The organism is Pantoea sp. (assembly GCF_032114055.1).
In the GTDB taxonomy this organism is placed as follows: Bacteria; Pseudomonadota; Gammaproteobacteria; order Enterobacterales; family Enterobacteriaceae; genus Pantoea.
This window is the reverse complement of the sequence record NZ_DAMCTB010000014.1, coordinates 57,672-102,537: the sequence shown is the minus strand read 5'-3', so window position 1 is coordinate 102,537 and position 44,866 is coordinate 57,672. Positions and strand designations below refer to the sequence as shown.

34 protein-coding genes (1 of these 34 running past the window's edge) are annotated in these 44,866 nt (G+C 58.8%); 12 read left to right on the top strand and 22 right to left on the bottom strand.

The genetic code is table 11. From position 1 onward, the window contains the following. The 4 genes from RT657_RS18245 to glyQ form a co-directional block, all read right to left on the bottom strand. Positions 1-8,953, bottom strand: an 8,953-nt coding sequence (locus RT657_RS18245; protein ID WP_313656143.1) for a hemagglutinin repeat-containing protein, incomplete at its 3' end; no start/stop codon positions are given. A gap of 40 nt (positions 8,954-8,993) precedes the next feature. Further along, a complete protein-coding gene (locus RT657_RS18240; RefSeq protein ID WP_409521017.1) occupies positions 8,994-10,724 on the bottom strand; it encodes a ShlB/FhaC/HecB family hemolysin secretion/activation protein in 1,731 nt (576 codons plus the stop codon). 374 nt (positions 10,725-11,098) lie between these two features. Next, the gene (gene glyS / locus RT657_RS18235) at positions 11,099-13,168 is read right to left on the bottom strand and encodes a glycine--tRNA ligase subunit beta (protein ID WP_313656141.1); all 2,070 of its coding nucleotides are present in this window, start codon (positions 13,166-13,168) and stop codon (positions 11,099-11,101) included. A gap of 9 nt (positions 13,169-13,177) precedes the next feature. Further along, positions 13,178-14,089 carry a glycine--tRNA ligase subunit alpha gene (glyQ, locus tag RT657_RS18230; RefSeq protein ID WP_003849680.1) on the bottom strand — a complete coding sequence of 304 codons (912 nt, stop codon included), beginning with the start codon at positions 14,087-14,089 and terminating at the stop codon, positions 13,178-13,180. A 218-nt stretch (positions 14,090-14,307) separates the two neighbouring features. On the opposite strand from glyQ, the gene RT657_RS18225 reads away from it, so the two are divergent. Beyond that, complete coding sequence (locus tag RT657_RS18225; RefSeq protein WP_313656148.1) at positions 14,308-15,303, top strand: acyltransferase; 996 nt, start codon at positions 14,308-14,310, stop codon at positions 15,301-15,303. A 44-nt stretch (positions 15,304-15,347) separates the two neighbouring features. Here RT657_RS18225 and yieH read toward each other — a convergent pair whose 3' ends face one another. Then, positions 15,348-16,007: a 6-phosphogluconate phosphatase gene (yieH, locus tag RT657_RS18220; RefSeq protein ID WP_313656140.1), complete on the bottom strand. Its 660-nt coding sequence runs from the start codon at positions 16,005-16,007 to the stop codon at positions 15,348-15,350. Between the two features lie 152 nt (positions 16,008-16,159). Between yieH and RT657_RS18215 the strand changes: the two genes are divergently transcribed. Then, positions 16,160-17,473 carry an NCS2 family permease gene (locus RT657_RS18215; RefSeq protein WP_313656139.1) on the top strand — a complete coding sequence of 438 codons (1,314 nt, stop codon included), beginning with the start codon at positions 16,160-16,162 and terminating at the stop codon, positions 17,471-17,473. A 37-nt stretch (positions 17,474-17,510) separates the two neighbouring features. Here RT657_RS18215 and RT657_RS18210 read toward each other — a convergent pair whose 3' ends face one another. Beyond that, positions 17,511-18,260, bottom strand: coding sequence for a phosphopantetheinyl transferase (locus RT657_RS18210; protein WP_313656138.1), 750 nt, complete (start codon positions 18,258-18,260; stop codon positions 17,511-17,513). Positions 18,261-18,557: 297 nt separating this feature from the next. Here RT657_RS18210 and RT657_RS18205 point away from each other — a divergent pair, with 297 nt between their 5' ends. Then, complete coding sequence (locus RT657_RS18205; RefSeq protein ID WP_313656137.1) at positions 18,558-19,025, top strand: helix-turn-helix domain-containing protein; 468 nt, start codon at positions 18,558-18,560, stop codon at positions 19,023-19,025. Between the two features lie 60 nt (positions 19,026-19,085). On the opposite strand, the gene RT657_RS18200 is transcribed toward RT657_RS18205, so the two are convergent. The 6 genes from RT657_RS18200 to rpmH form a co-directional block, all read right to left on the bottom strand. Next, positions 19,086-19,676 carry a malonic semialdehyde reductase gene (locus RT657_RS18200; protein ID WP_313656136.1) on the bottom strand — a complete coding sequence of 197 codons (591 nt, stop codon included), beginning with the start codon at positions 19,674-19,676 and terminating at the stop codon, positions 19,086-19,088. A gap of 246 nt (positions 19,677-19,922) precedes the next feature. Next, complete coding sequence (gene mnmE / locus RT657_RS18195) at positions 19,923-21,287, bottom strand: tRNA uridine-5-carboxymethylaminomethyl(34) synthesis GTPase MnmE (RefSeq protein WP_313656135.1); 1,365 nt, start codon at positions 21,285-21,287, stop codon at positions 19,923-19,925. Between the two features lie 88 nt (positions 21,288-21,375). Continuing rightward, positions 21,376-23,022, bottom strand: a complete 1,647-nt coding sequence (yidC, locus tag RT657_RS18190) for a membrane protein insertase YidC (protein WP_313656134.1) — start codon at positions 23,020-23,022, stop codon at positions 21,376-21,378. A gap of 2 nt (positions 23,023-23,024) precedes the next feature. Next, on the bottom strand, positions 23,025-23,282 hold the full coding sequence (gene yidD / locus RT657_RS18185) for a membrane protein insertion efficiency factor YidD (RefSeq protein WP_008926397.1): 258 nt from the start codon (positions 23,280-23,282) through the stop codon (positions 23,025-23,027). After that, positions 23,246-23,605: a ribonuclease P protein component gene (rnpA, locus tag RT657_RS18180; protein ID WP_008926396.1), complete on the bottom strand. Its 360-nt coding sequence runs from the start codon at positions 23,603-23,605 to the stop codon at positions 23,246-23,248. The genes yidD and rnpA overlap by 37 nt, the downstream gene beginning before the upstream one ends. Positions 23,606-23,619: 14 nt before the next feature. After that, entirely contained in the window at positions 23,620-23,760 is a 141-nt protein-coding gene (gene rpmH, locus RT657_RS18175) for a 50S ribosomal protein L34 (RefSeq protein ID WP_003849659.1), read from the bottom strand. Between the two features lie 597 nt (positions 23,761-24,357). Here rpmH and dnaA point away from each other — a divergent pair. From dnaA to RT657_RS18140, 7 genes are all read left to right on the top strand, one after another. Beyond that, positions 24,358-25,773: a chromosomal replication initiator protein DnaA gene (gene dnaA / locus RT657_RS18170; RefSeq protein ID WP_313656133.1), complete on the top strand. Its 1,416-nt coding sequence runs from the start codon at positions 24,358-24,360 to the stop codon at positions 25,771-25,773. Positions 25,774-25,777: 4 nt separating this feature from the next. Beyond that, the gene (gene dnaN, locus RT657_RS18165) at positions 25,778-26,878 is read left to right on the top strand and encodes a DNA polymerase III subunit beta (RefSeq protein WP_313656132.1); all 1,101 of its coding nucleotides are present in this window, start codon (positions 25,778-25,780) and stop codon (positions 26,876-26,878) included. A 232-nt stretch (positions 26,879-27,110) separates the two neighbouring features. Then, a complete protein-coding gene (gene recF / locus RT657_RS18160) occupies positions 27,111-28,196 on the top strand; it encodes a DNA replication/repair protein RecF (protein ID WP_111141692.1) in 1,086 nt (361 codons plus the stop codon). A gap of 18 nt (positions 28,197-28,214) precedes the next feature. Continuing rightward, a complete protein-coding gene (gene gyrB / locus RT657_RS18155; RefSeq protein ID WP_313656131.1) occupies positions 28,215-30,623 on the top strand; it encodes a DNA topoisomerase (ATP-hydrolyzing) subunit B in 2,409 nt (802 codons plus the stop codon). Positions 30,624-30,815: 192 nt separating this feature from the next. Further along, the gene (locus tag RT657_RS18150) at positions 30,816-31,295 is read left to right on the top strand and encodes a YhcH/YjgK/YiaL family protein (protein WP_313656130.1); all 480 of its coding nucleotides are present in this window, start codon (positions 30,816-30,818) and stop codon (positions 31,293-31,295) included. Positions 31,296-31,394: 99 nt separating this feature from the next. Beyond that, positions 31,395-32,204, top strand: a complete 810-nt coding sequence (yidA, locus tag RT657_RS18145) for a sugar-phosphatase (protein ID WP_313656129.1) — start codon at positions 31,395-31,397, stop codon at positions 32,202-32,204. A gap of 116 nt (positions 32,205-32,320) precedes the next feature. Continuing rightward, positions 32,321-33,580: a DUF3748 domain-containing protein gene (locus RT657_RS18140; protein ID WP_313656128.1), complete on the top strand. Its 1,260-nt coding sequence runs from the start codon at positions 32,321-32,323 to the stop codon at positions 33,578-33,580. Here RT657_RS18140 and RT657_RS18135 read toward each other — a convergent pair. Next, positions 33,555-33,923 (bottom strand): YceK/YidQ family lipoprotein, encoded by a 369-nt coding sequence (locus RT657_RS18135; protein ID WP_313656147.1) that lies wholly within the window; start codon positions 33,921-33,923, stop codon positions 33,555-33,557. The two genes, RT657_RS18140 and RT657_RS18135, sit on opposite strands and share 26 nt — an antisense overlap. Positions 33,924-34,213: 290 nt before the next feature. Between RT657_RS18135 and ibpA the strand changes: the two genes are divergently transcribed. Next, complete coding sequence (gene ibpA / locus RT657_RS18130; RefSeq protein WP_313656126.1) at positions 34,214-34,630, top strand: small heat shock chaperone IbpA; 417 nt, start codon at positions 34,214-34,216, stop codon at positions 34,628-34,630. 131 nt (positions 34,631-34,761) lie between these two features. Here the strand turns inward: ibpA and RT657_RS18125 are convergent, their stop codons facing one another. The 6 genes from RT657_RS18125 to RT657_RS18100 are packed head-to-tail and all read right to left on the bottom strand — an operon-like array spanning position 34,762 to position 40,481. Further along, positions 34,762-35,670: an EamA family transporter gene (locus tag RT657_RS18125; RefSeq protein ID WP_313656125.1), complete on the bottom strand. Its 909-nt coding sequence runs from the start codon at positions 35,668-35,670 to the stop codon at positions 34,762-34,764. Between the two features lie 21 nt (positions 35,671-35,691). Beyond that, entirely contained in the window at positions 35,692-36,192 is a 501-nt protein-coding gene (locus RT657_RS18120) for a YbaK/EbsC family protein (protein ID WP_313656123.1), read from the bottom strand. A 29-nt stretch (positions 36,193-36,221) separates the two neighbouring features. Next, the gene (locus RT657_RS18115; RefSeq protein ID WP_313656122.1) at positions 36,222-37,022 is read right to left on the bottom strand and encodes a hypothetical protein; all 801 of its coding nucleotides are present in this window, start codon (positions 37,020-37,022) and stop codon (positions 36,222-36,224) included. Between the two features lie 5 nt (positions 37,023-37,027). Continuing rightward, on the bottom strand, positions 37,028-37,735 hold the full coding sequence (locus tag RT657_RS18110; protein ID WP_313656121.1) for a class II glutamine amidotransferase: 708 nt from the start codon (positions 37,733-37,735) through the stop codon (positions 37,028-37,030). Beyond that, the gene (locus tag RT657_RS18105) at positions 37,723-38,997 is read right to left on the bottom strand and encodes an ATP-grasp domain-containing protein (protein ID WP_313656120.1); all 1,275 of its coding nucleotides are present in this window, start codon (positions 38,995-38,997) and stop codon (positions 37,723-37,725) included. The genes RT657_RS18110 and RT657_RS18105 overlap by 13 nt, the downstream gene beginning before the upstream one ends. A gap of 17 nt (positions 38,998-39,014) precedes the next feature. Continuing rightward, positions 39,015-40,481 (bottom strand): hypothetical protein, encoded by a 1,467-nt coding sequence (locus RT657_RS18100; protein WP_313656119.1) that lies wholly within the window; start codon positions 40,479-40,481, stop codon positions 39,015-39,017. Positions 40,482-40,638: 157 nt separating this feature from the next. Between RT657_RS18100 and RT657_RS18095 the strand changes: the two genes are divergently transcribed. Then, positions 40,639-42,090: a PLP-dependent aminotransferase family protein gene (locus RT657_RS18095; RefSeq protein WP_313656117.1), complete on the top strand. Its 1,452-nt coding sequence runs from the start codon at positions 40,639-40,641 to the stop codon at positions 42,088-42,090. Here RT657_RS18095 and RT657_RS18090 read toward each other — a convergent pair. The 3 genes from RT657_RS18090 to RT657_RS18080 form a co-directional block, all read right to left on the bottom strand. Next, complete coding sequence (locus tag RT657_RS18090; RefSeq protein ID WP_313656115.1) at positions 42,087-43,337, bottom strand: valine--pyruvate transaminase; 1,251 nt, start codon at positions 43,335-43,337, stop codon at positions 42,087-42,089. The two genes, RT657_RS18095 and RT657_RS18090, sit on opposite strands and share 4 nt — an antisense overlap. Before the next feature lie 81 nt (positions 43,338-43,418). Beyond that, positions 43,419-44,393: a glyoxylate/hydroxypyruvate reductase GhrB gene (gene ghrB / locus RT657_RS18085; protein ID WP_313656113.1), complete on the bottom strand. Its 975-nt coding sequence runs from the start codon at positions 44,391-44,393 to the stop codon at positions 43,419-43,421. Between the two features lie 113 nt (positions 44,394-44,506). After that, on the bottom strand, positions 44,507-44,866 hold the 3' portion of the coding sequence (locus RT657_RS18080; protein ID WP_313656112.1) for an MFS transporter. It continues 921 nt past the right edge of the window; only the last 360 of its 1,281 coding nucleotides appear in the window; its start codon lies beyond the right edge, outside the window — the gene reads right to left on this strand; the stop codon is at positions 44,507-44,509.

The following is a 44,866-nucleotide window of genomic DNA, read 5'->3' as shown; positions in this document are numbered from 1 at the left end:
GCGCCGCCTTCAGCCGGCTCTGCTCCTTCTCCTTGTCAAAAATAACGTCCAGCCCCGGGTTCGCGTTTGCCACGTCCCGGCTGAGGTCCGCCACGTCCTGCGTCTGCTTCAGCGGGTCGCGAATTGTTATCGTGCCGTCGCTTACCGCCGACTTCGTGGTGCTGTCCGCGCTGTCCGAGCCGCTCAGCCCCGCAAGCATCCCATTCGCCATGTTCCCGCCGAAGTCTCCCCCGATGCCGCCGCCGGTACTCATGCCTGCGCTCTGATGCTCCACCTCATATTCCGCGTGGTTCTCTATGTCGCCGAAGCCCAGCGTGCCGGTGTCGAGCCGGTTTTTATCGGCGGTGGCAGTGGAACTGATAACCGCGCCGTTAAGCTGCGTGTGCTCGCCCACGGTCACGTCAAAGCCACCCCTGCCCGCAAATATCCCGGTCTGCTCGGCCACGCTCTGCCAGTTGCTGTGCATTTTGTCCCGGCTCACGTTCACGTTCGCCGACCCGGTCATCGAGCCGAACGTGAAGCTGCCGCCCGCACTGGCGCTCTGCTGCTTACTGTCGTAGCGGTCGCTGTCCTGCTCTGAGGTCAGCGTCAGGTTGCGGCCCGCGGCCACCTTCACGCTCTCACCGCTCGCCTGCGCGCCCGTGAGCGTCGTGTCGCGCCCGCTGGTCAGGCTGAGCTGGCTGCCCGCGTCGAGCGTGGTCTCGCTGTGCGTCACTCCGTTGCCTTTTTCACTCCCCTTCGCCGCGTTCACGCTCGCCGACACCGTGATGCCGTAGCCGCCTGACCCGACGCCAATACCGATACCGACGCTGCCGCCCTTACTGCTGTTCTTACTGTCAGTGCTCTGCGTGTTCTGCGCCGACTGCAGCAGGATGTCCCGCGATGCATCCAGGCTCATATCGCCCGCCGCTTTCAGCTGGCTGCCTGTGATGCTGATGTCGCCGCTCTGCGCCGTGCCGTTTTTGTCGGTCGCCGTGACGTTCAGGTTCCGGCCCGCCGTCAGTGTGCTGCCCTGCGACTGACTGCTTTCAGTACGCGTTTCGCTTTTCGACGACTGGCTGCCGTACGAGGCGCTGACGCCGATGGAGTTGGTTCCGCCCTCTCCGCCGTTCTGCAGGCTGTCCTGCTCAGCTGCCTGCGCCGCCTGCACCCCGTTCAGCGCCGCCTGGGTGTTCTGCAGCGCGCTGACCCGCCCGTCACCCGCCTTCCTGGCCTGCTGCGCATTGCTGACCGCCGTGTTGAGTGCGCTGCCCGCCGCACCCGACAGTGCCAGCGTCAGTCCGCTCTGTTTCGACTCTGTCTTCTCGGTGCGGGTCCGCTGGTCAAATCCCGGGTCGATGCTCACGCTGTCGCCCGTCAGGTTCAGATCCTGACCCGCCACCAGATCCGCGCCGCCGACGTGCAGCCGGTTGCCCGCAGTAACATTGACGCTGCCCTGGCTGCTGCCGACGGTGCTGACGCTCTGGCTCTGGGTGGTGCCCTTCTCATCGATTTCATGACGGGTCGACTGTTTGCCGATGGTGAAGCCGATGCCGCCGCTGCCCAGCAGGCCGCTCTTTTTCTTTTCTTCCAGCTGATAGTGGCTGTCGGTCTCGGTGGCTGCGCCAATCTCCACGTCGCGCCCGGCATGCAGATTAACGTCCTGATCGGCGGCCACCGCTGATCCTGTCACCGTCAGATCACGTCCGGCAATGACCGTGACGCTTTCGCCACTCAGCAGGCTGCCATTCTCACGGGTGGTAACGTCCTGCGTTACGCTGTGGCCGCTGCTTTTGTTCAGCAGATTCTTGTTCTCCGAACGTTCTTCGCTGTAGAACGACTCTCGTTCGGTGGCGCTGTTCAGCACCACGTCCTGTTTCGCCTGCACTGCAACAGCACCCTGTCCGCTATGGAGCGTGCTGCCGGTCATCGTGACATCACCTTCCCGCCCGATTACCGTTACGCCCTGCTGCCCACTGAAGGTACTGCCGGTGCTGCTCTCACGTGCGCTTTCCTCTTCACGATGGCTGCGGGTGCCACCTGTTCGCTTATCCTCGCTGTCATGATCGACTACACTGGCGCGTGCATCTTTGATGATAACGTTCTGGCCGCTGACGCCGATGCTGCCCTTAGCACTATCAACCTGCGCGCCTTCGGCCAGCAGGTTGCTGCCTGCGACCAGCGCCACGCCCTGATCGCCCTTCAGTGTGCTGAGCAGCAGACGTTCTTCCTGACGATCGTTGCTGACCGACGAGGTTCGGCTGTTCGCGTTGAGATGAGTGGTATTGGTGGTGGTTTCCGCGCCGATGCGAATGTCGCCGCCAGCCTGTACCCGGGCCGTGCCGGAGGCGCTGGCCTGGCTGCCAGTCAGCGTCAGGTCACGCCCGGCCCGGAGCAGGAGGTTGCCACCAGCGTTAAGCTCACTGCCCTGCGCCTGCTGCCACTCGCCGCTGATCTGCGCCATGCGCTTACCTGCCTCTTCCATGCCGCGGCTGTTGCGGTTACCCATCGCACCGGATATCACGCTCAGGCTGCCGCGGTGGCTGCTTTTCGCGGCACCGATCTCAAGGTTATTGCGGGCACTCAGACTGAGGTTATTGAGGGCGCTCAGCTTCGCACCCTGTAGCCGGATATCGGTGCCGCTGAGGCTGATATCATCCGCGCTCATCGTCGCCTGCCGCAGGGCATTCTGCAGATCGGTACTGATCGTCAGCGTCTCCGCTTTCACATCAATGCTGCCCGCTTTGATATCGCCGCCCTGATGCAGGAACTGACTACTGTCGACTGACAATGCCTTATCCGCAAAGAGATTACCGGCGTTGGTGACGCTGCCCGCTGAGAGCTGCAGATTACCACCGCCAATCAGCGCGCCCGCGCCGGTCAGGCGCAGCGTGGCTGGTGCCAGATAGACTTTTGGCACCCACACCGTCTGCGGACCCTCTGCCGAATCAACGGTTTCGCTGACCAGCCAGACGATATCCTGTTGCAGCGCTGCAATCTGTTGCGGCGTCAGCGCCACGCCCGGCACCAGATGGAAATCCTGTGCCACTTTTGAGCCGTTGTTCATCAGCGCCTGATACTGCGCCATCGCATCCCAGCCGTTAACAGAGGTTCTTCCGGTCAGTTTCAGGACCTGCTCGCGCACCAGCCGCTGCTCATAAAAGCCATCGCCCAGTCGTTTATGCACCTGAGACGGGTCATAGCCCACCCGTTCAAGCAGATAGTCGCTGCTGATAAATTTATTACGGCTGGTAAAGCGCTCGTCAGTGACCACCAGGAATGAGCTGCCCGCCGCGGTATGCTGGCTGAACAGGCCGTTATCGGGAAGGGTTGTGGCAACTTTCTCCAGCTGTTGCAGCGCCGTCAGCGCCAGTTCAGCCGGTAACAGCGGACGACCCGATGGCGATGTGGGGCTGTGTTCACCCGGCGTAAGTTCGGTGTCGCTATCATGGCGGGCAACGCCATCTACGGTAAAAGCCAGCGGGTTACGCTGATACTCAGCACGCTCGGCGTCCACCGCCTTCAGAGCCGCTTCAAGCTGGCTGATCTGCGCCGGATTAACGGTGGTGTTACTGATGCGGGTCCCGCTAATCCTGACGTTGCCGTTGCCGGTGATAATGCCATCAACGGTCGCCAGGGCAGTGGTCTGGTCGGAACTGAAGGTCGGATACCAGTGATGGGTATTCTGGTCATAATGGTCGACAATCATTTCCTGGCGGCGCTCATTGACCGAGTAGCCCCGGTTATCCACACTGCCACTGCCATCCACGGTCAGATTGCCATTGGCCGTGATCACGCTGGCGTCATTGAGTAACGCGCCGGTGATGCGCAGGAGCATATTGCCGCCCGCCAGAATGCGCGCGCCGATACCTTCGCTGACCAGCCGATCACGCGTCACCGTGCCGGTTACGCTACGCTCACGGAAGTTGTTGTAATCCGTAACGGATGCCGCATTGTCGATGTCGATATGCTTTTCAGGATCCCACTGCTCAAGACGTCCACTGTTTGCTTCGCGCCATACCGTGTTCTGGTAAGGGGTTGGGACGTTCTTTTGCCGCAACCCGCGAGTTTCATAGAACGTCATGGCATAGGTGCCGTCGCTATTGGGGTTGAGCGCCAGATAGTTAACCCACAAATCGGTCAACACGCCCCGATTGTTCATGACACGGACCTGGGCGCGTTTGCCTGCGGCGTCAATCGCCAGCAGTGTGCCGTAAGGATTACTCTGTGCCGCTGCCTCATTCTGAAAGGTCAGCTGCTGAGTCGTTGACGCCATGGTGCTGAGATCCGTATTGGTCTCTCCGCCGTAAGACCGCCAGTAGTAGTTATATCGATGCCACTTGTAGTTGCTGGTTTCCGCCTCACGCTCGATCACCAGTCCTTCGCGCAGGTTATCCAGCCGCCCCGCCTCCAGCGTCATATCACCATCGGCTTCAATAAAACTCGCCCGGTTCTCTATCAGGTCCTCGCTGTGCAGCGACAGGCGATCAGCGCTGTAGAGCAGCGCACCCTCTTTGTTGCTCAACCGCTCGCGGGCCTGCAGCGTCAGACGCTGAACGGCTGCAATGACTGCAGGCTGTCCATGGTTGTCGATCACCCGGCCACGCACGGTGATTTCATCTCCCATCAATGTGGCACTGTTATCCAGTGAGTCGACATTCAGCGTCAGGGCGTCGGCTTCAAGCCGCCCGCTGTTCAGCAGCGCGTCGGTAGTAAGCTGAACGGTTTTGCCCACCAGCAGCGCGGGGTTGGTGATAGCCGTGGCATTCAGCATCAGATTGCCCGGCAGCAGCCAGTCCACCAGGTTAGTAAACGCCCCGCCGAGAGAGAGCGTCACCGTGCCGTTACTGCTGACCGTTTCGCCCGCCTGACGGGTATAGTCCTGTTGCGCGGTCAGCGTCAGAGCCTGCAAGCCCAGCAGCGTGCCACCCTGATTATCGAAAGAGCGGGCATGGATGTTTAATGCACCCGCACTCTCCAGCCGTCCACCCTGATTCAGCAGGGCAAGCGGGGAATCGGTGGCCGGGAGATCGGCGTTAAGGGTGAGATCGTCATTCGCCAGCATCCGCCCCTGCCGGTTATCCAGCCGCGCTACACCCCGCAGCAGGAGTGTTCCGGCGCTCTGCAGTCGTCCGCTGCGGTTATCAATGTCGCGGGCAGTAATGTCGGTATAGGTAGTGCCGAGTAACAGGCCGCCATCGCGGTTACTCAGACGGTCGGCATGCAGTGAGAGCCCCGCCTGGCTGCTCATCACCCCCTGCGCGCTGTTATCGATCGCCGTCGCGTTCAGTACTAAATCCTGGGTGGCGACCAGCTGCCCGCCCTGATTACTCAGCTGTGCGGCATCAAGGGTCAGCGCCGCGCCGCTATGGACTTTGCCCTGCGGGTTGTTAAGCACATTGAGGTGATAATGCCCTGCGCCCTGGCTGATCAGCGTACCGCTGGCGTTTTCCAGTTGCCCGGTAGTCAGATTAATCGCCTCACGACTGCTGAAGACACCCTGACGGTTATCAATCGTCGCGGCACTGATCTGCTGTTCACCGTTGCTGCGCACCGCGCCGCTGCTGTTATTAATCTCTCCTGACAGCTGGAGTGAAAGCTGTTGCTGGCTATCGATATTGCCGCCTGCGTTGTTCAGCGTCTGCGCATCCAGCTGGAACGCCTCGCCGCTCTGCACTTTACCGGCCCGGTTATCCAGATCTACGGCCAGGTTCAGCCGTAACAGCCGCTGACTGTAGAGCAGCCCGCCCTGGGTGTTATCGAGACGCGTAGCCGCGATGGTCAGCGCCTCACCCGCCAGCCACTGGCCACCCGCATTGTTGATGTTGCCGGTGCGGCTGCCGCTGGTTTGCCCCTGGACCGTCAGCTGCTGCTGAGCAGAGACTTTACCGGCCAGGTTGTTGATATCCTGCGCAACGCGTAACACCAGCCCGGCTGCCGACTGCAATACGCCGCTGGCGTTACTGAGCCAGTTTGCCGAGAGTTCTGCCTGCTGCTGACTCTGCACGCTGCCGCCAGTGTTATCGAAACCGGCACTCGCGGCACTCCAGCTCCCCTGGCTGCCCATCCATCCCTGGGTGTTGCCAATCTCCTGTGCCTTAAGGGTCTGGCTTAACCGGCTGAAGATATGGCCACTGCTGTTATCCAGACGACCAGTAATCTGCATAGCCAGTGTGTCCAGCCCGTTTATCGTGCCCTGGCTGTTAAACAGGCTTGCGGCGCTGGCTTGCGTGCGGCCGTTGCCCGTCAGGCTGCCGCCCTGATTATTCCAGTCGCCCGAGAGGTTCAGCGTCAGCGCCTGCTGGCTGAAAATCTTCCCTGACTGGCGATTGGTCAGCGCTCCGCCCTGCAGAAGCAGATCGCCACCGCTTTGCAGTGACCCGCCATCGTTAGCAAGTAACGTCGATTCCGTACCGTGGATCGTCAGAGCGTTCTGCGCCGTGAGTTTGCCGCCCTGATTAAGGATATCGCCGCGGCTGGTCAGAGAGAGATCACCACCGGACTGTAACCGTCCGCTGGCATTATTGAGCCGATCTGTCGTTGCCGTGACCCGCTCACCGCCCTGCGCCGTCCCGTTGAGGTTCTGCCAGAACCCGCCGCTGTTGAGCGAGAGAAAATGACGGGCTTCTATCCAGCCGCCGCAGTTGTTCAGGCCCTCTGAGGTGGTCAGGCTCAGATCGTGCAGGGCCATCAGTTTGCCCTGTATATTGTCGAAGGCGCTGCTGTTTATCCTCAGTGCGGTGCCGCTGATTTCACCTGCGCGGTTGCTGCTATGGCCACTGATATCGAGGTTTAACAGCTGGCCGGATAGCAGTTTGCCGTCGTCGTTATTAAGGCTGCTGGCTTGCGCGGTGAACCGCGTTTCACCCTGAGCTGTGCCGCTATGGTTATTCCATTTGCCGGTGTGAATCGTCAGTGCGCCGACTGCGCCGATAAGACCCTGCTGATTATCCAGTTCGCCTGCTGTCAGGCCGAGATCGCGCTGGCTGATGATCTCGCCCTGCGCATTATTCAGATGCTGTGCGTTCAGTGATAGCTGGCTGCCGTTCAGGGTGCCAGTGTGATTATCCAGAGCGCCGCCTGCGCTGAGCGTCAGCGCCTCACCGGCCAGCAGATTGCCCTGACGGTTATTAACCGCATCGCGGGCGTAGATAGCCAGCGATGCCTGGGTTTTGACGCTGCCGCCCTGGTTATTCAGGCTGCCTGTCTCAAGCGTCAGATCGCTGTGACTGCCCAGTTCACCCGAGGTGTTGTCGAGCAGTCCATCAATCCGCCAGTGCTGCGCCGCGTTATCCAGCGCAACCAGGCGGCCACGCTGGTTGTTCAGTGAGGCGGCCCGGAAACTGAGCTGCTGGCTCTCAATCGAGCCGTCGCTGTTGTCCAGCCCGCCACTCAGCGTAAAGTGGCTTTCGCCACGTCCGGTCTGCGACCATCCCGCCTGCTGGCTGAACAGGCTGTGTCCATCGATCTGCCAGCGTCCGGCGCTGATCTGCGCATGCTGCGCCTCAATATCACCTGACGTGTTTATCACCAGTTCATCGCTGTTAATGACGGCCTGACGCACAGCCACCCCGTCCTTCTGAGCCGTCAGGCGGGCGCGGCTGGCGGCGACCTGCGCGCCACTGAGATCGACCCGACGTCCGCGCGCGCTGACCTCTTTTTTACTCAACAGGCTGCCGCTGGCACGAATGGCATCCTGACTCTCCAGTTGCAGACTGGCTTCCTGCACAATCTGGCTGCTGACGTCGCTGCCTGCCAGCAGATGTCCACTGCTCTGAATAGAGTGGGCCGCCGTGAGTCGCACCTCACCCGCCGCCGCTAAGGTGCCGGACTGGGTAATTCCGCCCTGGCGACTCTGAACCCTCAGCTGACCGCCACTGTGGAGTTTGCCCTGATAATCAATATCGTCTCTGGCCGCCAGACTGATGTCGCCTCCGGCCTGGGTGACGCCATCCCGTGCCGCCGAGTGCCAGACGAGTTTACCTTCGCTGCTTACCACCAGCGTTTTGCCCGCCTGAACCTGGGCGTTCTGATTCCGCACGCCGACGCCTGCTTCGGTGCCAATCATACGGATCTGGCCGCTGTACATGCCGCCCATCTGGCCCATGTCGATCGCCAGTTCAGGTCTGGCGAGGCCATCGTCAGCCAGCGGTGTGACCGCCTGCGCATCTGCGCTTACGCGATTGCGACCAGCCACCACCGCCAGCGCATTTCTGGCCCAGACGCCCGCATTGATCTCCACCGCGCGGGCCAGTACGTCAACATACTCCGTATCATGGCGGGGATCGCCGTTGAGTCCGCCACCTTCAATGCGCACCACGCCGCGTTCAACCTGATAGCCCGCCAGGCTGCCGTCGGCGTTGAGCTGCGGTTTACCCGTGGTCAGCGTCATCCGCCCGGCATTGATGGTGCCGCAGCCGTTGCAGACGATTCCCGCCGGGTTGGCGACAATCACCTGTGCCCGTCCGCCCGCCACTTCCATATAACCGCGCAGCTGGCTGGGAGTGTTACTGTTTACTTCGTTGAGGATCACCCGCGCCGGTGCAGCATCAGGTCTGAGATTTGGGTTGCCCTGAATCATGCCGGCCAGTTGCGTGGAGGTCATCACTGCGGCGTTATTCAGGATGGCCCCCTGCTGTGCGACGTCGAACTGCTGATACTGGTTATGCGAGATACCCGCCTGATTGGGCGCGGTGATATTGACCTGTGGTAGGCCGTTTTGGGTGGCGATGACTTCCGGCCGCTGATCTGGCCTCGCACTGTTGTCCGCCACAATGCCGTTCGCGACTGCTGGCCCGGCAAACAGCGCCAGCCCCAGCAGCCACGCCGTGCGGCGTAAAATGACCCAGAGACGCGGCGTGCCGATACCCTGGCGCTGGCCGGGTTCTGTGCTGCAACTGCGGGCAAGTTCCGACACCACCCGAAGCTCCCCGTGGGTGCGGCTGAAGATAATGCGATAGCAATGTTTATTCATGAGTCACATCCGTGTGAAAGTCAGGGGTTCAGTGCAGTGGTCAGATTTCCAGGTTAATGCTGAAACCAGCTGTCGCCCCCGAGGTATGAAAATCTGCAGGTTTACAGAACGGCACGCCCGCAAACAGGTCGTAGCTGAAGCGGCTCCAGAGCGCGCCGCGTACGCCGATGGCACCGCCAGCCAGCTGATGACCGACCAGGTTACGTGTCGAGGGTCCGTTCACCCGACCATAATCAGCCGCCAGATAGAGCTCATGCCCGCGAGAGAAAAGATCCCAGCCGATTTCGTTACGCCACAGCAGACCTTTTTCGCCTGACAGCATCTGTTCTCCGTCGAAGCCCCGAACCGTATAACGTCCGGCAATCGCCATACGCGCCTGCGGCGTCAGGGCATTCGGGCTCCATTGTCCCCGCACGCTGCTGTAGATCCGCCAGGGCTGTGCGCCGATGGCGAAAGGGTGGTTGAGGCTAAGGTCGCCAAGGAGTATGCCGGTACGCGCACTGCCCTGATGACGTGCTTCTTCCGGCGCAGGAAGCGCATTAAACGCCCCGGTGCTGCGCCGCCAGGCGATATTCGCGTCCAGCGTGCGGCTTCCCAGATAGGTGTGCTGATTCAGGCCCAGTTCCCAGCCCGCGGTGCGCCGCTTTTGCTGCTCTATGTCGATATCGTTGACGGCATTAGTGGCGTGTTTGCGATAACCACGCAGATTCAGCGTGGTTTTATTCCGCTGATCCCGGTAGAGCAACCGGGAGACCGTGAACTGGACATTATCGCTCTTGCCGCTATAGCGCAGCACCTCACTGGCATTCGGGATGTTCTGGTGATAGGTGTAGTCGTTGTAGTTAGCCGAGACGGCCCAGTACCCAATTGGGAAAAAGTAATTAAGGGTATGTGAGTGGTTGCCGAACGGGCCATGCTCAAACAGATTTTTGCCGAGGTTGGCGTAAAACAGATCGTTCTGCGCAAAGGGCGCATCCACGGCCAGTGTGGCGGAACCGAGGTATCGTCCGGTGCTTCGGGATCCGCTGTCATCCAGCCCCAGACTGAGTCGCACCGGTCTCCCTTCCTGCCAGTTGACCAGCAGATCACTGGTGGCTTCCTGCTTACCCGGCACGATTTTAATGTCGGCATTAGCACTCGGCATACGCTTCAGGTTCTCCAGACCCTGTTCGATATCCCGCAGATTCAGGATATCGCCTGATGCTGCCGGAACAGCATTCCAGAGCCGCCCGCGCCAGGAAACAGACTCATCAAAGCGAATCTGACCGATACGGCCAGGCTGCAGCGTCAGCGTTAACGTCCCTTTGGTCAGATCCTGCTCCTGCGCCATCACACGGGTCGTGACATAGCCTTTAGCAAGAATCGCATTCTGCACTTTGTTGATGACCAGCATGATGCCCTGTCCGCCCAGGCAGCGGCCTTTAGCGTCGGCAGCAGCATCAGGCGCCCACTGAAAACGGCTGGCGGCTTCGCCCGTCAGGGCGATCTGATTAATGGTAAAGCAGGGATGTTCACTGGCCGGATAACCCGGCAGAGGACGATCCGGACGCGAAAGATGTTCATCCACCTGCGGCGCATTCTGCTGTTGCAGTACGCGTTCGCGCATCTGCTGACGCAGTTGCTCGCGGCTATCAATCGTCTGGCCTTCTTCATGGGGGAGGTCAACGGATGGCGCGGCCATCAGCGGCAATACAGCGCAGGATATCGCACCTGCTATTATGCCGGGCAGACGTTGTGACGACTGTCTGCGCCGTAAAAAAGTCCTTTTCATGAAAATTCCATTTCACTGAATGTAACCGGGTGTAACTTTTGGCGAATTATCGCTCTGGCGGGAGGAAAAACAAGGGGGACAACTATTTTTCAGGCGGTTTCTTAAGCTGCGGATGGCGGGAAGAAAACATCATGAAAACGGGCAAAAAAGATGAAGCAGCAAACTGAATGTCTGGGCTGAACCTGCCGCCACGAGTCGATTAATTTATTGATTAATAGTTGTTTTACAGGGAATAAAATCGCTGAGTCGCTTTTGTATGCCCTGAAAGCCTGAAAACGCTGGCCGTGATAGTTATCGCTGCGCTCAGAGCATAAGATTGAACACCCATAAAAAAAGGGACGATTTCTCGTCCCTTTTTCACATAGCTAATCACATTACTGCAGCAGCGAGATATCCGCGACCTGCAGGAACAGTTCACGCAGTTTAGAGAGCAGCGTCAGGCGATTGACCCGCACCGCCTGATCGTCGGCGTTGACCATCACTTTATCGAAGAAGTTGTCTACCGCCGTCCGCAGCTGGGCCAGTTCGACCAGCGCATCCTGGTAGCGGCCTTCTGCAAAGTAAGGCTGCAGCTTGCTGCTCAGCGCGGTCACAAAGGTCGCCAGCTGGATCTCTTCGTTCTCTTTCAGCAGCGACGCCTGCACGCTGTCGTTCAGCGTTTCGGTCGATTTCGCCAGAATGTTAGAGACGCGCTTGTTCGCGGCCGCCAGTGTGGCCGCAGCCTCCAGGGTACGGAAGTGTGACACCGCTTTCATGCGGGCATCAAAGTCTGCCGGACGGGTCGGACGACGCGCCAGCACGGCCTGCAGCGTATCGATGCTGTGACCCTCTTCCTGATACCAGGCGCGGAAGCGGCCCAGCATAAAGTCGATGACATCATCGACCACGCGGGCGTTGCTCAGCTTGCTGCCATACAGACGCACCGCTTCTTCGGTGAGCGTCTGCAGGTCGAGCGGCAGGTTCTTCTCAACGATGATGCGCAGAACGCCCAGCGCCGCGCGACGCAGTGCAAACGGATCTTTGTCGCCTTTGGGATGCTGGCCGATGCCGAAAATACCGGCGAGCGTATCCATTTTATCGGCAATCGCCAGCGCGCAGGCGACCGGGCTGGAGGGCAGATCGTCACCCGCAAAGCGCGGCTGATACTGCTCGTTCAGCGCCACCGCCACATCTTCGGCTTCGCCGTCGTGACGCGCGTAGTGCATGCCCATTACACCCTGGGTGTCGGTGAACTCGAAGACCATGTTGGTCATCAGATCACACTTCGACAGCAGGCCGGCGCGGGTCGCGTGATTCACATCGGCGCCGATCTCACCGGCAATCCAGCCCGCCAGCGCCTGAATGCGATCGGTTTTGTCGCGCAGCGTGCCCAGATCTTTCTGGAACAGCACCGTCTCCAGACGTGGCAGGTGATCTTCCAGACGCTTTTTGCGGTCGGTATTAAAGAAGAACTCTGCATCGGCCAGGCGGGGACGCACGACTTTTTCGTTGCCGGAAATAATCTGGCGCGGGTCGCTGGACTCAATGTTGGTAACGAAAATGAAGTTCGGCAGCAGGTTGCCGTCATTGTCATAGACCGGGAAATATTTCTGGTCACCTTTCATGGTGTAGACCAGCGCTTCCGCAGGCACCTTGAGGAATTTCTCTTCAAAGGTCGCAGTCAGGACGACCGGCCACTCCACCAGCGACGTCACCTCTTCCAGCAGGCTGTCGCTGATGTCGGCGTTGCCACCCAGACGACGCGCCGCCGCTTCCGCATCGGCTTTGATCATCGCCTTGCGGGTCTGATAATCGGCGATCACCTTACCGCGTTTTTCCAGTACGTCAGGATAGTGGTCGGCGCTTTCGAGGATGATGTCGTTTTCGCCCATAAAGCGGTGACCGCGAATGTGACGGCCAGACTCAATGCCCAGAATGGTGCCCGGGATCAGCTCATCACCCAGCAGCATCACAACGGTATGCACCGGACGGACAAACTGCACATCGCTGTCGCCCCAGCGCATCAGTTTTGGCACCGGCAGCTTGCTGAGTGCAGTGGCGATCATGGCAGGCAGCAGTGCCTGGGCTGCTTCGCCTTTGACCTGGGCACGATAAACCAGCCACTCACCTTTATCGGTGGCGAGGCGTTCGGCCTGATCAACAGTGATGCCGTTTCCGCGCGCCCAGCCTTCAGCCGCTTTGGTGGCGTTGCCGTCGGCGTCAAAGGCAGCCGCGACGGCCGGGCCGCGCTTCTCCACTTCCCGATCGGGTTGTGCGGCGCTCAGGTTTGCGACTTTCAGCGCCAGACGACGCGGCGCAGCAAACCAGCTGACCTCGCCGTGGCTCAGGTTGGCTGCATCCAGTTCAGCGGTCACCTGTGCGGCAAAGGCTTCTGCCAGGCTGCGCAGGGCTTTTGGTGGCAGCTCTTCGGTGCCGATCTCCACCAGGAAAGTTTGTTCAGTCATGGCTGCCTCTTACTTTTTGTTATTGCACATCGGGAAGCCCATCGCCTCGCGAGAGGCGTAGTAAGCTTCAGCCACGGCTTTAGTCAGGGTACGAATGCGCAGGATGTAACGCTGACGCTCCGTTACCGAGATCGCTTTACGGGCATCCAGCAGGTTAAAGCTGTGCGCCGCTTTCAGAATGCGTTCATAGGCAGGCAGTGGCAGCGGTTTTTCCAGCGCCAGCAGATGCTGCGCCTCTTTTTCGTACTGCTCGAAGCAGGTAAAGAGGAAATCGACGTCGGCATATTCGAAGTTGTAGGTGGACTGCTCCACTTCGTTCTGATGGAACACGTCGCCGTAGGTGGTTTTACCCAGCGGGCCGTCGCTCCAGACCAGATCGTAAACGCTGTCGACGCCCTGGATGTACATCGCCAGGCGCTCCAGACCGTAGGTGATCTCGCCAGTTACCGGCTTACACTCCAGACCACCCACCTGCTGGAAGTAGGTGAACTGCGTCACTTCCATGCCGTTGAGCCAGACTTCCCAGCCGAGTCCCCAGGCACCCAGCGTCGGGTTTTCCCAGTTATCTTCCACGAAACGGATGTCATGCACCGTCGGATCCATACCCAGCTCTTTCAGCGAGCCCAGGTAGAGCTCCTGAATGTTGTCCGGTGAGGGTTTGATAATCACCTGGAACTGGTAATAGTGCTGCAGACGGTTCGGGTTTTCACCGTAGCGGCCATCGGTCGGACGGCGCGATGGCTGCACGTAAGCGGCGGCAATCGGCTCCGGGCCGAGTGCGCGCAGGCAGGTCATAGGATGTGAAGTGCCAGCGCCCACTTCCATATCCAGCGGTTGGACAATGGTGCAGCCCTGACGCGCCCAGTAATCCTGCAAGGTCAGGATCAGCCCCTGAAAGGTTTTGGTATCAAACTTTTGCATGTTGAGTGTGCACGCGCTTCGGTTAGATTAAAAAAAGAGGCCGACAGTATACCCTTTGACCGCGCGATGTGCAGCCGTAAATCCCAGCCGCTGCCGGGTCGTTCAGGCAGGGTTGTGTGCAGGCATACAGAGGGCTCCGAATCATGCTGACAGCAGTTGTTGGCCGGGTCGCATTTGACTACCCTTTTCCGCACGGACGCTATGCGCAAGAGGATGCCATGCCGCAGAAGATATACTGGATCGACAATTTACGCGCGGTCGCCTGCCTGATGGTGATCGTGATTCACACCACCACCTGGTATATCACCGGGCCGATGGCGGTGACCGGCACAACCTGGGATGTGGCGAATCTGCTCAATTCCGCCTCACGCGTCTGTGTGCCGCTGTTCTTTATGATATCCGGCTACCTGTTCTTCGGCGAACGCAGCGCCCAGCCGCGTCATCTGCTGCGGCTGGTGCTCTGCCTGCTCTTCTACAGTGCGGTCTCCCTGGCCTATATCACCTGGCTGACACCCATCAGCGAGGGGCGATCAATCCTGAAGATGCTGCAAAAGCCGGTTTTTTATCATCTGTGGTTTTTCTTTGCGCTGATCGGCATCTATCTGCTGTCGCCGCTGATTCAGGTCAAGAACGTGCAGGCGCGTTATGTGGCCCTGCTGGTGCTGGTGCTGGCAGTGCTCGCCAACCCCAATACGGTCAGCCAGTCGCTGGGGCCATTCCATTTTCTGCCGGTAAACCTCTATGTCAGCGGTGATACGATTTACTACCTGCTCTATGCGCTGCTGGGACGGGCTATCGGCAGCATGGAAACCCAGCGGCGCGGCCTGACGCCACTGGCGGCCGGGCTGTTTATCGCCTGTGTAATGGGCATTACGCTGGGCACGAAAAAGGCGCTGATCGTGAACGGCGCCTTTAACGATACCTGGTATCTCTACTGCGGCCCGCTGGTGTTTATCGCCGCCCTCAGCCTGTTAATCGTGTTTAAAAACAGCCTGAACCAGCGTACGCTGCCCGGATTTACCGTGATTGCGCGCTATTCACTGCCGATCTACGGCTTTCATGCACTGTTCATTCACTATCTGCGCACGAATCATTACGATGATATGTCGCGGCCATGGCTTGACCTGCCGTGGGTGTTCGGGCTGACGCTGGGCGGCAGCCTGCTGCTGGGTATGGCGTTGAAACGTCTCGATACCCGCCACCTGGTCAGCTGACCGCGCCGTGTTAACCGCCGCGGCTGTCGGCCGGCAGTGCCGCGTTACACCAGATCCCAGCCGCGGGCCCGCCACAGCGCAGGCAGCTGCGCCATGTCGTCGAAGCGCGTGACCAGTGGGTGGTCCAGATCAGGGTTGTGCGGATCGGCACAGTAGTAGTAGACCGGGATCCCGGCGGCGATACCGGCGCGGGCCCCCGCTTCAGAGTCATCCACCAGGATACAGCGCTCAACCGGCACCTGCATCTGCTCTGCGGCGTGGTACATCAGTTCCGGATCGGGTTTCCAGTGCAGAATGTCATAGCCGCTGTAAAGGCGATTCTCAAACAGCGACAGCATCCCGGTTAAGCCCAGCGAGTGCTGCATCTTTTTAACGGTTCCATTTGAGACTACGCACATCGGTACCTTAATTTGCTCAACCAGCGCTTTCGCGCCCGCGATCGGTTGCAGATGCTGATCAAAAAGTCGCGCCACTTCCGCCCGATAGGCGGTTTCCACCTCCTCCATTGGCAGCGTGACCTGATGCGCGTCGCCCACGTCACGAATGATGTCGTAGAGTTTGACACCTTTATACTTTTCAAACATCTGCTGCAGCGACAGCGTCAGGCCGTAACGGGCAAAGGTGTTAACGTAGGCCTGGGTGCAGAGCAATTCACTGTCCACCAGTGTGCCATCGCAATCGAAAAAGACGCATTCTACTGTCATCAGATTCTGTCCTTTGATTCAGGGGTGTGCTCCACACTCTACCGTACTCAGCGCAGATTACGAGACTGGCAACCGGTTGCGAAAAATCATTGTATTGCCCTGGTAAAATCGCCAGGATACGCGCCGATGATTTTTTCTTCTGGATGGACGGCATGAGCAAGCAAGGCGTTTTGCAGCGCATTTTCAGGCTGCAGGAACATGGCACCACGGTGCGTACCGAAGTGATTGCGGGTATCACCACCTTTCTGACGATGGTCTATATCGTCTTTGTCAATCCGCAGATCCTGGGCGTTGCCGGCATGGATACGCAGGCGGTGTTTGTAACCACCTGTCTGATTGCCGCCTTCGGCAGCATTCTGATGGGACTGTTTGCCAATCTGCCCGTGGCACTCGCCCCCGCAATGGGGCTGAATGCCTTTTTTGCTTTTGTCGTGGTCGGGGCGATGGGTTATTCGTGGCAGGTCGGCATGGGCGCGATCTTCTGGGGTGCAGTCGGCCTGCTGATCCTGACGCTGCTGCGCGTCCGCTACTGGATGATAGCCAACATCCCGCTGAGCCTGCGCGTCGGCATCACTGCCGGTATTGGCCTGTTTATCGCCATGATGGGACTGAAGAATGCCGGTATTATTGTGCCGAACCCCGATACCCTGGTGGCAGTAGGAAATCTGACCTCACACAGCGTGCTGCTGGGTGCGCTGGGCTTCTTTATTATCGCCATTCTGGCATCACGCAATATTCACGCGGCGGTGCTGATCTCAATGGTGATCACCACTGCGATTGGCTGGATGCTGGGCGACGTTAAGTTCGTCGGCCTCTTCTCCGCGCCGCCCTCTGTCTCCTCGGTTGTCGGGCAGGTGGATATTAAAGGCGCGTTTAACATCGGCATGGCGGGCGTCATCTTCTCCTTTATGCTGGTTAACCTGTTCGACTCCTCCGGCACGCTGATTGGCGTAACCGACAAAGCAGGCCTGACCAACGAAAGCGGCACCTTTCCCCGGATGCAGCAGGCGCTTTATGTCGACAGCATCAGCTCGGTGAGTGGCGCGCTGGCAGGCACCTCCTCCGTGACCGCCTATATTGAGAGCTCTTCGGGTGTGGCGATTGGAGGACGCACTGGCCTGATGGCGGTCGTGACCGGTCTGCTGTTTTTACTGGTGACCTTTCTGTCGCCGCTGGCCGCGATGGTGCCTGGCTACGCCGCAGCGGGCGCGCTGATTTATGTTGGGGTATTGATGACAGCCAGCCTGTCGCGCGTGCGCTGGGATGACTTAACGGAAGCCGTTCCGGCCTTTGTCACCGCCGCCATGATGCCGTTCAGTTTTTCGATAACCGAAGGCATCGCGCTGGGGTTCATCGCGTACTGTGTCATGAAGACCGGCACCGGGCGCTGGCGTGAGATCAGCCCCTGTGTGATGATCGTCGCCCTGCTGTTTGTGCTGAAGATTGTCTTTATCGACGCGCACTGAGTCTGTCTGTTGCCGCAACCTGCAGGTTGCGGCCTGTTCACGTTTCAGGATGCAGCCTGCGTTCGCCAGGCAGGCTGGTCAGCCGCAGGGCATGCGGTCCGATATCAGGTTTCCCCATCTCAATTTCGCGTAGTGCGCGCCACTGAAAGTCACTGTCCATCTCCCACAGATGCAGACGCTGAGTCGCCGATGACAGGGCACAGGACCAGACCAGCATCGGCTCCGCATCACACACGACCTGAATATCGGGATAGAGCGACGATCGCAGCCGCCCCGCCCCCGGCAACAGGCGCAGCGAATCGAGTCCCCGCGCGACCTCACCCGTCAGCTTGAGAATGCTCTGGCGCAATGTCCAGATCTGCGTCACCGCTTCCATGACATCCTGCTGGGCATTGATCCAGGCAAGCTCGCCAGAGGTTAATGCCTGAATCAGCTGCGCCTGCGCCTGCCGGCTGCGTGCATGCACAATCTCCATATCCAGACCGGCTCGTCCTCCCTCTTCTGCCAGCAACACGCCCACCGTATTGCCGGTATAGGCAATGCTGAAATCAGGCAGATCGCTGTCGGCAAACACCGGCCGTCCGTTGCTCCGGATGACCAGGGGCGGCAGCTCCTGAATGCCATATATTCTCTGCATCAGCTGTGCCAGCAGAATACGTGCGGCAAGAAACCGCCCACGCCGCCGGTCAGCAAACTGCTGAGCCGTGTCCGTAATCACCTGGGGAATGCGTAAATCATGAGCCGGAAAGCCAGGGTCGCCCGTCCAGCGTACAAAATGACCAGCCATCTGTCGCTCCGTGAAAATGGTCAGATAATCATCAGGCGCATTGTAAGAATTTTCTTAACTTAATGCATCCGGCAACACAAAGAAGAGGACAGATTCGGAATAGGATGAGTGGGACAGAAAGGGGATAAGGGGCGTACATTTATTCATGCATGCCGCAGAATCGGGGTTGTTGTCTCTCCCGACTGCCAGCGGGCCCTGCTGTCATGCGGTTGTCGGGTCGCTGTCGGGTGCGGATCGTGTTGTTGCCAGACGTTATGCCGCACACTTTCCACCTGTCTGTTATTACGGAGAACGCGCATGAGCAACATTAACAGATTTAAAGCATATCGTCTGGCCCGGGCATGGTCACAGGAACAGCTGGCAGAAATGGCGGGGCTGAGCACCCGCACCGTCCAGCGAATAGAGAATGGCGAAAAGCCAGGTCTGGAAACCCTGAGTGCGCTGGCTGCCGTCTTTGAAGTGAGCGTAGGGGATCTGACCGGGCCGCAGAACGGCGAGGATCAGGCGCTGGATCAGCGGATTCATGAAGCACGTAGCAGGATAGCCGGTGAAGCACGTTTTTACCGTTCGCTGATCGCGGCGGTGGTGGTGTGCGGGCTGCTGTTCGTGCTTAACCGCATGACGGCACCGGCAACGCACTGGTCACTCTGGGTGGCGGCGATCTGGGGCGCGCTGCTGGTCGTCCGGGCGATGCGGATCTTTGTTTTTCATGGCGCAATGCAGCGCTGGCAGCAAAAACGCCTGCAGAAGATGCTGCGCCGCTAAGCAGAATGATCGGTTAAGGCGAACCCTGCGCGTCGCGACTGAATCGCGACGCGGGCGGCATCAGGCGAAACGGCTTGCCTGCTCAAAGCTCAGGCGCGGCAGGCGCGGATGCAGTTTTGACGCCTCACCGTAGCCGAGGTTGATCAGCAGGTTAACCTGATACTGGCCGTCCGGAAAAAAGGCCTCGTTAACTTTTTCCGGGTTAAAACCGGACATCGGACCGGCATCCAGCCCCAGCGAACGGGCCGCGAGGATCAGGTAACCCGCCTGCAGGCTGCTGTTACGGAAAGCCGTCTCTTTTGCCGCTTCCGGGCTGCCGGTAAACCAGCTGCGCGCATCCGCATGCGGGAACAGGGCGGGCAGCTGCTCATAGAACTCGCGATCCCAGGCCACAATCACCGTCACGGGTGCGCTCAGGGTTTTGTCCAGATTGCCAGACGACAGGGCCGGTTTCAGCTTCTCTTTCCCCTCCGCCGAGGTGACGAAAACAAAACGCGCGGGCAGGCAGTTTGCCGAGGTCGGACCCAGCACCGTCAGATTGTAGAGCTGTTCCAGCAGGGCGCGATCAACCGGCTTATCCTGCCAGTAACTGTGGGTACGGGCGTCGTTGAACAGGGTATCCAGTGCGGCATTGTCGAGCGGTGTACTCATGTAACTCTCCTTTCCTCTGGCAAACGGTTCGGCCAGCAATGTTCACGTAGTGGGTCTGCTTCCGGCCGGATACGGGGAGGCGGAGGTGACGCGCGGCGCACTCTGGCCGCCCCGCTGATCGGCGCATTCACCGTTATACGACAACGCGGTGCCGCCGCAAAATAACATATCAGCAAGAATCGGGGCAGAAGCGGGAATAACAGGGAAAGTAAAAGGCCTGACGGCGGGCACCGTCAGGCCAGGGGATTATTTACCGATACAGAAACTGGAAAAGATGCGGCCCAGCAGATCGTCGGAGGTGAACTCGCCGGTGATCTCGCTCAGCGCCTGCTGCGCCACGCGCAGCTCCTCCGCCAGCAGTTCACCGGCCCGGGCACCGAGCAGCTGCGCCCGGCCCTGATCCAGATGCGTCGCCGCCAGCTCCAGCGCCTGCAGATGACGACGGCGCGCCAGGAAGCCCCCTTCCATGTTGCCGGCGAAGCCCATGCTCGCTTTGAGGTGATCGCGCAGCGCCTCGACGCCCTCGCTGGTGCGCGCCGAGAGGCGAATCAGCGTGTGGCCGTTGATCTCGGTCAGGCCCAGAGGCTCACCAGTGACATCCGCCTTGTTGCGCACCACGGTCACCGGCAGTGCCGGCGGCAGACGGGAGATGAAATCGGGCCAGATAGCCGCCGCTTCGGTGGCGTCAGTCGTCGTGCCGTCCACCATGAACAGCACGCGGTCCGCCTGTTCGATCTCCTGCCAGGCGCGCTCAATTCCGATGCGCTCCACTTCGTCGCTGGCCTCGCGCAGCCCGGCGGTATCGATGATATGCAGCGGCATGCCGTCGATATGAATATGCTCACGCAGGACGTCACGGGTGGTGCCCGCAATGTCTGTGACAATCGCGGCATCACGGCCTGCCAGCGCGTTCAGCAGACTCGATTTGCCCGCGTTAGGCCGACCCGCTATTACCACCTTCATCCCTTCACGCAGCAGGCTGCCCTGACGCGCCTCGGCACGGACTGCGTCCAGGTCGCCAATCACGCTGTTCAGCTGCGCTTCGATTTTTCCGTCAGAGAGGAAGTCGATCTCCTCATCCGGGAAGTCGATCGCGGCTTCAACATAGATCCGCAGGTGAGTCAGCGCCTCCACAAGGGCGTTAACCCGCGTGGAGAAAACGCCCTGAAGCGAGTTCACCGCCGAACGGGCTGCCTGCTCAGAACTGGCATCGATCAGGTCGGCAATCGCTTCGGCCTGCGCAAGGTCGAGCTTGTCATTCAGAAACGCCCGCTCTGAAAACTCACCTGGCTGGGCGATACGCACGCCCGGCAGCGCCACGATACGCTTCAGCAGCAGATCGAGGATCACCGGGCCGCCGTGGCCCTGCAGCTCCAGCACATCTTCGCCGGTAAAGGAGTTCGGACCCGGGAACCACAGCGCGATGCCCTGATCCAGCACGCTGCCGTCGCTGTCAGTGAAGGGCAGATAGTCGGCATACCGCGGCTTCGGCAGCTTGCCCAGCAGCTGACGGGCGACCTCTGCCGCCTGCGCGCCGGAGATACGCAGAATGCCGACGCCGCCACGGCCGGGCGGCGTTGCCTGGGCAACAATAGTATCGCTGTGGCTCATAAATATTCTCTCGCTACAAAAAACACAGGCGGTCGCTTTGACCGCCTGAGATTAGACTTTTCCCGCGCGGGACAGTGCCCGCGAGGGCTTACGCTTTCTTCTTGTCGCGGCTATGCAGACCACGTTTTTCCAGGCCGCGATAGATCAGCTGCTGCTGGAGAATGGTGACCAGGTTGCTGACGATGTAGTACAGCACCAGACCTGACGGGAACCACAGGAAGAAGACGGTGAAGATCACGGGCATATAGGTCATGATCTTCTGCTGCATCGGATCGGTCACGGTGGTCGGTGACATCTTCTGAATGAAGAACATGGTGATGCCCATCAGAATCGGCAGGATATAGTACGGGTCCTGCGCTGACAGGTCATGGATCCAGAGTACAAATGGCGCATGACGCAGCTCAACCGAGCCTGACAGCATATAGTAGAGTGCCAGGAAGATTGGCATCTGAATCACCAGTGGCAGACAGCCACCCAGCGGATTCACTTTCTCTGCTTTATACAGGGCCATCATTTCCTGGCTCTGCTTCTGCTTGTCGTCACCCAGACGCTCACGCATCGCCTGAATTTTTGGCTGCAGCATGCGCATCTTGGCCATCGAGGTGTACTGCGCTTTGGTCAGCGGGTACATGATGCCACGCACGATGAAGGTGATGACGATAATGGAGAAGCCCCAGTTACCGATGAAGCTGTGGATGAATTTCAGCAGCTTGAACAGCGGCTGAGAGATAAACCACAACCAGCCATAATCGACGGTCAGATCAAGGTGTGGCGCAATCGCGGCCATCTTGTCCTGAATTTCCGGACCGACCCACAGCGTGGCTCCCAGATTCTGCTGTGCGCCTGCGGCAATGGTGACCGGTGCAGATTTGTAGCCAATGGCCGCAACACCATTACCCAGATTGCTGGTGTAAAGGGTGTTGGTGCCGTTGGTGCGCGGAACCCAGGCTGTGGCAAAGTACTGCTGCAGCATGGCTACCCAGCCGTTGCTGGTCGTCGTGCTCAGGTTCTCATTATCCGCGATGGTGTCGAATTTATACTTCTCATATTTCGAATCGCTGGTGGAGTAAGCCGCGCCACGGAAGGTGTGCAGAGCAAAGTTGTTGCTGCCGGTATCGCGATGCTTAGGCAGATCAATGGTCTGCTTCAGCTGGCCAAACAGGGACACTTCCAGCGGCTGCTGGGTGGTGTTGTTGACATGATAATCGACATTAACGGCATATTCGCCACGCTTGAAGATGAAGGTCTTGGTGTAAACCACGCCATTTTCAGCAGTAAAGGTCATCGGCACGCGCAGTTCGGACTGGCCATCGGCCATCTCGAAGTGATCCTGCGCGGCAGTGAACAGCGGACGCGCGCCGTTGTTCGGGTTATCCGGGCCGTTACGACCGGTTAATCCGCTCTGTGCCTGATAAACAAACGCTGGCGTCGTTTCAAGCAGCTGGAACGGCTGATCAGAACCCAGTTTGTCCGGGAAAGTCAGCAGTTGAGCCTGCTCAACATCACCGCCACGGGTGTTGATATTCAATGACAGGACATCAGTCTTAACGGTGATCGTCTGGCCCTGACCGCTGGCCGGTACACCCTGACTGGCGGTATCACCCGCTACGCTGTTAGTGCCTTGTGTGGTCTGCGTCTGCTGTGGCTGCGGAGCGTGGTCCGTCTGCCAGGCTTGCCAGATCATAAAGGACACGAACAGAAAAGCGATGAGAAAGAGATTGCGTTGCGAATCCATCGTTAATGTTCTCTGGTATCAAAGGTTTTTGGCGGCACAGGATCGTCACCACCCGGGTTTAAGGGGTGGCATTTTAATACGCGTTTTAATGTCAACCAACTGCCTTTTATCAGGCCAAACCTGCGTAACGCCTCAATTCCATAATGAGAGCAGGTAGGATGAAACCGACAGTGTGGTCCCAGTAATGGACTGATACCGCGTTGATAGACGCGTATCAGGACGATCAGGAGCCGCGCGCCAGGCGACAGTGACGACGCCATAATTTCTCCAACGCTTCCGCCAGCATACGGTTGTCCAGGTCGGCAACCCCCTTCTTCGCGACAACCACGAAGTCCATCGACGGCAGTTCATGCTGACGCAGGCGAAAGCTTTCGCGGGTCAATCGCTTGATCCGGTTGCGTTCATGCGCACGTTTCACATGTTTTTTAGCGACGGTGAGACCGATACGGGGATGCCCCAGCGCGTTAAGGCGGCCGAGAATAGTGATTTGCGGCGTGCCAGCCCGTTGTGGCTGCTGGAAGACGAAAGTGAAATGAGTGGGAGTTAACAAACGTAACTCCCTGGGAAATGCGAGCTTACCCATCAGGGCTTGCTTTATTACTTAGAAACGGTCAGACGAGAGCGGCCTTTAGCACGACGACGTGCCAGAACCTGACGACCATTTTTTGTTGCCATACGAGCACGGAAACCGTGTGAACGGTTGCGCTTCAGTACGGACGGTTGAAAAGTGCGTTTCATGGCGGTTTCTACCTAAACTTGAAAATTTTCACTGGGTGACGCGTTTCGGGCCAGTAAATCGACCGACGCCTCAATGTGTCTTTAATAAAGAGGCGGGATTGTAATAATTGTACAGTCCCGAGTCAATTTACTTCGCGTGCAACGGTACCTGAAAACCCGCTTACAGCCCGCTGAGTTCCGACATTTTACCGCAGGGCACAATGTCGGGTGGAGAATTATACGGGCTCCGCACTAAAGCGCAAGGATCGCCCGGGATCTTATTGCGATCGTCGGCGGGGATCTTGGGGATAAAATGAGACACCGCCCGAATTTTTCACGGATTGCGTCAGATCCCTGGGGGTTTTTCCCGCAACTGGCGTAAACTTTCCTGCGTGCTTCCGGCCTGTGGATAAAAACGATCAAAACTGTGTAGAAAGGGAAGATCTCTGTCTCGCTTTGCGCTATGATCCGCCCTTCCGCTGACGATCCTCCCGAGATTGCAGGATGGAAAACCGCTGATAGCGGTCGCAGGCGCTTTCTTAGTGTCTGTGTCAAAAATGAACGTTTCTTAGAGTAACGCCTACTATTCTTTTCGAATTTGTACGAGTGGAGTCCGCCGTGTCACTTACGCTTTGGCAACAGTGTCTTGCCCGTTTGCAGGATGAGCTTCCTGCCACCGAATTCAGCATGTGGATCCGTCCACTGCAGGCTGAGTTAAACGACAATACGCTTGCCTTGTATGCTCCAAATCGCTTCGTACTCGACTGGGTTCGGGACAAATACCTTAATAGCATTAATGCACTGCTGAACGAATTCTGCGGGCCGAATGTGCCGGCGCTGCGTTTTGAAGTCGGCACGCGTCCGGTTCAGCAGCCTGCGGCCGCAGTGAGCCAGCCGGTCATGGCGAGCGTCAGCGCGCCCGTGATGCCGGTGCAAAGCCACGTGAGTCCGGCGCCGGCGCAGATCGTACGTCCCAGCTGGGATAACGTTCCGGCGCCAGCCGACGTCACGTATCGCTCGAATGTGAATAACCGTCATAATTTCGATAACTTTGTCGAGGGTAAATCCAACCAGCTGGCGCGCGCGGCGGCACGCCAGGTAGCGGATAATCCCGGCGGTGCTTACAACCCGCTGTTTCTCTATGGCGGCACCGGTCTCGGCAAAACGCACCTGTTGCACGCGGTAGGCAACGGCATTATTGCCCGTAAACCCAACGCCAAAGTGGTGTATATGCACTCCGAGCGTTTTGTGCAGGATATGGTCAAAGCCCTGCAGAACAATGCGATCGAAGAGTTTAAACGCTACTACCGCTCTGTGGATGCGCTGCTGATCGATGACATCCAGTTCTTTGCGAATAAAGAGCGTTCACAGGAAGAGTTCTTCCACACCTTTAATGCCTTGTTAGAGGGTAACCAGCAGATCATCCTGACGTCAGATCGCTACCCTAAAGAGATTAACGGCGTCGAAGATCGCCTTAAATCGCGTTTCGGCTGGGGATTAACAGTGGCAATTGAGCCTCCTGAGCTGGAAACCCGTGTTGCGATCCTGATGAAAAAAGCGGACGAAAATGATATCCGTCTGCCAGGTGAAGTCGCCTTCTTTATTGCCAAGCGTCTGCGCTCTAACGTGCGTGAGCTGGAAGGGGCGCTGAATCGCGTGATTGCCAATGCCAACTTCACCGGCCGGGCGATCACCATCGACTTCGTGCGTGAGGCACTGCGCGATCTGCTGGCGCTGCAGGAAAAGCTGGTCACCATTGATAATATTCAGAAGACCGTCGCGGAGTACTACAAAATCAAGGTTGCGGATCTGCTCTCCAAGCGCCGTTCGCGCTCGGTAGCGCGTCCGCGCCAGATGGCGATGGCGATGGCGAAAGAGTTGACGAACCACAGCCTGCCAGAAATTGGTGATGCTTTTGGGGGTCGCGACCATACCACGGTGCTTCATGCCTGCCGCAAGATTGAGCAGCTGCGTGAAGAGAGCCACGATATCAAAGAAGATTTCTCTAATCTCATCAGAACATTATCTTCCTGACGCTATGAAATTTATTGTTGAACGTGAGCAGCTGCTGAAGCCGCTGCAACAAGTAAGTGGCCCACTGGGTGGTCGTCCGACGCTGCCAATCCTCGGCAACCTGCTGCTGCAGGTGACGGAAGGTTCGCTGTTGCTGACCGGTACCGATCTGGAAATGGAGATGGTCGCGCGCGTGGCGCTGACGCAGGCGCACGAACCTGGCGCCACCACCGTTCCGGCCCGGAAATTTCTCGATATCTGTCGCGGATTGCCGGAAGGTGCCGAAATTACGCTGTCGCTGGAAGGCGATCGTATGCTGGTGCGCTCTGGCCGCAGCCGCTTTTCACTGTCGACGCTGCCCGCCAGCGACTTCCCGAATCTGGATGACTGGCAGAGCGAAGTCGAATTTACCCTGCCTCAGGCGACGCTGAAACGGCTGATCGAAGCGACTCAGTTCTCGATGGCGCATCAGGATGTGCGTTACTACCTCAACGGCATGATGTTTGAAACCGAAGGGGAAGAGCTGCGCACCGTCGCGACTGATGGCCACCGTCTGGCTGTCTGCTCAATGCCGATCGGTCAGGCGCTGCCGAGCCACTCCGTGATTGTGCCGCGCAAAGGGGTAATTGAGCTGCTGCGACTGCTGGATGGCGGTGAGACACCGCTGCAGGTGCAGATTGGTGGCAGCAATATCCGGGCACACGTGGGCGACTATATCTTTACTTCCAAGCTGGTGGATGGCCGTTTCCCCGATTATCGCCGCGTATTGCCAAAAAATCCGGACAAGGCACTGGAAGCGGGCTGCGATCTGCTTAAGCAGGCTTTTGCCCGTGCTGCGATCCTCTCGAATGAGAAGTTCCGTGGTGTTCGTCTCTATATCACCGAAAATCAGCTGAAGATCACCGCGAATAACCCTGAACAGGAAGAAGCGGAAGAGATGCTGGATGTCAGCTACAACGGCACCGAACTGGAAATCGGCTTTAACGTCAGTTACGTGCTGGATGTGCTGAACGCACTGAAGTGTGAAAACGTCCGTCTGCTGCTGACCGACTCCGTGTCGAGCGTGCAGATTGAGGATGTGGCGAGTCCTGCCGCGGCCTATGTCGTGATGCCCATGCGCCTGTAGAATATATCGGCCTGGCTTACTTGCCAGTCTGATTCCGGGCAGTGCTCGTCCCTGGTCACATACTTCAGTATGCTCCCAGGGCCTGTGCGCTGGCCGTCATCAGACTGACGCCGACGCCGACGGCCTGGTGACGCAGATACCGGGCAAACCCTGTCCCGGCATTAACGTCCAGGATCGCTAAAAGGCAAAACCCATTTCATCCCGATCACTGCCCTTCACGCTGGATTGATTCATGGCTTTAACCCGCCTTCTTATCAAAGATTTTCGTAATATTGAGCAGGCTGACCTGCAGCTGGCGCCGGGCTTTAACTTTCTGGTTGGGGTCAACGGCAGCGGCAAAACCAGTGTGCTAGAGGCCATTCATACGCTGGGGCATGGCCGGTCGTTTCGCAGCCTGCAGGCGGGGCGCGTCATACGTCATGACGAGGCAGCCTTCGTGTTGCACGGACGGCTGGAAAGCAAAGAGCGGGAGATTTCAGTCGGGCTGACCAAAAACCGTGCCGGTGACAGCAAGGTTCGCATTGACGGCAGCGATGGTCACAAAGTCGCGGAGCTGGCGCAGCTGCTGCCGATGCAGCTTATTACGCCGGAAGGCTTTAGTCTGCTCAATGGCGGCCCCAAATACCGCAGAGCCTATGTCGACTGGGGCTGTTTTCACAATACGCCCGGTTTTTTTAACGCCTGGAACAATCTGCGTCGCCTGCTTAAGCAGCGAAACGCTGCGCTGCGCCAGGTTTCACGTTACAGTCAGATCCGTCCCTGGGATCAGGAGCTGGTTCCGCTGGCGGAACAGATCAGCCAGTGGCGCGCGGAATACAGCGCGGCGATTTCTGCGGAGATCACCGCCACCTGCAGCCAGTTCCTGCCGGAATTTGAACTGCGCTTCTCTTTCCAGCGCGGCTGGGATAAGGAGAGCGACTATGGCGAACTGCTGGAGCGTAACTTCGAACGCGATCGCGCGCTGACCTATACCGCCAGCGGCCCGCATAAAGCCGATTTCCGGATCCGGGCCGAAGGAACGCCGGTAGAAGATTTACTCTCACGCGGGCAGTTAAAACTGCTGATGTGTGCATTGCGTCTGGCACAGGGCGAGTTCCTGACAAGCCAGAGCGGACGCCGCTGTATTTACCTCATTGATGACTTTGCTTCTGAGTTGGATGAAAGCCGCCGTCGCCTGCTGGCGGAGCGGTTAAAAGCCACCCGGGCTCAGGTGTTTGTCAGCGCCATTTCGGCCGGACATGTAATCGACATGAGCGACGAAAAGGGCAAGATGTTCCGCGTGGAACAGGGTAAAATAGCGGTTCAACCTGAAGATTAAAATGAGCGAGAAACGTTGATGTCGAATTCTTATGACTCCTCAAGTATTAAAGTCCTGAAAGGACTTGATGCGGTACGCAAACGCCCGGGCATGTATATCGGCGATACCGATGACGGTACCGGTCTGCATCACATGGTATTCGAGGTCGTGGATAACGCAATCGACGAAGCGCTCGCTGGTCACTGTAGTGACATTGTGGTCACCATCCATGCGGATAACTCCGTTTCGGTGCAGGATGATGGACGCGGCATTCCTACCGGCATTCACGAAGAAGAGGGCGTTTCCGCCGCTGAAGTGATTATGACCGTGCTGCATGCGGGCGGTAAATTCGATGATAACTCCTATAAAGTTTCCGGCGGCCTGCACGGCGTAGGTGTCTCTGTCGTTAACGCCCTGTCGCAGAAGCTGGAGCTGACTATCCGTCGCGAAGGCAAAGTGCACCAGCAGATCTACGTCCACGGCGTCCCTGAGGCCCCCCTGACGATCACCGGTGATACCGATTTAACCGGCACCCGCGTGCGTTTCTGGCCAAGCTACGAAACCTTTACCAACGTCCGCGACTTCGAGTATGACATTCTGGCGAAACGCCTGCGTGAACTCTCGTTCCTGAACTCGGGCGTGTCGATCCGTCTGGAAGACAAGCGTGATGGCAAAAGCGATCATTTCCATTACGAAGGCGGCATCAAGGCGTTTGTTGAGTATCTCAACAAGAACAAAACCCCCATCCACCCGACCGTGTTCTATTTCTCTAACGAGAAAGATGGCATTGGCGTGGAAGTGGCGCTGCAGTGGAACGATGGGTTCCAGGAAAATATCTACTGCTTCACTAACAATATTCCGCAGCGCGACGGCGGCACACACCTGGCCGGTTTCCGTGCGGCGATGACCCGTACCCTGAACGCCTACATGGATAAAGAAGGGTACAGCAAAAAAGCCAAAGTCAGCGCCACCGGCGATGACGCCCGTGAGGGTCTGATCGCCGTGGTGTCGGTGAAAGTGCCGGACCCGAAATTCTCCTCACAGACCAAAGATAAGCTGGTCTCTTCCGAGGTGAAATCGGCCGTTGAACAGCAGATGAATGAACTGCTGGCCGAATACCTGCTGGAAAACCCGGCAGATGCCAAAATCGTAGTCGGCAAAATCATCGACGCCGCCCGTGCCCGTGAAGCGGCGCGTCGCGCCCGTGAAATGACCCGCCGTAAAGGCGCGCTGGATCTGGCCGGTCTGCCGGGCAAACTGGCGGATTGCCAGGAGCGCGACCCGGCGCTCTCTGAAATCTACCTGGTGGAGGGTGACTCCGCAGGCGGCTCGGCCAAACAGGGCCGTAACCGTAAGAACCAGGCGATTCTGCCGCTGAAAGGTAAGATCCTGAACGTCGAGAAAGCGCGTTTCGACAAGATGCTCGCGTCGCAGGAAGTCGCGACGCTGATTACCGCTCTGGGTTGCGGCATTGGTCGCGATGAGTACAACCCGGACAAGCTGCGCTATCACAGCATCATCATCATGACCGATGCCGACGTTGATGGTTCGCACATCCGTACCCTGCTGCTGACCTTCTTCTATCGTCAGATGCCGGAGATCATTGAGCGTGGCCACGTCTATATCGCTCAGCCGCCGCTCTACAAAGTGAAGAAAGGCAAGCAGGAGCAGTACATCAAAGATGACGAGGCGATGGATCAGTATCAGATCGCTATCGCGCTGGATGGGGCGACGCTGCATACCAATGCCAGCGCGCCAGCCCTGGCCGGTGAGCCACTTGAGTCGCTGGTGTCTGAGTTCAACAGCACTCAGAAGATGATCAAGCGGATGGAACGCCGTTATCCGGTCGCCATGCTGCGTGCGCTGATTTATCACGACACGCTGAGCGATCTGAACAATGAAGCGAACGTCACTGCCTGGCTGAACGGTCTGGTGAGCTATCTGACCGAGCGCGAAGCCCACGGCAGCACCTGGCTGGCTCAGGTGCGTGAAAACCGCGAACAGAACCTGTTCGAGCCGGTACTGCGCGTGCGGACGCACGGTGTGGATACTGACTATCCGCTGGACGCCGAGTTCATCCAGGGCCCGGAATACCGCAAAATCTGCGCACTGGGCAGCAAACTGCGCGGTCTGCTGGAAGAAGATGCGTACATCGAGCGTGGCGAACGTCGTCAGCCGGTGGCGAGCTTCGAACAGGCGATCGAGTGGCTGGTTAAAGAGTCGCGTCGCGGCCTCTCCGTCCAGCGCTATAAAGGTCTGGGCGAGATGAACCCGGATCAGCTGTGGGAAACCACCATGGATCCTGACAGCCGTCGCATGCTGCGCGTCACCATTAAAGATGCAATTGGTGCCGACCAGCTGTTCACGACGCTGATGGGTGACGCGGTCGAACCGCGCCGCGCCTTTATCGAAGAGAATGCGCTGAAAGCGGCTAACATCGATATTTAACCGCCAGCTTCTGTTGCAGAGGCCATCACCCCGGTGATGGCCTTTTTTTATGCCATAGGGGCGGAAAACCGAACGCGCCCGCCCTGCCGACTGTGCGCTGCGATCCCGATCACGTTTTAACCAGGCCCGCTCCCTTACTCTTGCCTCTCTTTGCGCTATTCCGGCGCACATTTCCTGACAGGGAGTTACACCATGATTGTTTGCGATCGTCACGACTGGGACAGAGAACGTCACGCCTTTCATCCGATCGTTGATCAGGCGATAAGCTGGATTGCTAGCACGGATTTCAGTCAGCTGGAGACCGGGAAATATGCGATCCTGCCCGACGACAGGATGTTCTGTCTGGTGCAGGAGATGATGACTGAACCGGCCAGCGCACGCCGTGCGGAGTCGCACGTTAACTACATCGATATTCAGTATCTGCTGGCAGGCATCGAGAACATCGGTGTAGCCCGCGCCCACCCCGATCAGCGGATCACCGAAGATTTTGCTCAGCAGCGCGACGTGGTGTTTTACCAGAAGACGCTGAACGAGTCGGTGATTACGCTGATGCCTGGCATGTTTGCCCTTTTCTTCCCGCACGACATTCACCGCCCCTGCTGCGCGCCTGGCGAACCGGCAACTATCCGAAAAGCGGTGATTAAAATTCATCGCGATTGCTTTACTGCCTGACCCTGGCGATCAGGGTGTCGTTCACGCCCGCCATGAAACTGGTCAATGTGCGCTGAATCGCGCTAGCATTGAGTAAAACCCAAGCGCAACGAGGACTCTATGGCTATTAAATTGATCGCTATCGATATGGATGGCACCCTGCTCAATCCGCAACATGAGATCACGCCAGGGGTGAAATCTGCCCTGGATCGTGCACGCGAAAAAGGGGTAGCGATTGTGCTGACCACGGGCCGGCCGTTTGTCGGAATCCAGCGCTATCTGATGGAGCTGGATATGCAGGTGCCCGGCCAGTACGCGATCAGCAACAACGGTGCGCTGGTTCATCAGGCCGAAAATGGCGACTGCGTGGCAGAGGTGACGCTGACCTTTGATGACTACCTCTACGTGGAGAAGCTGGCGCGTGAGCTTGGCGTCCATTTTCAGGCGTTCGATAAATCCCATCTCTACACCCCTAACAAAGACATCAGTGAATTCACCATCCACGAGGCGAGCCTGACCGGTATTCCGGTGCGCTACCGCGCTGTGGAGGAGATGGATCGGGCCATGCGCTTCCCGAAACTGATGATGATTGATCGACCTGCCCTGCTTGATGCGGCGATTGCCCGCCTGCCTGATCAGGCTAAGCAGACCTACACCATTCTGAAGAGCGCCCCCTATTACCTCGAAATTCTCGACCGTCGGGTGAACAAGGGCCAGGGCGTCAGAATGCTGGCAGAAAAACTCGGCCTGAAGCAGGAAGAGGTGATGGCGATTGGCGACCAGGAGAATGACCTGGCGATGATCGAGTACGCCGGCACGGGCGTTGCGATGGGCAATGCTATCGATTCAGTCAAACAGATCGCCCAGTTTATTACCCGAACCAATATGGAAGATGGCGTGGCCCATGCCATTGAAGAGCTGGTGCTGTAACCCGCCTGCGCTCTGCCGGGCGGCATGGGCCCGGCTTTCTGAACCCGGCAAAAAAGCTGCAGCGCGCAACAGAATCGCGTAATTTGTCCGGCAACGCTCTCTCCGCAGGTTTCATCATGTCAGAAAAACAGATCACCTTTGCTGCCCGTCAGCATCAGCTCACCAATATCAATGTCTGGACCGCCGACAGCCAGTGGCTGGCCTTTGACGTGCGTCCCTCCGGCGCGTCATTTACCAGCCAGACCATCGAGCGCGTCAATGTGATAACCGGTGAGGTGGAGGTGCTCTACCGGGCGCAGCACGGGGCCCACGTCGGGGTGGTCACCGTCAGCCCGGATCTGCCGCCGCGCTACGCCTGTATTCATGGTCCCGAACATCCTGATGCTGACTGGCAGTATGACTTCCACCACCGGCGCGGCGTCATCGTGCAGGACGGCGTGGCGGTCAACCTGGATGCCTGCGATATCACCCCGCCCTTTACGCCTGGCGCCTTGCGCGGCGGCTCGCATGTGCACGTCTTCAGCCCGGACGGTTCGCGCCTGAGCTTTACCTACAATGACCATGTGATGCATGAGCGGGACAGCCGTCTCGATCTGCGTAACGTTGGCATTGCCGTGCCGCTGCGCGCGGTGAAGCCGGAAAAGCAGCATCCGCGCGAATATGACGGCAGCTATTTCTGCCTGCTGGTAAGCCAGACGCAGGCGGACCCGGCGCCCGGCAGCGATCAGATAAACCGGGCCTATGAGGAGTGCTGGGTCGGTGAGCGGGGCTATCAGAAAGCGGATGGCAGCTGGCAGCGCTGGGCCATCGCCTTTATTGGTGACACGCTGACGGCGCAGGGCGAGAAGCGCCCTGAACTCTTTATTGTTGACCTGCCCGAGGCGCTGGAGGATTACGCCCGTCCCGGAGAGCGTCCGCTGGAGGGCAGCAGCCAGCAGCTACCTGCGCCACCGGCCGGTGTGCAGCAGCGCCGCCTGACGCACAGCAGAGGCGTCGCGTTGCAGCCCCGCCACTGGCTGCGCACGACGCCCGATGGTCGCCAGATTGCGTTTCTGATGGCCGATACCGCACAGGTCGTTCAGCTCTGGACGGTGTCTCCGCAGGGCGGCGAACCGCGACAGATCACCCGGCTCAGCCACAGCATCCAGTCCGCTTTCAGCTGGCATCCGGACGGACAGGCAGTCGCCTTTATCTGTGATAACAGTGTGATGCGATGTGACGTGGAGAGCGGTGCCTGTCAGCGGCTGACGCCCCGCACAGACGAGGCGCCGTCAGGCGACGCGGTAGTCTGGTCACCCGACGGCAGGCAGATTGCCTTTATGCGTGAGGTTGCGGGCTGGCGGCAACTCTTTACGGTTGCGGCTGAGACGCCATAGCGGGCATCGGCTGCGCCTGCGCCAGGCTTTCCTGCGTATGCGCCAGTTTTTCGCTCTGCAGGATGCGCTCCCGCGGTGAGTCGAGCGATTTATCTTTGTCGCTGCGATAGTAGTCCCACGGCAGCAGCAGCGTATCCAGCACGGCAGAGAAAGGAAGATCAATGAGCGCCAGCGGCTTCAGCGCCCAGCTGGTCTGATTGTCGGTCAGCATATCGGCGCTGGCGCGGGTACCCGGATAGTAGCCCTGACTGGCACCCGTGTGAGACATCATGCTGGAGCAGCCGGTTGTCGCCATTGTGCAGCAAATCATTCCAGCCAGAGGTAAGAGCTTCACAAATTTCATAATCATCATCCCTTCAGCCATGGCAGACGCCTGGCTGAGTTGGCCTGCCAGACAACGTCAACACTCTGGGGCGAAGTCCGTTCGGGTCTGGCAAAAGTAATCCTGAGTGTATGTCATTTCCTCAGATTGGCGAAAAAAATTGCGTTTTGTCCTCTTGAAAATTCGCTTCTGACACCCATTTTTAGTGTACGGACGCACTCATCGTTGCCGTAAGGGAGGATGAGGTGCCGTAACCAGCCTGTCCAATCGTGGAAGGTTGCCAAAACTTGCTGAATTTCAGGAGTCTTAATATGCGTAATTTTGATCTCACCCCACTTTATCGCTCTGCCATCGGTTTTGACCGCCTGTTTAACCTGCTCGAATCAAACCAGAATCAGAGCAACGGCGGCTATCCTCCCTACAACGTAGAACTGGTCGATGAAAATCACTATCGCATCACAATTGCGGTGGCCGGTTTCTCTCAGAGTGAACTGGAGATCACGGCGCACGATAACGTGCTGACTGTGCGGGGGGCGCATCCGGAAGAGCAGGCCGAGCGTAAATACCTGTATCAGGGCATTGCCGAGCGCAATTTCGAGCGCAAATTCCAGCTCGCCGATCACATCGTGGTACGCGACGCCCGTCTCGAAAATGGTCTGCTGAGCATCGACCTTGAACGTCTGGTGCCGGAAGAGGCGAAACCACGCCGTATTGAGATTCTGAAGTAATAGACGGAATCAGACGTCACCCTGACAAACGCCGCGTTAGCGGCGTTTTTTATGTCTGCAGAAGCGCAGGCCGTAGATGCCGTGCGCCAGAAAGCTGACAAAAGGCCGCGTCAGCGGCGATGTTTAGCTGACTACTGCGTTCGCATCGCCAGACGCTGACCCAGTACACCCCCAAACACATTCACCAGCAGCCCCAGAATAATCACCAGCGCCCCCAGCATCTGCTGCCCGGAGAGGTGCTCATCCAGTACCAGCGCCGCGGTAATAATTCCCACCACCGGCACCAGCAACGACAGCGGCGCAACGCGCCAGGTTTCGTAACGGCTCAGTAAGTTTCCCCAGATGGCATAGCCCACCAGCGTCGCGATAAACGCCAGATAGCAGAGCGCCAGCACGGTCTGCAGGTCGATATGCAGCAGGCTCTCCACGATCGCAGCCTGACCATCAAACAGCAGCGAACAGGCAAAGAAAGGCAGGATCGGCACCAGCGCGCTCCACACCACCAGCGACATGATCGGCACGCTGCGGTTCCGCATAATGACCTTATTGGTGATGTTGCCCAGCCCCCAGGAGAGCGCCGCCGACAGCGTCAGCATCATGGTGGTCAGCGTAATCCCGGCCCTGACCTGCCCGGCCATTCCCGACGTCGCCAGCATAAACATCCCCAGCGTGGCGATGACAATGCCGGTGATGTGATTCCAGCGCAGCTTCTCCGCCAGCAGCAGCGCCCCCAGCAGCAGCGTAAAGAAAGCCTGCGCCTGCAGCACCAGCGAGGCCAGCCCGGCGGGCATACCGAGCTGAATCGCCAGGAACAGAAAGGCAAACTGACCAAAACTGATGGTCATTCCGTAAACCACCAGCCAGCGCAACGGAATCGCTGGACGACGTACAAAACAAATGGCGGGAAACGCAACCAGGGTGAAACGCAATCCGGCCAGCAGGAAAGGCGGCATGCCCTGCAGCCCCAGCTTGATCACCACAAAATTCACGCCCCACGCCATCACCACGCACAGCGCTAACAACATATCTTTAACCGACATCAGAAACTCCTTGTTCCGCCGTCAGGCGGTAATCGCAATCGGGGTAGCAATATCAGCCCAGCACGCGTCCCCCACGATGCGAAAATAGTCATCCACCGCCAGCGCGATCGACTTCTCCAGCTCGCCCGCGTTAAACCACAGCGTGCCGGCCTGCTGCAGCCGCGTATCCACCCGCAGCGCCAGTCGGTCATCAAAACTAAAAGGCGGCACCGCCCCCATCACACAGCCGGTCAGCGCCTGCGCCTCTGCCGGATCGGCAAAAGAGGATTTCTTGCCGCCAATGGCACGCGCCGCGCTTTTGAAATTGATCCGGCAGTCGCCCGGCACAATCGCCAGCAGCCGACGCGATGGCGCACCGTCCGGCATCGCGACCTCCAGCACCATCGCCTTGGCCGCCTGACTCAGCGCATTACCGCGTATCACGCTGATCTGATCGGTCTGCCCGACCGCCGCATGTTCCACCACCCGGTAGCTGGCCTGATGCTGATCCAGCAGCGCAGTAATTTTTTCAAACGTCGTCATTCCCTTCTCCTCTTCTGGCACAGCCCGGCTTAGCTCCAGGCGATAGCGTGTTTCATCTTTTTGTCGGTCAGCCCGAAAAAGAACCCCATCGTGATACGGGTGTTCCCTTCGACCCGATCGATCTCATGATAAAAAGCGGGGTTAAACAGATAAATATCGCCACTGCGCGGCGAAAATTCGCAAATTTCGCTGTTTTCGATCACGCCACGGCGATACCCCAGCTCACCAGCGGTTTTGAACTGCTCATCCTCCGGCGCCCACTTTTTGTTGAAGATGCGCAGCGCCCCGCCCGCACTGCATTCCTGCAGGCAGACCACGCAGCTGAGCTGATGCAGGATGTCAGTTACCGCCAGCGAGGTGGCAGCAGCATCGCGCACGATATTGTCGTTATGCAGCGGGTTGGCGATGCCATCGGCGTGAAAACGGACGACAGAACCGGCGTAGTCTCCTTTCCCGGGCTCATGGGCGACGCGCAGGCTTTCCAGCCGCAGCGCATGCTCAACCCAGCGGTAGATCTGCTCACGCAGCGTCGCCAGCGAGACGGGCAGTGACGGCTGGATATCACGCAGCTCGGTAAAATAGTTATCGGGCGCGGCGGTGTGGCGCGCCAGAAAGGGGCCAAGCGTGGTCAGCGCGCCGTTGGGATAGTGGGACACCCGGATCTTTTCCCGGCACTGCTGCAGGTCAGCGACCACCGCCTCCCGCACCGCAGGGGTCAGAAAATTGCGCAGCACCAGCAGCGGCACCCGGGCGGTAACAATGTCATCCAGCCAGGTCGATTCCACAAACATGTTGGGATTAATCACGCGGAACTGATTGAAAATTGCCATCTTTATCACTCCCTAAACGGTATCTCATAAAGTTCATGATTGTTCATTCGCCGCCAGTTGCCGGCGCGACCAGGTATCACCACGGGTTCAGAGGCGATCAGCGTGCAATCCGCCTGTTGCTGAAAATGCATCGTAAAATAGTCGGGCCAGGGAGTGTCGTGCGGATACCACTGCCACGCCCAGGCTTTGTCGCGGGTAACGAAAATGGCATTGCCCGCGCTGCCGCCCGGCTCAACCTGCGCCATCTTTGCGCGCAGATAGTCGCGGGTAAAATCGGCGGGCGTGATCGCGTCCACCAGATAATGCAGATACTCTTCCGAATCGAAGCGCGACGCCGCCAGTCCGAGGTGGCGATAGATCGTCGGCAGAAAACCGTTATGCATCATGTACCACTGATGCCCGCCGCTGTTGCGCCACAGCGGATGAGAAAACGCCATCCCCTGATTTTTACTAAGCGTGGCGTGGCGGACATGTACCGCCAGAAACCGGCTGCGCAGGCGACCCACATCAATATCCGGCAGCGCGTCGGCGAACGGGCCGGTGCCATGCAGCGTGCGGATCTCCCCCTCCTCGAGCCACAGGCAGCCCCAGCCGTTGGGGTGCGATTTTATCGGGCCATCGTGATCGGCGCTTTCGCCGCAGCTCATGGCGCGCGCCGCCTCCAGAATCTGCGCGCTGTCGAACTGGCCGTGCGCCATAATCATCCTGCACATACTTTGTCTCTCCCTGCGCTGACGGGCTGAGCATCAGCGATCTGCTGAAACGTAGTCATAATTGGTTCCCTTGCGGTCGCGGTGAGGCTGAACGTGGCCAGAATGCCCGCATGGCGGGTCAGATCGGCATAGAGCGATGAGCGGGGTGAAACCTGCAATGCCGGTAATCTGAGCGCGGGCAGCAGCGTGCCCTGCTGATGGCGATCGATCCAGCGTTCAGCCGCCTGCAGCTGCGCCGGTTGCCGTAACCGCAGCTGACCGATCGCGCCAGAGGCGGCAAACGTCAGACGGGGCAGCGTGCTGCCTGCCTCCAGCCGGAAAGCCATATCCGCCCAGTTGATGCCCGTCACCGCCTGCACCAGCACGGCCACCCCCATGCCGGAGAGCCGGAAACCCATCTCCAGAAAATGCGGCACGCCGTTGACTACGATAAAATCGATGTGAAACGCGCCCTGACGGTAGCCAAAGGTTTCACAACAGAAGTGCATCAGGCTACGGAATGAGGCAGGCAGGGCGGTGGCCGCCATCGCCACATGTCCTGACTCATAGAAGCTGATGCAGCCTTCAGCATCCCGATGCTGCTCAACCACTTTCTGACAGCAGGTCAGCGCGTGAGGCGTCCCCTGATGTACCACGCCCTGCAGCGAAAACTCCGGGCCTGTCAGCGCGCTTTCCACAATAAAGCCACTGAAGCCGCGCCCGCCGTAGTTCATGGTCTGCACCAGCTTCTGCACCACACTGTGCAGCTGGCCCGCGTGCTCAATCAGCCAGATCCCCAGCCCGCCACCCCCATCCACTGGTTTGACGACACAGGGATAGAGGAGTGCCTGCCTGGCATCCAGAATGCTGAGTGGCGAGGCGAAAAAGCGGAATTCCGGCTGCGGCAAGCGCGGCCAGGCTTTTTTCAGCGCCATGCGCTGCGCATATTTATCCGGCGGGATAAAGGCGGCGGGTGCGTCCGGCCCGGCCAGCATCTCGCGCAGCCGTCCGGCACTGACGTTATAGGTTTCAAAGCCCGCCAGCACCACCGTCGGATGCGTCAGTAAGCCGGCGTGCAGATAGGCCTGCATGACCTCCCACGGATTTTCAGGGCGGTCGAGGCGAATGATCAGATCAAACGGCTGCGCCAGGCTGATCGACTGGTAATCGACAAAGTCGCCCATCTCCGCCAGCACGGTAAAGTAACCGTCGCGCTTCGCCACCGCACACCAGGGATTAAGTCCGTCGCGGGTGGCGCCAATTTGCAGGAAAATCTTCTTCATCGCCTTGCCTTACCGGGTTAACGCCCGGAAATGATTTCCGTCACGGTGTCGTTCAGCACACCGTTACTGACCTGAATCACCGCCTTATGGGGATCAAAGCGCAGGACGCGTGACAGCGGATCGTCACTTTTTCCCTCCAGCAGCGAGCTGACAGGCCTGCTCTGCCAGCAGTGCCGCATCTGCGTCAGCGTCATGCCGGAGAGCTGCGTTAGCTGCTGTGCCAGCGCCCGATCCTCGCTGCGCTGATCGAGCAGGTCGCGGATCGCCGCTTCATCGGACAGAATCTGCCGCTGCGCCAGCCACTGTCCGAGCTGCACTCCCCGCCCGAGGAAGGGGGAGTAGATCAGGCAGATCAGCTGCTCTTCGTGCAGATCAAATGCCGCCAGCGCAAAGTCTGCCGCGCGCTGCCGCTGCCGCTCGATAGCGGCCTCATCCTGATAGCGCGCCGCCATCTCGTCGATGAGCGCGGGCGGAAAGTCTTTCTGCGCCATCAGCGCCAGCGCAAAACGGACATATTCACGTATCCCTTCGGCATAGCTGCGCTGCAGCAGCGTCTCTGCCCGCAGACCACGCAGGTGCGCCATCAGTGTCGGGTTACCGCAGTCAGACTCGGAAAAACTGAACATCAGGGCATCGAAGCGGAAGCCCATAAATTCGCTGAGCAGCGCCCAGTGCGCGCCCGCTTCATAGGCGGTGTCCTGATAAATATTGAAAAACAGCGGATTGCGCGCCAGCTGATGGGTGATGCGATGAGCGGGCGTCAGCTGATCGGCACCATGCACCTCGCTGAAATAGCGCCCGGCAACGCCGTCCAGCGTCTGCAGAAACCCGCTGAAGCCCTGGCTTTTGTCCGCCACTGGTGCATCAAACAGGCGTGAGAGATGGCGTGCCCAGGCCAGATAGGCGGCCTGCTCCTGCGGTGAGTCACCGGTGATAATCAGATCCACGCCACCGTTGTAGTCCGCCGCCAGGCCAAAGGAGTTCATCATGCTGAGATTGCAGGCGTTGCAGAAGGTCGAACGGGCATCGGCACGGAACCGGTGGCCATTCATCAGCACATCGTTGCGATTCTGCTGCCGCACGCTCTCCGGCATTGGCAGGTCGCGGGCAAAAGGCCGGATCAGCAGGCCATCCACCACCAGACACTCCACCCGTTCATCATCGTGCATGGCCAGCGCCTGATAAACACGATCGATATTCTCCATCACGCTCTGGTTCATCCCCGCATGGCGGTTGGTGCTGACCCGCAGCGAGAAGGTGCTGCCCTGCTGCTGCCAGATTACCCCCTGGATGTAGCGTACCCAGGCCACCATGTAGCTGCTGTCTTTTCCCCCGCCATAGGCGAGCAGCACACGGTTCTCCTCAGGCTGCTGCGTCCGGGGTAACACCGCCAGCAGGCGGGCCGCACAGCGCTGCGCCGAAGCAATCATGGCGGGTGACAGATAAGCCTCAATCGCCTTCATCATGGCGGGCAGATTATTCATTTCTCACTTTTCCCTCAGGTGAACGGCACCACGCGGTGGCCTGAGCCCGGCGCCGCCGGACTGTTTAGCGTCATGAATAATTAAGAGATGCAGCCTAAAGTACTTTGAATGTACTCTGTTGAATATGCACAGATCAGCGCGATATGGGGTGGAACAGATGGCCGATGTTGTCGGGGAACAGGAGAGTCAGCGCAGTCGTTACCGCCAGATAGCCGAACAGATTAAACAGGCCATTCATGCCGGTTCGCTGGCACCCGACAGCCGTCTGCCGTCGGTGCGTACGCTGGCGACTCAGTACAATGTCAGCCACACCACCGCGCTGAAAACCCTGCGCACGCTGGAAGATGAGCGTTATGCCGTCGCCCGTCCTAAATCGGGCTTTTTCGTGGCCCCGGAGCGGCCCCTGGCGCGTCAGCTGCCCGCCGTCAGCGAACAGCCCCACGCCATTGCCCCGCTGGATGAGCAGACCGAACTGCATCTGGCGATGCTCGGCTCAGACTGCCGGGTACGGCTCGATCTCGCTAACGGCGACAGCGCGCTCTATCCGGTCAGGCGTATCGGCCTGCTGATGCGTCAGATGGGCTACAGCAAACCGGCCCTGCTCGGCAATACGGTCAAGGGCACCGGTTATGCGCCGCTGAAAATGGAAATTGCCCGCCGCGCAGTCGATTATGGCTGCAATATCAGCGCCGACGATATTCTGATCACTAACGGCTGCATCGAGGCGATCTCCCTGTCACTGCGGGCAACCACCCAGCCGGGCGATGTCGTGGCGGTGGAGTCTCCCTGCTATTTTGTCCTGCTGCAGATGCTGCATAACCTCAATCTGCGGGTAATCGAAGTGGAAGCGGGAGCAGAGGGATATATCAATGTCGCGAAGCTGACCGGGCTGTTTCAGCGCCGGGCGGTACGGATCTTTCTCACCCTCTGCAACGTCAACAATCCGCTGGGAAAGAGCATTCCTAATGAGCAGAAAGCCTATATTGCCCGTCAGGCCGATGAAAACGATGTGGTGATCATTGAGGATGATATCTTTGGTGATACCGCCTTTGGCGAGCGCCGTCCCTTTCCGATGCGCGCATTCAGCCCCAACGCCATTCTCTGCAGCGGCTTTTCGAAAACGGTGGCGCCCGGCATCCGCATCGGCTGGGTTCACAGCGTCAACTACATGCGTAAAATCGCCTCGCTGAAATATACCTCGACCATGGGCACCTCGGTGCTGTCCCAGGCGGCGGTGGCGGAGCTGCTGCGCAGCGGCGGCTATGACGCTCACCTGCGCAAGCTGCGGCGCGAGCTGGCACGGCAGATCCATGAAATGCGACAGTCGGTGCTGCGGGCGTTTCCGGCGGGAACCCGGGTGTCCGATCCGGAGGGGGGATACGTACTGTGGGTTGAAATGCCCCGGCAGGCGCTGAACGTTCGTGAGCTGTTTCTGAAAGCGCGCAATGCGGGTATCGGCATTGCGCCGGGACACATTTTCGCCACCGATTCGCGTTACGACCACTGCTTCCGGCTCAATGCCGGTTTCGGCTGGAACCGGGAGGTGGAACAGGCGATTCAGCAGCTGGCACAGTGGTGCCAGCTGTCGTTACGCGAGCGGCAGGATTAGCTGTCGCGCCAGGCGATGTCGACCTCTTCCGCCAGAATCTGCACGGCGCGCTCGATGTTCTCCGCGTCCGGCACATAATTCATCCGCATACACTGATGGGTGTGCGGCCACGCCTGCTCCAGCCCCGGGAAGAAGAAGTGGCCCGGCACCATCAGCACGCCGCGCGCTTTAAGGCGCTGATAAAGTAATTCCGTCGTGATGGGCAGATCGCGGAACCAGAGCCAGAGGAAAATTGCCCCTTCCGGCTTGTGGATCAGGCAGCGATCTTCCGGCAGATAGCGCCGCAGGATCGCAAGCGTCTGCTCCACTTTCTGCTGATAAAACGGCTTGATCACCGCTTCAGAAAGACGTAACAGATCGCCGCGACCAATCATCTCGTGGGCGATGGCCGGACCGATACTGCCTGGTGCCAGACTGATGATGCCGTTCATGTTACTCAGTGCAGAAATCGTCTTCTCATCAGCGATGATGATGCCGCAGCGCGCGCCCGGCAGGCCGAGTTTTGACAGACTCATACAGAGGATGATGTTGGGATTCCACAGCGGGCGGACCTCGCTGAAGATAATACCGGGGAACGGCACACCATAAGCGTTGTCAATCAGCAGCGGCACATCATGCTGCTGTGCCAGCGCATCCAGCTGCATCAGCTCATCGTCGGTGATCACGTTGCCGGTGGGGTTGGTCGGACGCGAAACGCAGATCAGCCCGACCTCGTCGTTCATCGGCAGATGTTCGAAATCGACATGATATTTAAACTGACCTTCCGGCAGCAGCTCGATGTTCGGCTTCGCCGAGACAAACAGCTCCTCTTCCAGACCGGCATCCGCATAGCCCAGGTATTCCGGTGCCAGCGGGAACAGCACCCGCTTTTTGCTGCCATCGGCCCGGCGACCGGCAAACAGGTTAAACAGATAGAAGAAGGCGCTCTGGCTGCCGTTGGTCAGCGCGATATTCTGCGCGGTGATCGGCCAGCCAAGCTGCTCGCTCAGCAGTTCTGCCAGCGACGCCAGCAGCGTCGCCTTGCCGCGCGGACCGTCATAGTTACACAACGCCTCGCTGAGTTTGCCTTCCTCATGCATCTGCTGTAGCAGCTGCTGAAAGTAGTCATTCATCGCCGGAATCTGCGCCGGATTACCGCCGCCCAGCATGATGGTGCCAGGCGTACGCAGGCCCGCGCCCATATCTTCCATCAGACGTGAGATGCCGGAATGTTGGGTAAATTTGTCGCCGAACTGAGAAAAGGACATAGCGGTTAAATATTTGTGATAGCGAATCGGGGGTCCACCATAACGCCCGCCATCGGCGGGCGCAATGGAAAGGCGTGAGGATTACTTCAGTGCCTGGGGGTTAACGCAGTTTTTATCCACGCTTCCGCCGAGCGCGGCGATAAGATTTTCCACCGCATCCTGCATCATGCCATAGCGGGTTTCGTGCGTGGCAGAACCGATGTGCGGCAGGGTGACCACGTTGGGTAGCGACAGCAGCGGCGAGTCGGCAGAAACCGGCTCCTGTTCAAACACATCCAGCCCGGCGGCATGCAGTTTGCCCGCCTGCAGCGCAGCAATCAGCGCCTGCTCATCCACCACCGGCCCGCGACCGGCGTTAATCAGCACCGCATCCGGCTTCATCAGCGCCAGTTCGGCGGCGCCGATCAGATGGTGCGTTTCGCGGGTCAGCGGCAGGCTGATGCAGACGAAATCACTCTCCTTCAGCAGCGCCTCCAGCTCACAGCGCCGCGCACCAAAACGCGTCTGTGCCTCTTCATGTTCACGGCGGGCGTTGTAGAGAATGTTCATGCCGAAGCCAAAGTGGGCCCGCTGCGCCAGCGCCATTCCGATACGGCCCATGCCGAGAATCCCCAGCGTTTTATGATGCACATCGATGCCGAAGTGTGACGGCCCGATGCTCTTCTGCCAGTGGCCCGCTTTGACCCAGGCATCCAGCTCTGGCACGCGGCGCGCCGTACTCAGCACCAGTGCCATCATGGTATCCGCGACGGTTTCAGTCAGGATGGTCGGGGTGTGCATCAGCACTACGTTACGCTGGTTCAGCGCCTCGACGTCAAAATTGTCATAGCCGACTGAGACACTGGAGCAGACGCGCAGATTTGGCATTTTTGCCAGCAGGTCACTATTCACTTTACCGCCCGATCCCAGCAGCCCCTCAGCCTGCCGGAACGCCTCAGCATGCTGCTGCTGGTTTTCTGGCGAAAGATCGCTGATTTCCGTCACGTCACACTGTTCAGTCAGACGGGCATAGAGATCGTCAGGCAGTTTTTTGTAGAGAATTACAGCGGGTTTCATTCGGTCGCTCCCGATCAATAAGTTGCGGGCGGCTTGCGGGCCGCCCGGAGAAACTGAGACTGACGTTTACGCCTGTGTGCAGACTCCGCTCACACACCTTAGCGTTTACGCTTTCAGGCCGGTTTTGCGCTCTGCAGCGGCGGCGCTTTATTCTGCGCCGGTTTCACAATCAGCGTCAGCCACACCGCCACCAGCAAAGCCGATCCCATAAAAATGTAGGAGGCCGCCGGGCTGCCGGTCGCACCATTAAGATAGCCGACAATCCACGAGCCGATAAACGACCCCAGCGCACCCATGCTGTTGATCAGCGCCATCGCGCCACCAGAGACGTTGCGCGGCAGCATCTCAGGAATAATGGCGAAGAACGGACCGTAAGGCGCATACATCGCGGCACCGGCGATCACTAGCAGGGTGTAGGAGACCCAGAAATTGTTCGATCCCACCAGATACGAGCCGAGGAACGCCAGCGCACC

Bases quoted from the DNA above. Each gene is read 5' to 3' on its own strand.
- RT657_RS18225 (WP_313656148.1), top strand. From the start codon at position 14,308: ATGCCGCAGAAGATATACTGGATCGACAATTTACGCGCGGTCGCCTGC.
- yidC (WP_313656134.1), bottom strand. From the start codon at position 23,022: ATGGATTCGCAACGCAATCTCTTTCTCATCGCTTTTCTGTTCGTGTCC.
- yidA (WP_313656129.1), top strand. From the start codon at position 31,395: ATGGCTATTAAATTGATCGCTATCGATATGGATGGCACCCTGCTCAAT.
- yieH (WP_313656140.1), bottom strand. From the start codon at position 16,007: ATGACAGTAGAATGCGTCTTTTTCGATTGCGATGGCACACTGGTGGAC.
- RT657_RS18200 (WP_313656136.1), bottom strand. From the start codon at position 19,676: ATGAGTACACCGCTCGACAATGCCGCACTGGATACCCTGTTCAACGAC.
- RT657_RS18210 (WP_313656138.1), bottom strand. From the start codon at position 18,260: ATGGCTGGTCATTTTGTACGCTGGACGGGCGACCCTGGCTTTCCGGCT.
- mnmE (WP_313656135.1), bottom strand. From the start codon at position 21,287: ATGAGCCACAGCGATACTATTGTTGCCCAGGCAACGCCGCCCGGCCGT.
- RT657_RS18150 (WP_313656130.1), top strand. From the start codon at position 30,816: ATGATTGTTTGCGATCGTCACGACTGGGACAGAGAACGTCACGCCTTT.
- RT657_RS18240 (WP_409521017.1), bottom strand. From the start codon at position 10,724: ATGAAAAGGACTTTTTTACGGCGCAGACAGTCGTCACAACGTCTGCCC.
- glyQ (WP_003849680.1), bottom strand. From the start codon at position 14,089: ATGCAAAAGTTTGATACCAAAACCTTTCAGGGGCTGATCCTGACCTTG.
- RT657_RS18125 (WP_313656125.1), bottom strand. From the start codon at position 35,670: ATGTCGGTTAAAGATATGTTGTTAGCGCTGTGCGTGGTGATGGCGTGG.
- RT657_RS18115 (WP_313656122.1), bottom strand. From the start codon at position 37,022: ATGGCAATTTTCAATCAGTTCCGCGTGATTAATCCCAACATGTTTGTG.
- yidD (WP_008926397.1), bottom strand. From the start codon at position 23,282: ATGGCGTCGTCACTGTCGCCTGGCGCGCGGCTCCTGATCGTCCTGATA.
- RT657_RS18215 (WP_313656139.1), top strand. From the start codon at position 16,160: ATGAGCAAGCAAGGCGTTTTGCAGCGCATTTTCAGGCTGCAGGAACAT.
- RT657_RS18090 (WP_313656115.1), bottom strand. From the start codon at position 43,337: ATGTCCTTTTCTCAGTTCGGCGACAAATTTACCCAACATTCCGGCATC.
- RT657_RS18120 (WP_313656123.1), bottom strand. From the start codon at position 36,192: ATGACGACGTTTGAAAAAATTACTGCGCTGCTGGATCAGCATCAGGCC.
- RT657_RS18205 (WP_313656137.1), top strand. From the start codon at position 18,558: ATGAGCAACATTAACAGATTTAAAGCATATCGTCTGGCCCGGGCATGG.
- recF (WP_111141692.1), top strand. From the start codon at position 27,111: ATGGCTTTAACCCGCCTTCTTATCAAAGATTTTCGTAATATTGAGCAG.
- RT657_RS18110 (WP_313656121.1), bottom strand. From the start codon at position 37,735: ATGTGCAGGATGATTATGGCGCACGGCCAGTTCGACAGCGCGCAGATT.
- RT657_RS18100 (WP_313656119.1), bottom strand. From the start codon at position 40,481: ATGAATAATCTGCCCGCCATGATGAAGGCGATTGAGGCTTATCTGTCA.
- rnpA (WP_008926396.1), bottom strand. From the start codon at position 23,605: ATGGGTAAGCTCGCATTTCCCAGGGAGTTACGTTTGTTAACTCCCACT.
- gyrB (WP_313656131.1), top strand. From the start codon at position 28,215: ATGTCGAATTCTTATGACTCCTCAAGTATTAAAGTCCTGAAAGGACTT.
- ibpA (WP_313656126.1), top strand. From the start codon at position 34,214: ATGCGTAATTTTGATCTCACCCCACTTTATCGCTCTGCCATCGGTTTT.
- RT657_RS18135 (WP_313656147.1), bottom strand. From the start codon at position 33,923: ATGAAATTTGTGAAGCTCTTACCTCTGGCTGGAATGATTTGCTGCACA.
- RT657_RS18095 (WP_313656117.1), top strand. From the start codon at position 40,639: ATGGCCGATGTTGTCGGGGAACAGGAGAGTCAGCGCAGTCGTTACCGC.
- rpmH (WP_003849659.1), bottom strand. From the start codon at position 23,760: ATGAAACGCACTTTTCAACCGTCCGTACTGAAGCGCAACCGTTCACAC.
- RT657_RS18105 (WP_313656120.1), bottom strand. From the start codon at position 38,997: ATGAAGAAGATTTTCCTGCAAATTGGCGCCACCCGCGACGGACTTAAT.
- RT657_RS18140 (WP_313656128.1), top strand. From the start codon at position 32,321: ATGTCAGAAAAACAGATCACCTTTGCTGCCCGTCAGCATCAGCTCACC.
- glyS (WP_313656141.1), bottom strand. From the start codon at position 13,168: ATGACTGAACAAACTTTCCTGGTGGAGATCGGCACCGAAGAGCTGCCA.
- ghrB (WP_313656113.1), bottom strand. From the start codon at position 44,393: ATGAAACCCGCTGTAATTCTCTACAAAAAACTGCCTGACGATCTCTAT.
- dnaN (WP_313656132.1), top strand. From the start codon at position 25,778: ATGAAATTTATTGTTGAACGTGAGCAGCTGCTGAAGCCGCTGCAACAA.